This is a genomic window from uncultured Maribacter sp. (assembly GCF_963974015.1).
Taxonomy (GTDB): Bacteria; Bacteroidota; Bacteroidia; order Flavobacteriales; family Flavobacteriaceae; genus Maribacter.
The window spans coordinates 1-57671 of sequence record NZ_CAXBBZ010000016.1 but is presented as its reverse complement, the minus strand read 5'-3'; the positions used below and the strand labels follow the sequence as shown (position 1 = coordinate 57671).

Below are 57671 nucleotides of genomic sequence, written 5' to 3'. Positions count from 1 at the left end.
TGTGGAAAAATCTAAGTACATGACCCAAAATTCATTGGTATAAATAAATTATCGGAAGTAACCGAAAGTCTAAATATTTATGATAAAAATTAAAACGGCCGAAGAGATTGAATTGATGAGAGAAAGTGCTCTCATTGTTTCTAAAACTTTAGGAATGATCGCCAGCGAAGTAAAACCAGGAGTAACTACACTTCAATTAGATACTTTAGCTGAGACTTTTATTCGTGATCATGGTGCAGTACCCGGTTTTCTAGGTTTATATGATTTCCCCAATTCCCTTTGTATGAGCCCAAATGCACAGGTAGTGCATGGTATACCCAACAATACCCCATTAGTAGAAGGTGATATTATTTCAATTGACTGTGGTGCATTAAAAAATGATTTTTATGGCGACCATGCCTATACTTTTGAAGTTGGTGAAGTAACCCCAGAAGTGAAAAAGCTTTTAGATGTAACTAAAAAATCACTTTATGTAGGGATACGTGAATTTAAAGTTGGCAACCGAGTCGGTGATGTTGGTTATGCAATACAAAAATTTACAGAAGACCATGGTTATGGTGTCGTTCGCGAGCTAGTAGGCCATGGTTTAGGTCGAAAAATGCATGAGGATCCAGAAATGCCAAATTATGGTAAACGTGGCCGTGGTAAAAAATTCGTTGAAGGGATGACCGTTGCTATCGAGCCTATGACCAATATGGGCACAAAGAATATTAAGCAATTGAAAGATGGTTGGACAATACTCACCGCTGATGGTCAACCTAGCGCTCATTTCGAGCATAATATTGCTATTGTAAATGGTAAACCAGAATTATTATCAACATTTAAATACATATATGACGCATTAGGAATCGTTAGTGATGAAGAAGCTGAATTTACTTCCTCCTCTATCAACAACTAGGTACAAAGCATGAAGAAAATATTTAAATTTTTTCTTAATCTGGTACCTAGACCTATACTAATATCGCTTAGTTATTTAGTAAAACCTTTTTTTAAGATATACTATAGAGGCAATACTTATGAGGACCCCATTGATGGGAACACGTTTCGTAGCTTTTTACCTTATGGATACGAAAACCCTCGTGAAAATGTCCTCTCACCTTCTACCCTATCTTTAGAAAGGCATCGTTTACTTTGGTTATATTTAAAAGAAGAAACTGATTTTTTCACCACATCGCTTAAGGTACTACATTTTGCTCCTGAACAAGCTTTTTACAAGCGGTTTAGAAATTTAATGAATTTAAACTATGTAACCACAGATTTAAATTCACCCTTGGCAGATGTAAAAGCTGATATTTGTAATTTACCCTTTGAAGACAATACTTTCGATGTAATTCTATGTAACCATGTGCTAGAGCACATCCCTGATGATACAAAAGCAATGTCAGAGTTATATCGTGTTTTAAAACCAGGAGGGTGGGGAATTTTCCAGATACCTCAAGATTTAAAAAGGGAAAAAACCTTTGAGGATAATTCTATTACCGATAAAGTAGAGCGTGCGATAATTTTTGGTCAATACGACCATGTTCGCATTTATGGAAGAGATTATTTTGATAAATTACGCACTATTGGGTTCACGGTCAATGAAGTAGATTTCACAAAAAAATTTACACCTGAAAAAATCAATCGATATCGATTGGCAACTGGAGAAATAATACCTCTAGTCAAGAAATAATTATTTAACTACCAAATCTTTAAAGCCTTTGGTTAAATATTCTTGTGTATCCCCATTTTCATCTAAATAAATGATATATGCTTCTAGATCTTTATTCTCATTTATCAATTTGAAAGCTTCATCTAAATCCATGGCCATAAAAGCTGTAGCGTAAGCATCTGCGGTAGCGCAATCATCTGCCAAAATAGTAACTGCAAGCGTATTTGAAACTTGGGTGAAACCTGTTTTAGGATTTACAGTATGTACATATTTTTTACCGGTACTTTCGTCAATTCTAAATTTTCGATAATTACCAGAAGACGCTAATGCCCTATTATTTAAATGAATTAATATTTTAGTTGTTCTATCTGTTTGCATTTGTGGATCATCAATGCCCACCACCCAAGATTTATCATTTATTGTGTTTCTTCCTTTAGCGACTAGCTCACCACCAACTTCAATCAAATAATTCTTTACCCCTTTTGCATTGAGCATCATAGCAATTCTATCTACTGCATAACCTTTGGCAATAGCATTAAAATCTAAATAGATATTTTTATTTCTCTTAACTACATGCTTTTCAGAATTGATACTTAACTTATCCAAACCAACATAATTCAACAAACTATCTACCTTAAGGCTATCTAATATTATCTGCTGCGCAGGACCAAAACCCCATGCGTTTACCAAAGTGCCAACGGTAGGGTCAAAATATCCATCAGTATCTTCATATATAACCTTAGATAACTCAAATACATCTTCAAACATCTTATCAACGACAACCGTACTATCACCATGGTTAATTCTTGAAATATCAGATTCGGGAATATAGGTAGATAATGAATGATTTATAGCTATAAAAACGGAATCAATATCTTTTTGAAAATCAACTTCTTTTGCTGTAATGGAAATAACATTATAAGAAGTACCTAAAGCAGCACCTCTATTTTCATTACGATGTGCATCAGCATTGTTTTGACTGCAAGAATAAAACAACCCAAAAACTACACCCAACACTAAGATTTTATTCCTCATATCTCAACTAATCCATCATAATCAACAATATACTCCTCATCTAAATAAACCGGCAAATTATGATCCGCCGCATTCACCAAACCAACACCTGCATAAAAAGTACTTGCATCAAATTTTAAGGCATGCTCCTTCATTTTATTCAAATCTGATTTAAAAAACTCAATATCTTTAGGATCACCGGGATATTCAATCGCTTTTACAACTACAAAGCGCATTTTCTTATCCTTGATGCAAACAAATTGAGGATTCTTGCGTAATTCGCTATTCACGGCTAAAAACTCAAACCCAGCATCTTCCAATTGCTTACCAGCAATGTTCATCGCTAAATTGTGAAGCTCTTGTTCTGTTAATACATGCATTTAAATAAATTTGATAAAAAAGCCGATACTTTAGGTATCGGCTATTATATTACATATCAGCGTTTTATATATTATCCACCGAAATCATCAAAACGTATATGCTCATCTGGGATACCAAAATCTTCACCCATTTTCTGCACAGCTTTATTCATTAATGGAGGACCACAGAAGTAAAGCTCTATATCCTCTGGAGATTCATGATGAACTAAATAGTTATCAATTACACAGTTGTGTATAAAACCTACAAAACCGTCACCAGGAGCATCTATATTCTCTTTTACTTTCCAGTTATCAACTTCCATTGGTTCTGATAAGGCCAAATAGAATTTAAAATTAGGAAACTCTTTTTCTAATTTGTAAAAATGATCTAAGTAAAACAACTCACGTTTTGAACGACCACCATACCAATAGCTTACTTTTCTATTCGTTCTTAATGTTTTGAATAAATGATATAAATGCGAACGCATAGGCGCCATACCTGCACCGCCACCTACATACAACATTTCTGAATCAGATTCATTTATAAAGAATTCTCCATAAGGTCCTGAAATTGTTACTTCGTCACCTTTTTTAAGGTTAAAAATATACGATGAAGCAACACCAGGGTTAACATCCATCCAACCATTTTTAGCGCGATCCCATGGCGGAGTAGCAATACGAACGTTTAACATAATCTCTCTTCCCTCGGCAGGGAAAGAAGCCATTGAGTATGCTCTTTCTACTGTTTCTGGATTCTTCATTACTAAAGGCCACAAATTAAACTTGTCCCATTCCGCTTGAAACTTATCTGGAGTTTCATGCTCTTCTGGGTGAGCCGTAATATCCATGTCTGAGAATTTCACCTCACATTGTGGAATTTCAATTTGAATATAACCACCAGCTTTGTAGTTCATATCTTCAGGAATTTCAACTACGAATTCCTTAATGAAAGATGCAACGTTATAGTTACGTACTACTTTACCTGGCCATTTCTTAATACCAAAAACCTCTTCTGGAATTGTGATTTCCATATCTTGTTTCACCTTAACCTGACAGGCTAAACGTGCACCATGGTTCAATTCTCTTTTTGAGAAGTGAGGAGTTTCTGTAGGTAGCGCTTCACCTCCTCCAGATAAAACGTGACATTCACATTGTATACATGTTCCACCACCACCACAAGCAGAAGGTAAGAATACTTTTTGATTACCCAAAGTGGACAATAAAGACCCACCTGAAGCTACTTCAATTTTCTTTTCTCCATTTATTGTTATGGTCACAGGACCCGATGGAGAAAGTTTTTGTTTGGTGAACAAAAGCAACGCCACCAATACCATTAATAATATTAGAAATGCGACAACGGTTATTAGTATAGTTCCGCCAGTACTTGCAGCTAAAATCATATTTATTTTTTTACGTCGTTATAAGAAATCTCCTTCTCGTCAATTTCAGTATTCTTTTCTACTACTTCTTTTTCTGGCTCAACAACATCTAATTGTTCTATCTGAATCACTTGTTCATTAGATTCTTCAGTTTCATCACCGCCACCTGTAAGCATACCACCAAAACTTTGGAAACCAATACCCATTAAACCAGTAATAATAAATGTTATTCCTAATCCTCTTAAAGGAGCAGGTACATTACTATATCTGATTTTTTCACGAATGGCAGCAATAGCTAAAATTGCCAAAAACCAGCCAATACCAGAACTGACACCATAGTTAAAAGCTAAGCCTAAGGTTTCGATCTCTCTAGCCTGCATAAACAATGAGCCTCCTAAAATTGCACAGTTTACTGCTATTAAAGGCAAGAAAATACCTAATGAATTATATAGCGAAGGTGAAAACTTCTCAACAACTATTTCTACTAGTTGTACCATTGTTGCAATAGTTGCAATAAATAGGATAAAAGATAAAAAGCTAAGATTGTAATCTGCATATTCCGGACCTAACCAAACCAAAGCACCGTCTTGCAATAAATATTTATCCAACAACCAATTCATTGGTACTGTTACTGCCAATACGAATATTACAGCGGCACCTAAGCCTACTGCAGTAGCAACTTTTTTGGATACAGCCAAATAAGAACACATCCCCAAGAACACGGCAAATACCATGTTATCGATAAAGATGGACTTAAAAAATAATTCTACATGTTCTAACATAATCTCTTATTAAATGTCTTTTTAATTCTCCTCTACCAATGCTGGATTCCTTGAGCGTTGTACCCAAATAATAATACCTACTACAATTAATGCAGCTGGCGGAATTATCATAAACCCGTTGTTCTCATAGCCCGTTGCATATAATCCAGTTTTTGTAATTGGGTCCCCTAAAACCGGATATCCGAAAAGCGTACCTGATCCTAAAAGCTCTCTAAAGAAACCTACAATAACCAAAATAATACCATATCCAAGAGAATTTCCGATTCCGTCCAAAAATGAACGCCACGGTCCGTTAGCCAAAGCGAATGCTTCAAATCGACCCATGATAATACAGTTCGTGATTATCAAGCCAACAAATACCGCCAAGGTTTTGCTCAATTCATATGCATATGCCTTTAGCACTTGATCCACTATAATTACCAAGGTCGCCACAACAATCAACTGAACAATAATTCTAATTTTTGAAGGTATGATATTTCTCATCAATGATATGACGACGTTTCCAGCACCTAAAACAAACATTACAGAAATAGCCATCACCAAAGAGGCCTTTAATTCTGCAGTAATAGCTAATGCCGAACATATACCCAATACCTGAATTGTAATAGGGTTGTTATCCGCTAGCGGATCCGTTATAAGATTTGTATCTTTTTTTGAGAGTAGTGCCATATTACTTTGCTCTAATTGTTTCTAAATAAGGTTTATATAATTTAACGGTCTCCTTAATCATAGCCGAAACACCATTTCCTGTGATAGTAGCACCTGCAAGGGCATCTACTTCATTATCATCTTTTGTATTGTTCAATGGGTCGTTGTTACCTTTTGCAACTGCTATACCTGCATACTGAGTTCCTTTCAATATAGATTCTCCTTTAAAATCGTCCATGAAATAACGCATTTTAATATTCGCACCTAAACCAGGAGTCTCCCCTTTATGATCAAAATAAACACCTTGAACCGTCATGGTGTCATCTAGAGCAATAAAACCCCAAATAGCATCCCAAAGACCTTTACCATACATTGGTATGATATAAAACTTTTTTCCGCCCTTTTCACCAATAAAAACAGGTAATTTATAATCCTCACCTTTTTTGATATTTGCCAGTTGCTTTTTCAAATCAATCAAATAAGCCTCATCATTCTGGGTGATTTTGTCTCCCTGAATAACTAATTGCTCTTTAATATAGCTTGAAAATTCACCCTCAACCACATCCGTAGGAATAAAGTTTACACTACCAGCGTCATCTCCATTTTCATTTACGCCCATTGCATAAAGGATGTTCTGCTGCTTTTCGAAACGCTCGTTTTCTTTAATATTCGGTCGTAGTGCCGATGCCAAAAATGCAAGTATCGACCCAACTACCACAACCATAACAGCAGCAAAAACTACTGTATAAACGTTACTATCTGTTTTAATTGCCATAATTAAACTGTTTCAGCTTTAAGTTCTTCTGCCTTACCATCTGAATCTTTTGGATAGATAGTGGCATTCTTTAATCTTTTCATTCTATTCTTGATGTTACCTCTAATAACATAATGATCAATAGTTGGTGCAAATACGTTCATCAATAATATAGCCAAGAATACACCTTCTGGATATGCCGGATTGAACACTCGTATCATTACAGAAATGAATCCTATAAAAAATCCATAGAACCATTTACCCTTGTTGGTCTGAGAACCTGTAACAGGATCTGTGGCCATATATACTATGCCGAATGCTAGACCCCCAACGATCAGGTGTTTCCAAAAATCAAAACTCATTAAACCGTAAAACTTACTAGATTCTGCAACCCAGCCAAAATCAACAATTTGATTAAAAATTAATCCCATTACCAAAGAACCGATAACGGCACTCACCATAATTCTCCAACTAGCAATTTTGGTATAAATTAAAAACAGACCTCCTAAAAGAATCAAAAAGGCAGAAGTCTCACCTACAGATCCTGGTATAAAACCAAAAAACATATCCGAAACTGAATATGTCATTTCCGCTCCTTTATTCTGGGCTAAATACCCTAATATAGTCTCACCTGAAATTGCATCAACATTAGTTGCGCCAGCTAGTATTTCTTCAGAACGCTCACGTGCTCCGTAAACCCAAACTTTATCACCACTCATCCATGTTGGGTAAGCGAAGAAAAGAAATGCTCTAATCGTTAATGCCGGATTAAGAATGTTCATTCCCGTTCCACCAAAAACTTCTTTACCTATCACTACACCGAAAACTACCGCAACGGCCAACATCCAAAGTGGAGTATCAATTGGTACGATCAAAGGCACTAACATACCGGTAACCAAATACCCTTCTTCAACTTCGTGGCCTTTTATAACTGCAAAAATAAATTCCACTAAAAGACCTACTCCATAGGATACCACCACCAAAGGAAGAACCTTTATAATACCGATCCAAAAGTTATCCCAAGTAAGGAAATCGTTCATTACAGAAAAATCTGCTGGAAAACCGTTTATGGCAGAATAATGCTGATAACCCGCATTGAACATCGAAAACAATAGCACTGGAATCAGTGCCATGATTACCGTATTCATCGTACGTTTTAAATCATCTGCAGCTTTAACATGCGTACCACCTGCATGGGTAGTTTCATCTGGCGAAAACAAAAAAGTATGAAAAGCATTGAAAGCAGGCGCCATCTTTTTACCCTGATACTTCAGTTTCAGTTCGTGTAATTTACTTTTTAAACTCATTTCTTATCCTATTTCTTTTTGCAATAAATCTAACCCCTCACGAATAATCTTCTGATGTGGTTGTTTGGAAATACATATAAACTCAGTCAATGAAAAATCTTCTGGAACCACTTCGTACAAGCCTAGTTGTTCCATTTCATCTAAATCCTTTACCATACAAGCTTTTAAAAGTTGCATTGGAAAAATATCCATAGGAAAAACTTCTTCATACTGACCCGTTACAACGAAAGCTCTGTGCTCTCCATTTGTATTGGTATCTAACTCATATTTCTTATTCGGCTGCATCCATGAGAACGTTAATGCCCTAGTTGCCGAAATTTTATTAAAGATAGGTTTGTTCCATCCGAACAACTCATAGTCGTCACCTTCTGGAATAACCGTGACCGTATTATTGTAAAACCCTAAGAAACCATCTGGTTTACTTTTTGTTCCAGTAAGAACATCACCGTTTATAACCCTAAAATTCTCTTCATTAACACCACTGGCGTATAGAAAAGTAGAAATTTCAGCACCTATCTTGGTACTGTAATATTTCGGCGCCTTAACAGATGACCCAGCAAGTGCAACTACTCGTTCAGCATTGAATTTACCCGTAAGCAAATACTCACCAATAATAAGCAAATCTTGAGGTGATACCGTCCAAACCGTTTCACCTTTATTAATAGGATCTAACTTGCTTATATGTGTACCTACCAAACCAGCAGGATGTGGACCAGAAACTTTATGTAGTTCAATACCGTTTAAAGTAGCTAATGGCGAATTACCCGAACCACCAACAGTTACATGAACTTTACCAGGCGTTAACTTACCTAGAGCAGTAATTGCTGCTTGCAATTCTTTTTCCTTACCCTGTAAAACATAATCCAAATCGGCCTGTAATGGCGCACTTGAATACCCAGAAACAAATATTGATTTTGGGGTAGCATCAGGATTAGCAACTACATCATATGGTCGTTGCTTTATGAATGGCCAACAACCACTCTTTAACAAAGCAGCCTTCAATTCTTCCTTAGAAGCCTTTTCAACATCTAAAGCCGCTCCCGCAAATGCTTCTTGAGTTTTATCAGCTAGTATCTTTAAGGTCAAAATACGTCTTCTATCCCCTCTTTCAATTTCCACCAACTCACCACTTACAGGCGACACAAAGAGCATATTCTCCATGTTTTTGTTGTAAAACAAAGGTTCTCCAGCTTTCACCTCAGCGCCTTGCTTCACTATCATCTTAGGGGTAATTCCATGAAAATCACTTAATTGTATAGCATATACATTACTCAAAACAGCTTTCGAAGTCGTCTGCTCTGCGGCACCCACAAGATTAATGTTGAGCCCTTTTTTAATTCGTATGTCTTTGGACATGTGTGTGTAGACCTTTAGGTTAACAAAATTTGAGCAAATTTAAGTACAAAAACTTCGTTTTCATAATTATTACCCCATAATTTAGACATTACATCGAGGTATATTTTTTAGGCATCGTTTTTGTTTACCTTTACTTAAAAAAAAGCCTTCCAATGCGAATTTTTATTAAACATTTTATATGTCTATTTTTCTTGCAAAACATAGTCGCACAGGTTCAAGAAGAAGTAAATCCGCCAGATAACATAAAATCAATTATCTTCAAAGGACCAACAGAAGATCAGTTTCCAATAATAAAGATCGGCGAGCCTATTTACTTAGAATTCGATGATATTTTAGCCAACGAGCAAGACTATTACTATAAGGTAACGCATTGCGATTATGATTGGAATAAATCAACTCTATTAAAATCGCAATATCTAGATGGTGTAGACAACCAAAGAATTACTGACTACGAAAATAGCTACACCACCCTCGAAACCTACTCCAATTACCAACTAACCATACCTAACGATAATGTTCGCCTAAAAGTTAGCGGCAACTATCTTTTAGAAGTTTACAACAGTAATTACGAACTTCAGTTTTCACGTAGATTTTTAGTTTATAAAGACCTAGTAAGTGTAGCCGCCACCATAAAACGTTCTAGAGATTTTAATTTCATAAACGAAAAACAAGTAGTTCAATTCAACATTCAAACATCAGGCTTCAAGCTGGTTAATCCAAAAAAAGAAGTAAAAGTCACCATTTTACAAAATTATTATTGGCCAACCGCTATACAAGATATTGTACCGCAATATACTATAGGGAATGAACTTGTATATAAATACGATCAAGAGACCGCATTTTACGGAGGAAACGAATATTTACTTTTCGACACGAGCGACCTTAGAGCCCCAAGCTCTCAGATTTCTAGAATTGACTTAACCGACCTGTATAATCACTATTTGTTTTCTGATGCATTCAGAAATGACAAGCCATACAGTTACTTTCCTGATATTAACGGAGATTTCGTAATTAGAACCTTGCAGGGCGACAATGCTTCTCGTGAAGCGGAATACACAAATGTACATTTTAGCCTACCCTACAATGAATTCATAGCCTTAGACGATGTATACATATTTGGAAAATACAACAATTACGCACTTACCGATGAAAACAAAATGACCTACAACGAAACTAACGGTATGTTAGAGGCTACACTAAAAATGAAGCAAGGTTTTTACAACTATAAATACGTACTGAATAACGGTCAAGAAATTAAAGCCAATGTAGTTGGAGGTAATTTTCATTTTACTGAAAACAATTACCTTATACTCGTCTATTACCGAAACTTTGGCGACATGTATGACAGCTTAATTGGTATCGGGTCTGCCAATTCAAGAAATATCACGAACTAACTGTATCTTTATGTTTTTCATCGATCATGAAAAACCAATCAATCATAAAAACTCCTGGCCGATTTAAGCTTCAATATAGAGGGGTTGACTGCTTAAACTGCGGCCACCCTCTTGATTTAAGCGATAAATATTGCCCCAATTGCTCTCAAGCCAACAGCACCAAGAAGCTAACACTATTAGATTTTTTTGAGGAATTTTTCTCAAACTATTTCTCATATGATTCTAAACTGTGGCAAACACTTGCGGCACTCTTACTTAAGCCTGGTAAAATCACAAGAGAATATATTTCTGGCAAACGCTTGTCATACACAAATCCTTTCCGTTTTTTATTAAGCTTATCAATTATCTACTTTTTAATCATAAGTTTTAATAGTGAATTTGAATCCTTAAATAAATATGGTAGTGGCAATAGAATGCCAACTTTCGATATAACGAAGCAACGAAACACTTATGAATTTGAAAATGAAGAAGAAAAAAAAGCAGCTTTGGCAGCTATTGATTCCATAAAACTTCAAAAATTTAACGGAGATATAATAAGCGTAAAAGATTCTACCATACTTTCAAATCCCAAAAAATATTTTAAAGAAATCAAAGACGATGGATTTTTCTATAAATATGGCAGTAAAATAGATTTCTTCACTACCGTAATAAAAAGAGATACTATCTATAGCTTGGATGAAAGTGTTATCAAATATGACATTACACCTAATCTAGAAAATAAAATGACCTTTAACCTCGCGCAAAGTTTGGTAGAAATCGAAAAACATCCAGGAACTTTTTTCAACTCCCTCATATCTAAATTACCAATTGCTACATTTTTCTTTCTTCCGTTCTTTTCTTTTTTCGTTTGGATGGTCTATATCAGAAAAAAATACACTTACACCGATCATTTAATCTTTAGTTTTCACAATCAATCGTTATTATTTATCTTGCTCATTGTTAGCAATTTGATTAACGCAGTATTCAATATTGGCAGTGAAGGAGTATTTTTATTTATATTCGCAATCTACCTTTACAAAGCAATGCGAAATTTCTATCAGCAAGGAAGAGTTAAAACGATTATAAAATATATTTTCCTAAACTCAATATTTTTTATCTTAGGAGGTATAGCTATTACAATATTAATAACTGCAAGCGTTTTTACATATTAATTATGATGATAACACAGGTAACCAAAGGCATTAAAATATCGGTACAGACTAGTTTTGAAGGCACGTTCTTTAAAAACTATAAAATGCACTATGCGTTCGGTTATACTATTACCATTGAGAATCAAAGTAAAGATGCTGTTCAATTAACTTCTCGTCATTGGAAAATTTATGACTCTTTAAATGACATGGAAACCTTAGACGGTGAAGGCGTTATTGGTGAAAAGCCGGTAATTCAACCTGGTGATTCTCATACCTATAACTCTGGATGCTTACTAACCTCACCTATTGGAGCTATGAAAGGTCATTACAACATGACTCATCTTAGCAACTCTGAAAAATTCAGAGTATATATTCCTACATTTAAATTTAGCGCCCCTTTTGCTCTAAACTAAATCCTTTTAACCTTCTATTAGTTTTAAGTCCAACTCCCTTTTAGTACCTTTGGTCAACTTTTTAATTTAAAAATATTGACAATGGGTAAAGGTTTTTTCCAAGTTCCTACAGCTATTAATGAACCAATTAAAAGCTACGCACCTGGCTCTTCAGAAAGAGAAGCTGTTTTGGAACAATACAAAACATATTTTAACGGCAATGTAGATGTTCCTATGTACATAGGTTCAAAAGAGGTTCGAACAGGTAATACAAAACCTATGTCGCCACCTCACGACCACAAACACATTGTTGGTACTTACCATACTGCCGATAAAAAAAACGTGCAAGCCGCAATAGATAATTGTTTAGAATCTAGAAACGCTTGGGCTAATTTAGCCTGGGAGCAACGCGCTGCCATATTCTTAAAAGCTGCCGAATTAATTGCCGGGCCTTATCGCGCTAAAATTAATGCGTCTACTATGATAGCTCAATCAAAAAATATTCACCAAGCGGAGATTGACGCTGCTTGCGAATTGATTGACTTTTTACGTTTTAACGTAGAATATATGTCACAGATATATGCCGAACAACCTGATTCTGCAGAAGGTATTTGGAACCGTGTCGAATACAGACCTTTAGAAGGGTTTGTTTATGCAATTACTCCATTTAACTTTACAGCAATAGCAGGTAACCTTCCTGCAAGCGCTGCGATGATGGGTAATGTCGTTGTTTGGAAACCTAGCGATAGTCAAATATTTTCGGCAAAAGTTATTGTTGACATTTTTAAAGAAGCAGGTTTACCAGACGGAGTTATCAATGTTGTTTATGGCGACCCAGTGATGATTACAAACACTATTTTGGCCAGTCCTGATTTTGCAGGAATCCATTTCACAGGTTCAACGCATGTTTTCAAAGAATTATGGAAACAAATTGGAAATAATATCCACACTTATAAAACCTACCCAAAAATAGTTGGTGAAACTGGTGGTAAAGATTTTATACTTGCACACCCGACCGCAAACACAAAGCAGGTTGCTACCGCTATTTCTAGAGGTGCCTTTGAATTTCAGGGTCAAAAATGTAGTGCAGCATCAAGAGTATACTTGCCAAAATCTACATCTAAAGAGATATTAGAATTTGTAAAAGCAGATATCGAATCGTTTAACAAACCTGGATCGCCAGAAGATATGAGCAATTTTATCACCGCGGTAATTCATGAAGGTTCTTTCGATAAATTAGCGAAATACATAAACCAGGCGAAAGAAGATGAAAATGCCGAGATATATGCCGGTGGTAGTTTTGATAAATCTAAAGGATATTTCATAGAGCCAACAGTTATTGTTACTACCGATCCAAAATACACAACAATGGAAACCGAACTTTTCGGACCCGTTGTTACGATTTATGTATATGATGATAAAGATTGGAAGGAAACCTTGCAATTAATAGACGGAACTTCAGAATATGCTTTAACAGGCGCTCTACTTTCAAATGACAGATATGCTATTGAAGAGGCTACAAAAGCATTACAAAATTGTGCTGGCAATTTCTATATCAATGATAAACCAACCGGCGCTGTTGTTGGCCAACAACCTTTTGGCGGTGCAAGAGCATCTGGAACAAATGATAAGGCTGGATCAGCTCAAAACTTATTAAGATGGGTATCCCCTAGATTAATAAAGGAAACATTTGTAACTCCAGTAGATTATAGATATCCATTTTTGGGATAATCAAACTTAAAAGGCTGAATTTAAATTCAGCCTTTTTTTTGATATTTTATTTAAATAAGGGTAATATTACACTATGATAATTTTTACTTTATCAATCTTAACACACTAATTATGAATAAGTTACTATTAATTGCAGTTCTTTTCTCTGGCGCGTTTTCTTATGCTCAAGAAGAGTTGACACAGAACACCATTAAGGCTGTTTTAATCGGAAACCAAGATCAAGTAATACAACTTGCAGAAGCTTTTCCTGAAGATAAATACGACTGGAGACCTGCAGAAGGAGTTAATTCTGTTGGCGAAGCGCTTTTACATGTTGCAACCGCTAATTACTTTCTGGCTTCTAAACTAGGGTTTGCACCACCAGAAGATGTTGACATGATGTCTTTAGGTAAAATCATTGGAAAGGAAAATATCATAGCAACCTTAAAAAAATCAAATGATTTTGTTCTCGAAAAAATCACTATGGTTGAAGATAGTGCTTTAAACGAGGAAGTTGATTTCGGATTTATGAAAATGAACAAATTAGGCGGACTTCTAACAATAATGGAGCATAATGGTGAGCACAAGGGTCAATTAATTGCTTATGCCAGATCTAATGGTGTTGTTCCGCCATGGAGCGAATAAAATTTACTAATAATGAATTATTAGCCTTCAATCATTTAAATGATTGAAGGCTTTTTTTATTCGTAACCCATCGCCTCCCTTATTAATTTAAGAATTTCACTTATTGAATTACCTCAGAATACCAGATTTAATTATCAAACCTTTCACCATTTAATTTCTCAATAATTTAAGTACAGCTAAAATATTGGAAACATTTAAAGTAGCCAAACACAATTTCAATGTAAATTTAACGTTAATTAATTGTAAATTAAATGCTATTTTCAGAACTTTATAACTCATTTAAAATCAAATTCTTATGAAAACACAAAAGACAAACACGCAAATTAGTAGTTTCCAATTTCTAAGTTGGAAATCTATTAAACTATTTGTTCAAAAATACAGAAGGGCATATTACCAGGCATTTAGTCTTTAAATTTGACATAAACACTGTTAAATTATCCTTTAAATTTTAATGGCAGATAGACCAATTTCTTTGTTTCAAAAAAATCTTCTTTGAAATAATCCGTTAATTGATAGATTTCGGCAGTTTTATAGTCCTTAAGCTCATCAAGCAAATCACCACCCTTTAAGTACAATATTCCGTTACGAATAGAATGTGCAGATTCCTTTTTTATCTTTCCTTTTATCCAATGCACAAAGGTTGGCATCGCAGCAACAGCCCTACTGACAATAAAATCGAACTGACCCGGAACCTCCTCTACTCGAGCATTAATAGTTTTCACATTAGCTAACTGCAATCCTTCAACTACCTCATCAACTACTTTTATTTTTTTTCCAATAGAATCAACTAACGTAAAATGAACTTCAGGAAACAAAATAGCCAGAGGAATACCAGGAAAACCTCCACCTGTTCCTACATCAAGAATTTTTGAACCATCTTTAAAAGATATAAATTTGGCTATTCCTAGAGAATGTAAAACATGCCTTAAGTAGAGTTCATCGATGTCTTTTCGAGAAACCACATTTATCTTTTGGTTCCAATCCTTATAAAGTTCCTCTAGTCTTTCAAATTGTTCTTTCTGATTTATAGATAAATTGGGAAAATATTCAAATATGGTTTCAACAGTCATCCTTATCTTTGTAAATAGAAATTATTAGTATATTCACTATTGCAAAGATTTAGCTTTTAATTAAGCTATCAAACTATTATAGATTCAATTACATATTATTAAGTAAAAGATTTCCTAATTATGGAACAAAATACCATACGATTTCCCAGAACAGATTCTGCAAAGTTTTTTAAGACTTTGAATAGTAGGGTCAATGATTATTTTAAAACGAATAAATTAAAAAAAACAGGTAATTGGAGACTTCACATTAAAACTTTTGTGATGTTCTCATTATTTCTCGCACCTTATTTTCTAATCTTAACTTTAGGATTGCCAAACTGGGCTAATTTTCTTTTGACCATTGTCATGGGCGTAGGTATGGCCGGGGTTGGCATGAACGTTATGCATGATGGCAATCATGGTGCTTACTCTAATAAAAAATGGGTGAACAAATTAATGGGCAGCAGTATTTATATACTCGCCGGAAATGTTTATAACTGGCAGGTACAACACAATGTTCTTCACCATACCTATACCAATATTCATGAACATGATGAAGATATGGAAGCAGGTAGAATATTACGTTTTTCTAAACATGCCGAATGGAAAAAACATCATAAATTTCAACATTTTTATTCTGTCTTATTGTACGGTCTACTTACCTTCAATTGGGCCATTACCACCGATTTCCAACAAATGTATAGGTACATGAAGCGTAAATTATCATATGGTAAATTACCAAGTGCCACCATGAACTGGAGCACTCTAATCATCACAAAATTGCTATACATAACAATTTGGATTGTTCTACCCATGTTAATTTTGGACATTGCCTGGTGGAAAATTCTAATTGGTTTCTTTTTAATGCATTATGTTGCAGGCGTTATATTAAGTATAGTTTTCCAACTTGCCCATATTGTTGATGATGCCGATACGCCATTGCCAGACGAATCTGGTACAATGAAAAATACTTGGGCTATTCACCAACTATTCACTACCGTAAATTTTGGTACAAAAAATAAATTAGTGAATTGGTTTACAGGCGGATTAAATCATCAAGTTGAGCACCATATATTTCCTAACATAAGCCATGTTCATTACACAAAAATTTCGAAAATTGTGAAACAAACAGCGCAAGAATTTAATTTGCCATACCACGAGTATAAAACTACCAGAAAAGCTATAATTTCGCACTTCAAACATTTAAAAGAATTAGGCAAGGAGCCTACATTACAATATTAGAAATTTATAGCACCCATGAGCAATCAACTTTCGGATAGAATAAACAGCGTTACACCGTCAGCTACTTTGGAAATGGCCGCAAAGGCCCGTGAATTAAGAGCATCAGGAAAAGACATCATAGGTTTAAGCTTAGGCGAACCAGATTTTGAAACTCCAGATTACATAAAAGACGCAGCAATACAAGCAATTAATGATAACTACAATTCCTATTCTCCGGTAGATGGATATGTAGATTTGAAAAAGGCAATTATAACAAAATTCAAAAGGGATAACAACCTAAGTTATGAGCTTGCTCAAATCGTTGTTTCCACTGGTGCAAAACAGTCATTATACAATGTTGCCCAGGTTATTTTAAACCCTGGTGATGAAGTTATTTTACCTTGCCCTTATTGGGTAAGTTATAGTGACATTGTTAAATTGGCAGATGGTATTCCTGTAGAAGTGCCAACTTCTTTGGAAAATGATTTTAAAATGACTCCAGAGCAATTGGAAGCAGCTATAACGCCAAAAACTAAAATGTTATGGTATAGCTCACCTTGCAACCCAAGTGGATCTATATATAGCAAAAAAGAATTGCGTGCACTTGCTGATGTTTTAATAAAACACCCACAAATCATAGTTGTTAGTGATGAAATTTACGAGCATATTAATTATGGAGTAACCAAACATGCCTCAATGGCTGAATTTGATGATATGTTCGATCGTACAGTTACGGTTAATGGTGTAGCAAAAGCATTTGCTATGACTGGATGGCGTATTGGATATATCGGCGCACCTGCTTACATTGCCCGTGCAACCAACAAACTTCAAGGTCAAGTTACCAGTGGTGCCAATTGTATTGCTCAACGTGCAGTTATAACAGCTTTAGAAGAATCACCTGACCGTATTCAATTCATGGTTGATGAATTTAAAGAACGTCGCAAGTTAATTTTAGGCTTGTTAAATGAAATAGATGGTTTTAAATGTAATGAGCCTGAGGGTGCATTTTACGTATATCCAGATGTAACTGCCTTTTTTGGCAAAACATTAAACGGCACTAAAATCAATAATGCATCAGATTTCTCAATGTATATTCTAGAAGCAGCTAATGTAGCAACAGTTACTGGTGATGCATTTGGCAATGGAAATTGTATTCGTATATCTTACGCCGCATCAGTCAAAGATATTAAAGAAGCGATTTCAAGAATAAAAGAAGCACTGAAATAATATTCAACACATTATAGAATAATAAAGTCCCTTTGATCAAAGGGACTTTATTTTTCAGTTATCTATCTCCTTATGTGCGTTTCCAGAAATAGGGCGTTAACAATATTAATACGGTAAAGAGTTCTAGTCTACCTGCCAACATTAAAAAGCCACACCACCATTTCGCCAATACTGGCAAACTATTAAAATTACTTACTGGGTTTAGACTACCCAATGCAGGACCAACATTACCTAACGATGATGCCGCACCACCAATAGCCGATTCAAAATCTAACCCTAAAAAACCTAATACAAGCGCACCAATAATAAAGAGCAACATATACAGCACAAGGAAGCCTATAATGTTATAAACGATTTTCTCCTTTACTGTTTTATTGTTGTACCGTACTGGTATAATGGCATTAGTATGTAATGTTCTTTTAAATTCTAACACACCGTTTTTAATAATCAATATGTGACGCATTACCTTAATACCGCCAGCCGTAGAACCTGCAGAGCCACCTAAGAAGAATAACCCAAAAAAGAATATGGTTAAAAAAGGGGTCCATTGCGTAAAATCTGCACTTACGAAACCAGTTGTAGTGATTACTGAAACTATTTGAAACAATGCATGCCTAAACGAACTTTCTGCTTTACCCAAAACCATCGGATAACCAGGAGTTATATCTGTTATGTTTGCTTTAAAATAAATAACCAACGCTACTATAATCGTAAACACAATTACGAAGCCAGCATAATATCGAAACTCTTCATCTTTAAACACCTTCTGTACTTTACCTTTAAAAGCAAAATAGCTTAACACAAAATTACTACCTGCTAAAAACATGAAAAAGATAATGATATATTGAATTAATGGTTGATCATTCCAATAAGCAATACTTGCATTTTTAGTAGAAAAACCACCGGTAGACAGTGTCGCCATTGCATGATTTACGGCATCAAAAAATGACATTCCGGCAATTTGCAATAGAATTGTTTCCGCAATGGTATATCCAAAATAAATAAGCCAAAGTCGCTTAGCCGTATCGGTAATTCGAGGGTGTAATTTATCTGCGCTTGGCCCAGGAGCTTCTGCAGAAAAAAGCTGCATACCCCCTATTCCTAATAATGGCAAAATAGCTATAGCCAAAACGATGATACCCATTCCCCCAATCCAGTGGGTAAGGCTTCGCCAAAAAAGAATACCTTCTGGCATTGCTTCTATATCATCCATAATAGAAGCCCCTGTGGTGGTATAACCCGATACTGTTTCAAAAAAAGCATTCGTAACATCAGGTACCACTCCAGAAAATAGATAAGGCAACATACCTGAAATAGACATAATTACCCATCCAAAAGTAACGATAATGTAGCCCTCTTTTTGCTTTACTTCTTTCTTATGCCCACGAGTATAATACATTGAAAAAACCCCAACAAACATGGTCGTTATTGATGCCAACGTAATGCTTAAAGTAGCACCATCTTGATAAAAACCACTTACCACCGCAGCCAAAAGCATAAAGCCTCCGTTACAAAGCAACAGCAGCCCCATTAAATGAAATATGATTCTTAAGTTAAGCCGCATTTTAAAGGAACATTCGTTCAATTTTTGATATCTCAGAAGGCAAACAACAAACCACTACTCGATCACCCTCTTGGATTTTGAATCCACCTAGCGCAATATGACCAACGCCATCTCTTACGACACCACCAATAGTTGCTGCTTTAGGAAAATTTAATTCCCTTATTGTCGCCCCGGTCACCTTAGAATTCTTTTTAACTATAAACTCTAAAATTTCGGCATTTAAATTATTCAAACGCATTAAGGCTACTACTTCGCCTTTACGAATATGTCTAAAAATATTATTAGCAGCTAAAAGTTTTTTATTGATCAAGGTATCAATCCCGATAGAATGAGAAAGTTGAAAATAATCCATGTTTTCAACCAAGGCAATGGTCTTCTTTATGTTCTTAGATTTTGCAACTAAGCATGACATTATATTGGTTTCCGAATTACCTGTCACCGCAATAAAGGCATCCATGGACTCTAAGCTTTCCTCATCTAACAATTCAACATTTCTGCCATCACCATTAATTACTAAGGCATTAGGCAATTCATCTGCTAAGTCAAAAGCTTTTTCCTTGTTCTTCTCTATCAACTTAACATTGAACTTATTGGCACAAAGGTCTCTGGCTGTTTTATAACCTACCTTACTACCTCCCAAAATCATGACATTTTTGATTTCAGCCTTTTTTTTACCCGTTAGCTTGTAAAGTTCATCAACCCCTTTTTTTACAGTAATGAAATATACTTGATCCCCTTCTTTAAATAAGGTATCTCCTCTTGGTATAACAGTATATTGAGTACCTGTTCGCTGAAGTGCAATAGGCATAAAGTGTAGTTCTGGAAATATATTAGCAGCTTCCTTCACCATTTTACCAACAAAAGGAGCGGATTTTATCAAGGAAACACCTACCATAATAAGCTCACCATCCTCAAACTCGTAAGTATCATTAAAGGCCGACTTATTAAGCAGCATTTGAATTTCAGTAGCAGCTAAAGCTTCAGGAGAAATCAATTCATCGATTCCCAATTCAGAAAATCGTAATAACTCCTTATTACTTATAAACTCGGTATTGGAAATTCTTGCGATAGTTCGCTTACAACCTAACTGTTTTGCCAGCATACACAATGTAATGTTGGTAGTTTCAGATGAAGTTACCGCAATAACCAAATCAGAATCTTGCACTTGCGCATCTCTAAGCACTGCTATAGAGGTTGCATCACCCTTTAACACACGTATATCTAAATGATTATCTGCATAAGCAAGACTTTCTTTATCGCTATCAATTAAGGTGATATCCTGTGATTCATAGGAAAGTAACTTAGCCAAATGAAAGCCAACTTCCCCAGCACCAGCAATTATAATCTTCATTTAATTTATTAGACCGCTAACTATCAAGGATTCTTTAAAAATTCTACACTTATTCTATATTAAGTACTCAGAAGTATCTTGAAAACAGTAGCATTTATTATGGCACAAAATTACATAAATTAATTAGTTTAAAACTTATTTTCAGTTCTTTAACCATTTAAGAAATAACCACTCTCATTAATTATAAAATTAGCCTTTCCTAAATCGTATCTTTGCAAAAAAAGCTTACAATGTCTAAAAAAGTAACCCCTTATAAAGATTCAGATTTAGGAAAAAAAGAACAGGTAACTAAAATGTTCGATACTATTTCCAAAAATTATGATGGTTTAAATCGTGTAATTTCATTTGGAATAGACATTAAATGGCGCAAAAAAGTTGTTGAAATATTAAAAAAAGAACATCCAAAATCTATATTGGATATCGCAACTGGAACAGGTGATTTAGCTATTGCGCTCGTTAATACCGGTGCTAAAAAAATTATTGGTCTTGATATTTCACCTGGCATGTTAGCCGTTGGCAAGGATAAAGTAAAAGATAAAAACCTCGACAATACTATTGAAATGGTTGTCGGAGATAGTGAGAGTTTAGTATTTGATGACAACTCTTTCGACGCTGTAACGGTATCTTTTGGTGTTCGAAATTTCGAAACGCTTAAAACAGGTATGGCCGAAATACTAAGAGTTTTAAAACCCAATGGGTCTCTTGTCATTTTAGAAACCTCGGTTCCTACAAAAACTCCATACAAACAAGGATATAAATTTTACACTAAATATATTCTTCCGCTTATTGGTAAATTGTTTTCTAAAGATAATTCTGCATATGGGTATTTAAGTGAATCGGCTTCCGTTTTTCCACATGGTGAAAACTTCAACAATATTTTACGCGAAATCGGGTTTATAGATGTAACGAACAAACCTCAAACATTTGGGGTGGCATCGATTTATATTGCGAAAAAGGCAAGTACAGCGCTTTAGATAGTTCGCTTTATTATTTTGATGACATACAATCGTAAACCTGGATATATGAAGAAATGGTTTTTTATAAGCCTAGCGATATTGTCTATGACTACTACGTTGAGTGCTCAATTCAACGAAAGCCCCATATTAAATAAACAAAACGAAGACAAGAAATTGTTGAACTGGGGATATTTCTTAGGTTTAAATCAATATGATTTTAAGATAGAGTACAAAGAAAATGCTCCCGACATTTTGGTTAGCAAAAGTTTCGGATTCAATGTTGGTCTTATTGGAGAATTGCGTCTTAATGAGTTTTTAGACTTACGATTTGAACCCGGACTGCATTATGGCTCAAGATTAATGGGCTTTACTGGTTTTGAAGATGAGCGAGATGCCATTAGAGAAGTAAAATCTACTTATATAAACTTCCCTGTTTTGCTTAAAGCCAGCACAAAAAGATTTGGAAACTTTAAACCTTTTGTAATTGGTGGCGGATCAAGAAGTCTTAACCTAGGCAGTAACGAAGAAAGCCTTGACGATAACAGTTCTGGTACGTTTAGAATGAAAAAATGGGTGTACAACTACGAACTTGGCTTCGGTATTGATTTTTACTTAGAATACTTCAAGTTTACTCCTTCCATACGTGGTGTTTTCGCAATCACCGATGAACTGGTACCGGATCAAGACCCAAATAGTCCATGGACAGGCAATATTGAGTCGTTAAAAACAAGAGGTCTCTTTATCAATTTTACTTTTGAATAAATTTCAGCAATTAGCAAAATTTTAAGTAGCTTAATCTAAAATGCTATCATTTAAAAAATTAGGCACCGCTATTTTCTAATTTCGTGTAGTAAAATAGCTGTTGCAGATGCTACATTTAAACTTTCTGTGGTAATACCACCAAATTGAGGTATTGCCAACTTTTCAGTGCATAATTGAGCAACAGAATCAGAAATTCCCTTTCCTTCGTTTCCCATTATTAAAATACCTTTTTCTGGTAATTTTAAATCGTTGACACTTACACCGTCCATAAATGCTCCATAAATGGGAAGTTCGCTAAAACTCAGAAACGCTTTTAACTCTGTATATCGTATATGAACTCGAGAAATCGAACCCATGGTCGCTTGAAGCACCTTTGGGTTATAGCAATCTACAGTTTGAGGAGAACAAATGATATCTACCACACCGAACCAGTCACACAGCCTAATGATTGTACCTAAATTCCCTGGATCCTGCACTCCATCAAGCACTAAAATCCAGTCTGACAGTATTTTTTGTTCCTGCTTGGGAATATGGAATACTGCAAGATACCCATTCGGATTTTTAAGACTACTTACTTGGCTAAGTTCCTTATTTGAAATTCGATTGACCTCTACTCCTTCTACATAAAAATCTTCAAAATCTACCGCAAATAATTTATAAAGTTCCATATCAGACTTCAAAACCTCCTCTATGGTTTTTTTTCCTTCAACAACAAAAAGGCCGTGTTCATTTCGGCATTTTTTTTGTTGTAGACTTTTGATAAGTTTCAATTCACTTTTGACAACCATTCAAATAATGTATTTTTGATTTATATGAGGATGGCACTTTGCTCCAAAAACAACATGGCTAAATTAAGCTTATTATCCCTATTGGCAATAGTCTTGCTATCCTGCAACTCGCTTAAAAAAGTTGAGGATGATGAATATTTGGTGGTAAAAAATTCCATTTATGCAGATTCCATAAAAATTAATAACGAAGAACTTCAAAGTCTTATATATCAAAAACCCAATTCAACTGTACTTGGTTACCCTTTAAGACTTAATTTATACAATTTAGCAAAAGAAAATCCCGATTCATCATTCAACGCTTGGCTATATAAAAAGGAGAACAGAAAAAAGAGATTAACCAAATTGCTATCGGCTAAACAAGTTGAACGTTTAGGAGAATCGTTTTTAGTATCAGGCCTGAGCTATTGGTTAGAAGATATAGGAGAGGCACCCACAGTTTTAGATACGACTAGAACGCGTCTTAGCTTAGCAAGGCTTAGCGCATATTATCAAAGTAAGGGTTATTTTACCAATAATACAACTTATGAAATTGACACGACCAAACAGAACAAAAAAGCCAAAATTAATTACCATATAGAACTTGGAGACCCTTATATCATAGATTCTCTTAGTAATAATATTTTATCAACAGCTATTGATTCTTTATATTTTCTAAATTCAGCCAACTCCATAATTAAAGAAGGACAACAGTTCGACTTATCTAATTTTAATAAGGAGCGTGAACGACTTACAGGTATCTTTAGAAATAACGGTATTCGAAATTTTCAAGAAAGTTCAATTACTTTTGATATTCTTAGGGACACCACAAAATCAGCTGATGATCAGAAGATGAACATCTCATTAAATATTGGAGATTTAAAAACCAGGGGAGAGAATGAAGTCACCACCTCTGCCTACAAGGTAGAGAAAATCAATAAAATCAATATTTATACAGATTATCTTTCAACGAACACAAAAGATTCATTGTATACAATAGATTATAGAGACTATACTATTCACTATTCTAAGAATTTCGATATAAAGCCAAAGACATTGGCCAATGCTATATTTTTTAAGAAAGATAGTATTTACAGAGATGTCGACAAAATAAGAACAAGTAGACAGCTTAACGCACTAAACATTTTTAAATATCCGAATATTATATTCGAAGCAGATAGTATAGGTAATCAGGTAAACACCAATATTTACTTGGCACCAAAATCAAAATATTCATTAGGAACAAATTTCGAAGTTAGCCGTTCTAACCTCCGAAGACTGGGAGTTGGCCTAGGTACTACCTTACTTATTAGAAACATTTTTAAAGGTGCTGAAAATTTAAGTATTTCCGCAGATGGCACTTATGGGCTTTTAAGCAGCAATACTTTTCAGGCTAATTACTTTTCAGAGTTTGGCGGTGACATTACCCTTGATTTTCCTCGTATCTGGTTTCCCTTTATTAATACAACCAAAATAATACCTAACTATACTTTACCCAAAACCAGAATCGCGATAGGTACAAGTTTTCAAAATAATATTGGTCTAGACAAGCAGACGTTTAATACTGTTTTGGGTTATAATTGGGTTCCGAGCGATTTTATCAACCATAACGTGGAGCTATTAAACATCCAATATGTACGTAATGTTAATAGTAGCAGATTTTTTAATGTGTATAGTAACACTTATGAACGGCTAGACGATATTGCAGATAATTATCAAACTGATCCTTTATTGTCAGATTTTTTTGAGGTAGAATCAGACTCGACCGACCCAAAGTTAATCATCCCTTCTGGCACCACAGGCTTTATCAATGCCACTAAAGACCGAACAGTATCTTCTACGACAGAGGATTTTACCAATATAAGTCTTATTGAAGAGCGAAGAAAACGCTTAACAGAGAATAATCTAATTTTTGCCACTAATTACACTTTCAACAAAACGAATAGAACAGGTATCATCGATAACAGTTTTTATCAGTTTAGATGGAAACTAGAAAGTGCTGGGAATCTTTTATCGGCTTTTTCATCTTTCGTTCCTTTTAATAAAAATGACCAAGAGCAACTATTAGTTTTTGGCGTGCCATTTTCTCAATACATAAAGAACGAATTTGAGTATATAAAATACTGGGATCTATCACGCTCAAATGTTTTAGCGGCACGAGCATTTTTTGGTATTGCAATACCATATGGAAACTCTGACAACATCCCTTTTGTCCGAAGTTATTTTGCAGGTGGGTCAAATGACAACCGTGCGTGGTTCCCATACTCTTTAGGGCCTGGTAGTGTTTCCGCAGTTAATGATTTCAATGAAGCTAATCTAAAACTCGCATTAAACTTAGAATATAGATTCCCTATTGTAGGTGATGTAAACGGTGCGATTTTTGCCGATGCCGGTAACATATGGAATGTATTAGATAACGTTGAAGACCCTAACGCCACTTTTGACAGTTTTGCTTCTTTAAAAGATATCGCACTAGGCACAGGGCTTGGCTTACGGTACGATTTCACATACTTTCTGTTTCGACTAGATTTGGGTTTCAAAACCTACAACCCTGCTGAAATTCAGTCAGAAAGATGGTTTAAAGATTATAATTTCGCTAACTCTGTTTTACAAATAGGTATCAACTATCCGTTTTAAATATAATTGTTTTATTACTTTTGTTTTTCATTTTTTTAGAAACTAATAGACCAAATAATTATGGCTCATAATATCAAACCGGGAGTTGCTACCGGAGACGAAGTTCAAGCAATATTTAATTACGCAAAAGAAAAAGGGTTTGCATTACCAGCTGTAAACGTTATAGGTTCTGACACCATTAATGGTGTTTTAGAAACGGCAGCAACTCTTAACGCTCCTGTAATTATCCAATTTTCAAATGGGGGTGCGCAATTCAATGCTGGAAAAGGACTTTCTAATGAAGGGCAAAATGCAGCAATACAAGGAGCTATAGCAGGCGCAAAACACGTTCATCAATTGGCTGAGGCATACGGTGCTGTTGTTATTTTACATACAGATCACTGTGCTAAAAAATTATTACCATGGATAGACGGGTTATTAGATGCAAGTGAAAAACATTTTGCTGAAACTGGCAAGTCTCTTTTTAGCTCGCATATGATCGATCTTTCAGAAGAGCCTTTAGAAGAAAACATAGAAATATGTAAAGGGTACCTAGAGCGTATGAGCAAAATGGGAATGACTCTAGAAATCGAACTTGGCATAACAGGCGGCGAAGAAGATGGTGTTGATAATTCTGATGTAGATGATTCTAAATTATATACTCAACCAGAAGAAGTTGCTTATGCTTACGAGGAACTTTCTAAAGTAAGTCCGAGATTCACCATTGCTGCTGCATTTGGTAATGTACATGGTGTTTATAAGCCAGGTAATGTGAAATTAACTCCGAAAATTCTTAAGAATTCTCAAGAATACATTACAAAGAAATATGGTGTTGAACATAATCACATTGATTTTGTATTTCATGGTGGTTCCGGATCTACTGTTGAAGAAATTAGAGAAGGTATCAGCTACGGTGTTATAAAAATGAACATTGATACAGATTTACAGTATGCATTTCTAGCAGGTGTTCGTGATTATATACAAGACAATAAAGACTATTTACAATCACAAATCGGCAACCCTAAAGGAGCTGACGAGCCTAACAAAAAATATTACGACCCAAGAGTTTGGTTAAGAAAAGGTGAAGTAACCTTTATCGAACGTTTGAAAAAAGCATTTGAAGACTTAAATAACGTAAATACGCTTTAATTTACTTCAAGGTAATCTATAAATGGAAGATATGACGGCTTGGTTTAAAAGAAAAGAAAAAGGAATACAGACTTCAACTGAAGAGAAAAAAGACACACCAAAAGGTCTGTGGTATAAATCACCAACAGGCAAAATTGTTGAATCTGAAGATTTGGCCAAAAACTTTTATGTAAGCCCAGAAGATGATTACCATGTTAGAATAGGCAGTAAGGAATATTTTGAAATTTTGTTCGACAACAATAAGTTTACCGAACTTGATGAAAAACTTTCCTCAAAAGACCCCTTAAAATTTGAGGACACCAAAAAATATAGTGAGCGTTTAAAAGCGGCGCAGAAGAAAACAGGACTTAAAGATGCTGTCAGAACAGGATACGGAAAATCTTTCGGTAAAGACATAGTAATTTGCTGTATGGATTTTAAATTCATTGGTGGTTCTATGGGAAGTGTCGTTGGTGAGAAAATCGCTCGCGGTATCGACTATGCTATTAAAAAGAAAACACCATTCATGATGATTTCAAAATCTGGTGGGGCACGTATGATGGAAGCTGCACTTTCATTGATGCAACTTGCAAAAACATCTGCTAAGTTAGCTCAGTTATCTGAAGCTGGTTTACCCTACATTTCGCTTTGTACCGACCCTACTACTGGTGGTACAACAGCATCATATGCTATGCTAGGCGATATCAATATTGCAGAGCCGGGAGCGCTAATTGGTTTTGCAGGTCCGAGAATTGTTAAGGATACTACTGGTAAAGAATTGCCTGAAGGCTTTCAATCATCTGAATTTTTATTGGAACATGGTTTCTTGGATTTTATCTCACATAGAAAAGATTTGAAGAAAAAAGTTAACCTATATATCGACTTAATACAGAACAATCCTGTTAGGTCATAATAATGTCTATTTATTTCTTGAATTGTAATAGTTTCTTATTTCAAAAAAAGAGTATCTTTGCGCCCTGATTGAAAATCAATCACGTACATAAAAATCATTAAAATAATATTGGAATGTATTTAACTAAAGAAGTAAAAGCCGAGATTTTTAAAAAATATGGTGGTAAAGAAGGCAACACAGGTTCTACAGAAGGCCAAATTGCTTTATTCACACACCGTATCAATCACTTGACCGGTCACTTGAAAAGAAATCATAAAGACTACAATACTGAGCGTTCACTTGTGAAGCTAGTAGGTAAAAGAAGAAGTCTTCTTGATTACATGATTAAAAATGATATTGTAAAATACAGAGAGCTAATTGTAGAGCTTGGTATTAGAAAATAATATTGCAAAAAAAGGGGGATAGTTAACTATCTCCCTTTTTTTTAAATTACTCCAAGCCTTGGGAGATTTAACCAATCATTGGTAAAGGCGAACACAAAAAGCTACACACGGTTTTTCATTGGTCAACACAACAACACAACAACTCCGACCAGAGAAAATTTAGTCGGAAAGACCATTGTTTAACAAATCTGCAATACGCAGATTTTAATCAAATTTTATGATTCCAAAAGTATTTAAAGAGGTCATAGACCTTGGCGACGGTAGGGAAATTTCTATCGAAACCGGTAAATTGGCAAAACAGGCTCACGGCTCTGTTGTTGTTCAGTCAGGAAAATGTATGTTATTATGTACAGTTGTTTCCAATTACAAACAAAGTGATGTGGACTTTCTTCCACTTACGGTAGATTACCGTGAAAAATTTGCTGCCGCAGGTCGTTACCCTGGTGGTTTCTTCAAAAGAGAAGCAAGACCCAGTGATGGTGAAGTATTGACCATGCGTTTGGTGGATCGTGTTTTACGTCCATTATTTCCAAAAGATTACCATGCAGAAACGCAAGTGATGATTCAATTAATGTCTCATGACGAAAACGTTATGCCAGAAGCTATGGCCGGTTTAGCTGCATCTGCCGCTATTCAATTATCAGATTTTCCTTTTGAATGCCCAATCTCTGAAGCTAGAGTCGGTCGTGTAAATGGAGAATTTATCATCAACCCAACTAGAGCACAATTAGCAGAGTCTGACATCGATATGATGATCGGGGCATCAGCTGATTCTGTAATGATGGTTGAAGGTGAAATGGATGAAATTTCTGAAGAAGAAATGGCAGAAGCTATAAAATTTGCTCATGAAGCCATTAAAGTACAATGTGCTGCACAAGTAAAATTAGCTGAAGCATTCGGCAAAAAAGAAGTACGTGAGTACGCAGAAGAAAGAGAAGATGAAGATTTAGCGAAGAAGATTCATGATATGGCATATGATAAAGTTTATGCTATAGCAAAAGCTGGTTCTGCCAAACACGAAAGAAGTGCTGCTTTTTCTGAAATCAAAGAAGAAATCAAAGCAACATTCTCAGAAGAAGAATTAGCAGATTATGGTGATTTAATATCTAAGTATTATTCGAAAGCCGAAAAATCGGCTATTAGAAATTTAACTTTAGATGAAGGTTTACGTTTAGATGGTCGTAAAACAGATGAAATTAGACCGATCTGGTGTGAAATTGATTATTTACCATCAACTCACGGTTCAGCAATTTTCACAAGAGGTGAAACTCAAGCATTGGCAACTGTAACTTTAGGAACTTCTAGAGATGCAAATAAAATAGACATGCCATCTCATGAAGGTGAAGAAAATTTCTATTTACATTATAACTTCCCTCCTTTTTGTACAGGTGAAGCAAGACCGTTAAGAGGAACTTCTAGAAGAGAAGTTGGTCACGGTAACTTGGCGCAACGTGGTTTAAAAGGAATGATTCCTGCTGATTGCCCTTATACAGTACGTGTAGTGTCTGAAGTATTAGAATCTAATGGTTCTTCTTCAATGGCTACTGTTTGTGCAGGTACAATGGCATTGATGGATGCCGGTGTTCAAATGATAAGACCTGTTTCTGGTATTGCTATGGGATTAATTTCTGATGCAAAAACTGGAAAATATGCTGTTCTTTCTGATATTTTAGGTGATGAAGACCACTTAGGTGATATGGACTTTAAAGTCACTGGTACTTCTGAAGGTATTACTGCTTGTCAAATGGACATTAAAGTAAAAGGATTGTCTTACGAAATTTTAGTAAATGCACTAAAACAAGCAAGAGAAGGTCGTTTACATATCTTAGGTAAAATAACTGACACTATTTCTACACCAAATGCTGATGTTAAGGAACATGCACCTACTATGGTTACGCGTAGAATTCCTAACGAATTCATTGGTGCTTTAATCGGACCTGGTGGAAAAGTAATTCAAGAGATGCAAAAAGAAACTGAGACCACTATCGTTATAAACGAGGATCCAGTAACTGAAGAAGGTATCGTTGAAATTTTAGGTGTAGGTCAAGCTGGTATTAATGCTGTTATGGCAAAAATCGATGCTATATTGTTCAAACCTACCGTAGGAAGTGTTTACGAAGTAAAAGTAATCAAAATGCTAGATTTTGGTGCTGTTGTTGAGTATATGGATGCACCAGGAAACGAAGTTCTACTTCACGTTTCTGAATTGGCATGGGAAAGAACTGAAAATGTAACCGATGTGGTAAACATGGGTGATGTATTTGATGTGAAATATTTCGGCCTTGATCCAAGAACAAGAAAAGAGAAAGTTTCTCGTAAAGCTCTTTTACCAAAACCAGAAGGTTTTGTAGAAAGACCGCCACGAGATGACAAACGAAGAGATGACCGTCGTGGAAACGATCGTAACCGTGACCGTGATAGAAAACCAAGAAGAGATTAACTCTTTGTAAGTTTAAAAAGTAAGCCTCGACATATATGTCGAGGCTTTTTTTATGCATTTCAACAGAAATACAAAGTTTTTTACCTTCAATTGTAACATTCGGAAGTTTTTTACGTATAAGTATATGCAGTCTATGCAAATTGAACTTAATTTATTTTAATGAGACAGCTTAAGATTACAAAACAGGTCACCAATAGAGAGACCGCATCTTTGGACAAGTACTTACAAGAAATTGGAAAAGTTGACTTGATTACCGCTGATGAAGAAGTAGAGTTGGCACAACGCATCAAGGCAGGCGACCAGATCGCTCTTGAAAAACTTACAAAAGCCAACCTCAGATTCGTGGTTTCAGTTGCTAAGCAGTACCAAAACCAAGGCCTTACTTTGCCAGATTTAATTAACGAGGGAAACCTTGGGTTAATAAAAGCTGCACAGCGTTTTGACGAAACGCGGGGATTCAAATTCATCTCCTACGCCGTATGGTGGATCCGTCAATCTATACTACAAGCTTTGGCAGAGCAATCTCGTATTGTTCGTTTGCCATTGAACAAAATTGGTTCTATCAATAAGATTAACAAAACTTTTGCTTTTCTAGAGCAAGCGCATGAAAGAATGCCTTCTCCTGAAGAAATCGCAAAAGAATTGGATATGACCGTTGAAGATGTGAAACAATCTTTGAAAAACTCAGGTAGACACGTATCTATGGATGCGCCTCTTATCGATGGTGAAGATTCTAACCTTTATGATGTACTTCGAAGTGGCGAATCTCCAAATCCAGATAGAGAACTTTTACACGAGTCTTTACGTACCGAAATTGAGCGTGCATTAGAAACATTGACTCCACGTGAGGCAGATGTTATTCGTTTGTACTTTGGCCTTGCAGGTCAACATTCTATGACTCTTGAAGAAATTGGTGAAACTTTTGATCTAACAAGAGAAAGAGTACGTCAAATTAAGGAGAAAGCGATTAGAAGATTAAAGCACACTTCTAGAAGTAAAATATTAAAAACTTATTTGGGTTAAAAATCCTTAGCGTTCAAGCTATAGAAATTACACGTTAAATATATCCTAAATTGGTTTTATGGCATATTAATTGTAATTTTAACGATAACAACAGTTATCATGACTGTTCGTTTTTTGATTGATGAATAAACTCCGGCTGATTACCGGAGTTTTTTCATTTATAATAGTTAGTAAAAGAATTCGACCTATAATAACTGCCAACGATCGCCCACAAATTAATCTTCCTTATATTAGAACATTATCGTAAAGTATCAATGAAACAATTCTTTGTATTTATAATGAGTATTACCCTTTTAGGTTCTTGTAAAAAACAAAACGCAGATTTTAACAGTTACCCAACGCCTGTAAATGAAAACCTTTGGACTAATTATTCTAAAGAATCAACCTTATTTAAATTATGGTCCCCTAGTGCCGAAGAAGTTACCCTCCGATTATTTAAAACCGGCAATGATTCCAATTCTTTCGAAACATTTTCTCTTGAATCTGCTAAAAGTGGTATTTGGCAAAAAGATGTAACTAAAGATCTTGATGGAATCTATTACACGTATCAGGTGAAAATAAATGGGAGATGGTTAGAAGAAACACCTGGCATGTACGCCAAAGCAGTTGGGGTAAATGGCAATAGAGCTATGGTTCTTGATTTGAACGCTACAAATCCTGATAAATGGGTAAAAGATAAAGGTCCAGAAGTAAGCCATTTAAACAAAGCTATTATTTACGAGCTCCATATAAGAGATTTGACCATCCATCCTGAATCAGGTTCATCCTTACCAGGCTCATATTTAGGATTGGTGGAGGAAGGCACAAAAGGGACTGATAATATTTCTACCGGTATAGACCATTTAAAGGAATTAGGAATAACCCATGTGCATTTATTACCCACTTTTGACCATTATTCGATTGACGAGACAAATTTAGATACACCTCAATATAATTGGGGCTATGACCCACATAACTACAATGTGCCTGAAGGCTCGTTTTCATCAGACCCATTTAATGCTGCAGTTAGGATTAAGGAATTCAAGCAAATGGTGAAAGCCTTTCATGATAATGACATCGGTATTATACTAGATGTAGCCTACAATCATACCGGCAAGACAGAAGAAGCTAACTTCAACCAAGAAGCACCAGGCTATTACTATCGACATTGGCAAGATGGCACTTATGCCGATGCGGCAGCTTGTGGTAACGAGACAGCCTCTGAACGTGCTATGATGCAAAAATTCATTTTAGAATCTGTTACGTATTGGACTAAAGAATATCATGTTGATGGTTTTCGAATCGATCTTATGGGAATTCATGACATCACAACAATGAATAAAATATCTGATGCGGTCAAAAAAATAAATCCCGATGTATTAATATATGGTGAAGGATGGACTGCAAAAGACTCACCCTTACCAAAAGAAAAACGCGCACTTAAAAAACACATGAAGCAATTACCTCAAATTGCTGCGTTTAGTGATGATATTCGTGACGGTATTAAGGGCTCTGTTTTTGAAGATGAAAGTACCGGTTTTGTAAGTGGTGCAAAAAACACTGAAGAATCTATAAAATTTGGAGTTGTAGGCGCCATTCAACATCCTCAACTCGATTATGAAAAAGTTAACTATTCAGATGCTCCATGGGCATTAGAACCTTGGCAGTCTATCAATTATGTTTCTTGTCATGACAACCATACCTTATTCGATAAATTAAAAATTTCAAAACCTAAAGCAGATACCGAAGAACTTATTGCAATGGGTAAATTGGCTAATGCCATAGTTTTGACCTCTCAAGGAACTCCATTTCTTCATGCTGGCGTTGAAATGCTTCGAACTAAAAATGGAGAACATAACTCATATAACCTCCCAGATAGTATCAACCAAATTAATTGGAATTGGAAAACTGAACATAAGGAGGTATTTGAATATTACAAAAATCTAATCTCACTTCGTAAAGCCCATCCAGCATTCTACATGAAAAATGCCGCAGATGTAGTAAATAATTTATATTTTCAGACTGTTAAAGATGGAATTGTTACTTATACTATTGAGGATAATGCCAATAATGATGATTGGAAGAATATTTTAGTTATTTATAACGCGAACAATAAAACAATCTTTCATGAGATAAAAGGAACTTGGCAAGAAGGTGTATCAGGCGATAACTTCGATTTAGAAGGAAAAAGAACCTTAAAAAATAAAATAGAAGTTCCCGCCTTATCCATGTACATTGCATTCCAGAAATAACCCAATCACATAATCATACTAATAGTACATTGATGAATCCTGAAACCCAACCTAATAATCCGTTACATGGTGTTAAACTAGTCACTATGCTAGAAGAACTTACTGAAAAATATACATGGGAAGATTTGGCAGGACAAATAAATATCAACTGTTTTAAAAGTAATCCATCAATTAAATCCAGTTTAAAATTTCTTAGAAGAACACCGTGGGCACGAGAAAAAGTGGAGCATTTATATTTACAATCCTTTAAAAAATAATGAGTTTTAATATTGTATTAATAGAACCCGAAATACCTAATAACACGGGTAATATTGGCAGATTGGCGCTTGCCACAGGATCTACACTTCATCTAATTAAGCCATTTGGTTTCGAACTTAGTGATAAACGCCTAAAACGGGCTGGTCTAGACTATTGGCAGCACTTAAACGTAATCATTTACGAAAATGTGGAATCGTTCTTCGAACAACATCATGATAGAGAAATGATTTTCTTTACTGCTACCGCCAAACGTAACCATTGGCAGGTAGATTATAAAGATGAAATGTTTTTAGTTTTTGGGAAAGAATCTGTTGGGCTATCTAAATCAATCTTAACGCATCATCAAGACAAAACAGCTAAAATACCCTTATACAGTGAACATATTAGGAGTTTAAACTTAGCAAATGCCGTGGCCATTTCAATTTATGAAGGATTACGTCAATTAGACTGATAATTACACTATGTTACTTTGTATCTTTAAGTAACCAATTATCAGAAATCATGACCAATACCAACAACCGATTCGTAATTATTATCCTTACTTGTTTGCTATTCTCCTGCAATGAGAAAGAAAAAGAAATAGTAGAGGAAACTAGTATCGAATTTAACACTCCAAAAGATTTTGCACTCGAAGAAATTTATCATCCTAGCAATAATGAACAAGGCTCGTGGGTAGCATTGGCACAGGGCAATGAAAATACAATGTTTGCTTGTGACCAGTATGGTAAATTATATCAATTTAAAACTCCTAAAATTGGAGAAATTCTCAATACGAGCGATGTAATTCCTTTAGATTTAGAAATTGGGGAAGCACATGGCTTACTGTGGGCATTTAATAGTTTGTATGTTGCAGTTAATAAAAATTGGGATGACGAAATCTCAGATGACCAAGAGAATGGCAGCGGCATCTACCGTATAACCGATTCTAATAATGACGGGAAATTAGATACCGTAAAAATGCTTCTTAGATTAGAAGGAAGCGGAGAACATGGCCCACATAGTTTTACATTATCACCAGATGGAAAAGAGATTTATTTCATTGCCGGCAACCATACTTTAATTCCTGAAAGTGTAAAACAAAATAGTCGTATTCCGACCAATTGGGGAGAAGATAATTTGTTCACTCCGTATTTAGATGCCAGAGGCCATGCAAATGATATAAAGGCACCAGGTGGATGGATAACAAAATTTAATCCTGATGGGTCATCTTTTGAATTAATTTCCGTAGGTTTTAGAAATCCTTTTGATATGGCTTTCAATTCAGATGGTGAACTTTTCGCATATGATGCCGACATGGAATGGGATATTGGTATGCCTTGGTATAGACCTACAAGAATTTGCCATGTTACTAGTGGTAGCGAATACGGTTGGCGAACAGGATCTGGTAAATGGCCTGCCTATTATCCAGATAATCTACCTGCGGTTCATAATTTAGAACAAGGATCTCCAACTGCAGTTTTATCGACCTCTTCACTGAATTTTCCTGAAAGATATAAAAACGGACTGTTAGCAATGGATTGGAGTTTTGGCACCGTTTATTTTATTGATTTAATTGAGAAAGAAAGCAGTTATGAAGCCAAAAGGGAAGAATTCTTATCAGGAACTCCCCTACCCTTAACAGATATGATTGCTGGTAATGATGGTAATTTATATTTTGCAACTGGCGGTCGTCGATTAGATTCTCACCTTTACCGTCTAAGATATACAGGCGCAGATACAACCGTTACCTCTCAGGTGAATTCAAATAATACACAAGAACGAAATCAGCGTAAACAAATAGAAGAGTACCATGTAACTGTTTCTACAATAGGCACAGAATTGGCATGGGAGCATTTAGCAGATAAGGATCGATTTATTCGATACGCCTCTAGAATTGCCTTAGAACACCAACCTTTAGATTCTTGGTTAGACGATTATAAAAAGGAATCTGACAACAGAAAAATTATTGAAAGTAGTATTGCTTTAAACCATCAGGGGGATAAGCAACTTCAATCGTTAATTTTGAAAAAATTAATGGCAATACCTATTACAACTTTAGATGCTGAAAGCCAGATGGATTTACTTCGCACATATTCTCTAAATTTCATTAGAATGGGAATGCCAAACAAGGGCGAGAAACAAAAACTTATAAAGATTTTAAGCCCTTTATTTCCTGCAACGGAAAGTGCAGTAAGCAAAGAATTGGCTCAGATACTTTTATACCTAGAAGCTGACGGTATAGTTAAAAAACTCGTAGAGAGACTCGAATATCATACAGCTCAAAAAACAGTTACAAAGGGTGTTAAAATGCTATCTAATGAAGCCACCTTGCGTAGCGAAGAATACGGGCCATTAATTAGAGATGTTATCGCTAAAATGCCGCCAAGTGAAGCTATTTATTTCGGTATGCTATTAAGCAATGCCGAAAATGGATGGAACAAAGATTTAAGAACACGTTATTTTTCTTGGTATTTTGATGTGCTAGGTTCTAAGGGCGGTATGAGCTTTAAAGCCTATATGGAGAATGTAAGGCAACGAGCTCTGTCTCATGTCCCAGAAAAAGAAAGAGATTATTTTCAAGAAATTTCCGGAGTATACTCTCCATCCAGTGCAGTGGCAGATTTACCACAACCTTTTGGACCGGGTAAAAATTACACTGGCGAAAATATGGGAGATGTCGTTTGGGGCGGCTTAGATAACTACATAGGCAATATAAAAGCAGGTAAAAGAGCATTTGCTTCGGCAAACTGTGTATTGTGTCACAGAATGCGTGGTGAAGGTGGTGCTGCAGGCCCTGATCTTACCCAAGCACATACAAAATTCAGCACCTATGATTTGATGTTCGCTATTTATAGTCCGAACGATGAAATTTCAGACCAATATGCAAATACCCTTTTTCATTTAAAGGACGACGCGAAACTGGCTGGGCGAATTAAATCTGAAGCTGGAGATTCTATCGTGATAATGCCAAATCCGTTCAATGAAAGCTACACCGTTAGCATTGCCAAGAATGCCATTCTAAAAAAAGAGATATCACCGGTATCACCAATGCCACCAGCTTTATTGAATAGATTAAATGAACAAGAGGTCGTAGATTTATTCGCATATATCATTGCCGGTGGAGATGAAAACCATAAGATATATACTGGAAAAGAATAGTTGAAATTTCATGAAATACAAAATTCCTGATCAAACAAGAATAGGTCATGTACATTTAAAAGTATCTGACCTAAATCAGTCAATCCATTTTTATTGCGAGATTCTAGGTTTTGAAATTACTATGAAATATGGTAACCAAGCTGCCTTTATTTCAGCTGGTGGTTATCATCATCATATTGGTTTGAATACATGGCAGAGCCAAAATGCACCACGTGCTTCAAAACATGGCGTCGGACTCTACCATACAGCAATTCTATACCCAACAAGAAAAGATTTGGGGCGAATCTTAAAAAGACTCATTGATTTTGAATATCAGCTTACAGGCGCTGCAGATCATGGTGTTTCAGAAGCACTTTACCTTGATGATCCCGACGGCAACGGAGTGGAACTTTATTGGGATCGCCCAAAAGAAGAATGGCCCCTTAATAATGAAGGTGAGATTGACATGTTTACAAAGCCGTTAAATTTTAACAATCTCCATGAATTAGCAGATTAAATTATTATTTTCAAACTAAATATTTTCAATATAAAACATTTAGCATACCAATCAAATTTCAACTATATGACTATCAAACTCCGCTATCTCCTGCTTCTATTTGTATTATCCATTTTTAGCACAAGTTTTGCACAAAAGAAATCAGACAAAACCAACATAACCCCTCCTTTAAAAAAAGAATTCTATGAAAATTTATCATGGAGAAATATTGGACCCGTTCGTGGCGGTCGTTCATTAGGTTCAGCTGGTAGCCCAGGTAGACCCAATGAATATTATTTTGGAGCTACAGGTGGCGGACTTTGGAAAACTACGGATGGTGGCAATGAATGGGCTCCGGTTACAGATGGCCAAATTACAAGCTCTTCTGTTGGTGCGGTAGCCATAGCAGAAACAAATCCTGATATTGTTTATATCGGTATGGGAGAAGTGCAACTTCGTGGTAGTATAACGCAAGGTGATGGTGTTTATAAGACTAAAGATGGCGGTAAAACATGGAGGCATTTAGGACTTGAAGAAACCCAAGCGGTATCTCGAATTAGAATTCATCCTACTAATCCTGATATTGTTTATGTTGCTGCTCTTGGTCACCCATATGGTGATAATGAACAACGTGGGGTTTTTAAAAGTATAGATGGTGGAAATACATGGAAGAAAACACTTTATGTTAGCGACAAAGCCGGTGCAGTAGATTTAATCATCGACCGAAATAATCCCAAAGTTCTTTATGCAAGTACATGGCAGGTTCAACGAAAAGCTTGGAAAATGTGGGGCGGTGGACCGGATTGTAAATTATGGAAATCTACAGATGCTGGTGAGACCTGGACAGATTTAACGGAAAATCCTGGAATGCCAGAAGGCCCGATAGGAAAAATTGGAGTGACTGTTTCACCGGCAGATTCAAACCGTGTTTGGGCAATTGTTGAAGCTAATGAAGGTGGTGTATATCGTTCTGACGATGCAGGTAAAACTTGGGAAAGAACCAATGACGAAAGAAAACTGCGACAACGTGCATTTTACTATTCTAGAATTTATGCTGATCCCTTCGATAAAGATATTGTCTACGGACTAAATGTTGATTTCTGGAAATCAACAGATGGTGGTAAAACCTTTGATACCGAAATAAAAGTTCCGCACGGCGATAACCATGATTTGTGGATTGACCCAAATAACCCAGAGCGTATGATATCTTCCAATGATGGCGGAGGTATCGTTAGCATCAACGGCGGAAAAACTTGGACAGAAGAAGATTACATCACTACGCAATTATATCATGTAATGGCAACAAACGATATTCCGTATCATGTTGCAGGTGCACAACAAGACAATAGTACTATAGCTATGCCAAGTGATGATTGGGAGCATATGCAGGCACGTGGTCTTGGTGATGACTGGGCTTATGCTGTTGGTGGAGGTGAAAGTGGTTGGATTACCCAACACCCAGAGAATTTAGATATTTTCTATGCAGGTAGTCAAGGTGCTCTTTTAACACGATATGATAGGAGTAACGGACAATCAAGAGACATTCAGGTATATCCACGGTTTTTCTCAGGAGAACCTGCCAGTGCATTACCAGAACGCTGGCAATGGACCTTCCCAATTATGTTCGCTCCGCAAGATTCTAAGGTAATGTATACCTGCTCGCAACACGTATGGAAAACAACCGATGACGGACAATCATGGGAAAAAATCAGTCCGGATCTCACCTATGCAGACCCTTCTACCTTAGGAAAAACAGGTGGAATTATTACCATGGATATGAACGGACCTGAAATTTACGCGACGGTATTTGCACTTGCTCCATCTAATCATGACATCAATACCATCTGGACAGGCTCAGATGACGGAAAAATACATATCACTAGAGATGGCGGTAAAAACTGGGCAGACATTACACCTAAAGATTTACCTAAATTTTCAAGAGTCAGCATTATTGACGAATCTATCCACAATCCTGGCACACTATACGTGGCTGCCAACCGATATCAAGTGGATGATAGACAACCATATGTTTTTAAAACCCATGATTATGGGAAAACTTGGACAAAGATTACCAATGGAATCGAAGATGGTCATTTTGCTCGAGCTGTTCGCGAGGATCCGATTAGAGAAGGCCTTCTATTTTTAGCCACAGAGCACGGTGTTTATTTTTCCATGAATGATGGTGAATTATGGCAGAGTCTACAATTAAAATTACCGGATACGCCCGTACGTGATTTAGTAATAAAAGATAATGATGTTGTTTTAGGAACCCACGGTAGAGGTTTTTGGATTTTAGATGACATACAACCACTAAGACAGTTTACTCTTGAAATGGCCAAACAAGAAGCAGTGCTATTTCAACCAAGCAATACCTATAGAGGGTTAACAGATGCATCTATTCAATACTATCTAAAAGACCAGAAAGATACGATCACTTTTGAAATTTATGATACCGACGATAACTTGATAAACACCTTTACAGGTAGTAAACCTAAATATGAAGTTGACCCAAATTTACCGTATTGGTTACGTGGAGGTTCATCAAAACCAACAACCGCAAAAGGCATCAACACATTTACATGGGATCTTAGATATCCTGGTGCGAAAACTTTTGATGGTATGATCATTTGGAGTGCAAGGCCCGCAAGAGGCCCAAAAGCACCTTTAGGTACCTATAAAGTAAAAATGAAGTCAGGAGATTATGAAAAAACATACTCATTTGACCTAGTAATGAATCCAAACCTTAAAGGAGTCACTAAAGAAGATTTAGATGAGCAGTTCGAATTGTCAAATAAAATAATGGGGAAAACTACTGCTGCCAATGAAGCGGTTATTAAAATTAGAAAAATCAAAAAAACATTCAGCGATTCAAAAAATAAAATTGAACAAAACGATTACAATAAAACCGTAACTCCGTTTTTAAATGAATTATCAGAAGTTGAAGAAGCGCTGTATCAGGTTAAAAATCAGTCTGGCCAAGACCCTTTAAACTTTCCGATAAAACTAAATAACAGATTAGCATCGTTGAGAAGAAGTGTTGAATCTGGTGATTCCAAACCTACTAATGGAGCATATAAAGTTTATGAAGAATTATCTGCAGAGCTAGATATAGAATTAGTTAAATTAAACAATGTTCTAGAAAAGTATAAGACAAAAGTAAATCCTATTTTAATGAAAAATGGTGATGCTAAAATTGATTGAATCAAGTGAAAGCAATGGCCAAAATCTGAGTACAACGAATTTCAAATTCTTATTTTTGTAATAAATCCAAAAGGAACAGAAAATGAGAAAACCAAGTATAGCACCATCACTTTTAGCTGCAGATTTTGGAAACCTTCAGCGTGATGTAGAAATGGTGAACGCAAGTGAAGCAGAGTATCATCATATCGATGTTATGGATGGCGTTTTTGTTCCGAACATATCATACGGTATGCCTGTGGTGAAGGCAATTCAAAAAAGCGCTACTAAGCCGCTAGATGTGCATTTAATGATTGTAGACCCTGACCGTTACATTGAAGAATTTGCAAATTTAGGAGCGAGCATATTAACCGTGCACTACGAAGCATGCACTCACTTACATAGAACATTGCAGGCCATTAAAGCTCATAACATGAAAGCTGGTGTCGCCTTAAATCCGCATACCAATATAATGCTATTAGAAGACACCATTCAAGACATTGATGTAGTTTTGATTATGAGTGTTAATCCTGGTTTTGGCGGACAATCATTTATTGAGCATACGTATGAAAAGGTTAAAGCTTTAAAAGCTCTGATCAAAAGTAAAAATTCATCTGCTTTAATAGAAATTGATGGAGGTGTAACCACAGCGAATTCACAAAAATTAGTCGATGCCGGCGCTGACATATTGGTTGCAGGCAGCTTTGTTTTTAAAAGCTCAGACCCAATTAAAACAATAAAAGAATTAAAGGGATGAAAACTGGATTTGATGTCGTCATCATAGGTGGAGGACCGATAGGGATAGCATGTGGATTAGAAGCAAAGAAGAATGGCCTTAGCTACCTTATCTTAGAAAAAGGGCCTATTGTAAATTCCCTATTCCACTACCCATCCAACATGCAGTTTTTCTCATCTTCAGAAAAATTGGAAATCGATGAAATTCCGTTTATCAGTAAAGAAGCTAAACCGAAAAGAGATGAAGCTCTAGAATACTATAGACGTATAGTAACCTCTAACAAATTGAATATTCATTTGTTTGAAAAGGTTGAGGAGGTTAAAAAAAATGATAAAACCTTTACCATAACTTCTGACAAAAACACGTATACCGCTCAACAAATTATAGTAGCTACAGGTTTTTACGACATTCCTAACTTATTGAATGTACCTGGCGAAAATTTGGATAAAGTGGTTCATTATTATGACAATCCACATTATTACTCAGGTCAAAAAGTAGCCGTTATAGGCGCTAGTAATTCCGCTATTGATGCCGCATTAGAGTGTTGGCGAAAAGGTGCTGAAGTTTCATTGATTATTCGCGGACCTGAAGTTGGGCAACGGGTCAAATATTGGGTAAGACCAGATATTGTTAATAGAATCGAAGAAGGTAGCATTAAAGCCTATTACAATACTACCGTTAAGGCCATATCAAAAAACACTATAATTTTAACTACACAAGACAAAGACGTTGAAATTGATAATGATTTTGTTCTAGCGCTTACAGGATACAAACCTAATTTTAGTTTTTTAAAAATGTTAGGTGTCAATATTAGTAATGACGAGAAAAAACTGCCAGAGTACGATCTAGAAACGATGGAAACCAATGTAAAAGGTCTTTATTTGGCCGGAGTTATTTGCGGCGGTATGGAAACCCACAAATGGTTTATTGAAAACTCTCGAATTCATGCCAAAATGATAATTAAGAATATAATTTCAAAATCCGTTACCACGTAGATAGTTAATATCACAATTTATAAAATCAACTATAAATTTAAAAGCAACATCTTTTACATGTGTGGCTTTTTTACTAGTGACCTCAAATAGATCAAGATATCTTTATTTAGCTTTTCTTAATTTAATCTAACTTTATTTGGGACAATACCATAAATTCCTTACTTAAACCAAACAACAAACTCATATCTTTAGCTATGTCGATAATTGACCTACTAAGAAAGTTATTGTTCCGAAGTAATGAGAAAACAATAGAAAGGGTTAAGGATTTACTTTTTGGATTAGCTATTTTGTCAGTTATTGCTGGAACTATAGCCATTATTTATTTAATTTCTTTGATATTTTAATATGGACATATTTGATACGGATAATTGGTCTGGATTCTCATTGTATTGGATTATCGCTTGTATAATAGCCATTCTTTTACCTTGGCTAGCTCACCGTTTCAGACATAACTATATATTGGATATGGATGGAATGTATGCGAGACGTAAATTTTATCTAGGTCTTTGGACCTTTGTAATGATCGTAGCATGGTTTATTGAATACCTATTGGGCAAATACTAAAGCTTATTAATATCAAATAAACCCTACTATATAGCCTTTTTTCAAAACAATCACAATTTTGATTCTACTTCATAGATTACGAATGAAAAATGACACAAAAAGTGACACATTATTAAAAATAAAAAACGCAATAACCCTTATATCAGATTAATGCGTTTTTACTAGTGACCTCGAAGGGATTCAAACCCCCAACCCTCAGAGCCGAAATCTGATGCGCTATTCAGTTGCGCCACGAGGCCATTTTAATTCAGTATTTAAATTAAACACTAAAACTTAAGATAATTTCTTTTTAACAATGGTAGAAATTAATTTACCATCTGCTTGACCGGCTAATTCTTTAGATACAACACCCATTACCTTACCCATATCCTTCATACCTGAAGCACCAATTGAATCAATAGTTTGTACTACTACTTTTTCCACTTCCTCCTCTGTAAGTTGTTCTGGTAAAAATTGCTCGATAACCGCAATTTGCGCCAATTCAGGATCTGCAAGATCTTGTCTGCCTTGCTCTATAAATATTGCAGCACTATCTTTTCTTTGTTTTACTAATTTCTGTACTAATTGTATCTCGTCATCTTCCGTGATTTCGCCAGCACCACTAGTACTTGCCATTAAGAGCGCAGATTTTATAGCTCTAAGTGATTCTAACGCAACCGTATCTTTAGCTTTCATAGCCAATTTCAATTGCTCCATTACTTTTTGCTGTAAACCCATAGCTTCCTTATTTTGGTCTGCGAAGATAAAAAATAAACCCGAAAACTAATATAGTTTTCGGGTTTATAAATAATAGTTGTAGGCTATTTCTAATCTACATTATCATGTAAAAATGAGTTATTTGAACGTAACTTAATATCATCGTTACTATCACCACTAAGTGATGTTCTAGAAATTTTATTCTCTCTAGGGTTATCATTTAAATTCACCCCTTGTCTTTGGTAAGCAGGTTTCTTTTCATCATAACTACTAGGTGCGCTAGTTTTGAACTTGTAGTTGAAATCTTTAAGTTTTCTTCTACGCTCATCAGCTCTTTCACGCAATAACTCTTCTATAGGAGTTTCCATTGGATCTAATTGCTCTTCTGGGCGTACTTCTCTTTTTGGAGCTACGGTTCTTTTTTCAAATATCAATTCGTCTTCGATAATCTTTGGCTCGAATTCTTCCGCTTTTGATTTTGCACCGGTCAATTTACTTTCCAACTGCATGTAATCATCTAAACTATAGCGTTTTTCACCATTTTTATTATATTCTAAAACAGGTATAATTTCAATACTATCGTTTACATCTAAATCCTTTACTTCTTCATGTAAGTCAAAAGTAATCACGTTTTCCTTTTCTTCATCCTTCAAAGGCATATCGAAATCTATTGAAAAATCATCATCTTCTACTTTTTTAGCTTTTAATACTATTGGATCAACAACTTCAATATCTATAGCTGCTGAATCTACAATTACAAAATCATCTTCAGAAACGTTATGTGCAACTACTTCTTCATAAAAAACGTTGAAATTCTTGATGTAATTTGTAGTTGGTATTAAATCGAAATCTGCCTCATCAACAAACTCATATTTTTGTACAGGCTTAACTTCTTTAACTTCCTCCTCTTCATCATCCATTTCCAATGTGTGTACAGTTTTGGAATTGGAAAGCAACATTGCCTCGGCGCGTTGACCTTCTTCTAGGGTATGAATGATTTTTTTAGACTCCGTATTTACAATATCATCCTGTTGCTCTATATTAAAACCCGTGGCAATTACCGTTACGGCAATAGCCTCTCCTAAGCTTTCATCTTCACCAACACCCATAATGATGTTTGCTCCATAACCCGCTTCGATTTGAATATGATCATTGATCTCTCCTATTTCATCAATAGTGATTTCTTGTGCTCCTGAAACTATTAACAACAATACGTTTTTAGCACCTTGAATCTTATTGTCATTCAATAATGGAGAATCCAAAGCTTTCATAATTGCCTCATTGGCCCTTGCCGAACCAGATGAAATAGCAGAACCCATTATTGCAGTACCACTATTAGACAGTACTGTTTTGGCGTCACGTAAATCTATGTTTTGTGTGTAGTGATGTGTTATAACTTCTGCAATACCTCTTGCAGCGGTTGCCAGTACTTCATCAGCTTTTGAGAAACCGGCCTTAAAACCAAGGTTACCGTATACTTCTCGTAATTTATTGTTATTAATGACGATCAGCGAATCAACATTTTTTCTCAATTTTTCAATACCACGTTGTGCCTGTTCAACTCGCATTTTACCTTCGAATTGAAACGGCATGGTAACGATACCTACAGTTAGAACATCCATTTCCTTTGCAAACTTGGCAATTACGGGAGCAGCACCAGTTCCTGTTCCCCCACCCATACCAGCAGTAATGAAAATCATCTTAGTTGTTGAATCCAACATCGATTTAATCTCTTCCATACTTTCCATGGCAGCTTGTTCGCCAACTTCAGGATTGGCACCAGCACCCAAACCTTCTGTTAATGATACACCTAATTGTATTTTGTTTGGCACAGGACTATTGTCCAAAGCCTGTGAATCGGTATTACAGATTACAAAATCAACTCCGTTTATTCCTGCCTGGAACATGTGATTTATGGCATTGCTACCACCACCACCTACACCGATGACCTTTATAACGTTGCTTTGATTCTTTGGAAGATCAAAAGAGATATTATCGAATTCGCTGTTCTTACTCATAATCTAAATTATTACTGGTTATGTATGTTCTTACTATATGCTTTTTACTCTGCGTTGTCTAAAAACTCTTTCAACTTTTCAGACCATTTATCAAAAACAGATTTTCTTTCCTTGTACATTCTGTTCTTATTTTCGAACTCATCTTCTTCAACACCGGCAAATACTTCTTCTTGTTCTTTTTGCGAAAATTCTTCAGATACTTGAGATTTCTTCTTACTATTTTGAAGCTTCTTCTCGTTCTTAATTGCATTCATTAAAAGTCCGACAGCTGTGGCGTATAAAGGACTAGCAACTTCTTCGTCTGAATCACCTGCTAAATGCTCGTTAGGATAACCTATTCGGGTATCCATACCTGTTATATATTCCACTAATTGCTTTAAATGTTTTAGTTGACTACCGCCACCTGTTAAAACAATACCCGCAATTAATTTTTTCTTTTGCTCTTCATGACCGTAATTTTTAATCTCCACATAGACTTGTTCTATGATTTCAACAACACGTGCATGAATTATTTTAGACAAATTCTTTAAAGAGATTTCTTTTGGCTCTCTACCTCGTAAACCTGGAATAGAAACAATTTCATTATCCCTATTCTCACCTGGCCAAGCCGAACCAAATCTTGTTTTCAATAACTCAGCCTGCTTCTCAATAATAGAACAGCCTTCTTTGATATCTTCGGTTATCACACCTCCACCAAAGGGAATAACTGCAGTATGCCTAATAATACCATCTTTAAAAATGGCCAAATCAGTAGTACCACCTCCTATATCGATTAATGCTACACCTGCTTCTTTCTCTTCTTGACTTAATACCGCATCAGATGATGCCAATGGTTCTAGCGTAATATTTCCTAAATCTAGGCCTGCACTCTTAATACAACGACCTACATTTTTAATAGAAACTACTTGCCCTACAACAACATGAAAATTCGCTTCTAATCGACCACCATACATACCGATAGGCTCTCGAATTTCTCCTTGCCCATCAACCTTATATTCTTGTGGTAATACGTGAATTATCTCCTCGCCAGGAAGCATAATCAATTTGTGCACTTGATTAATAAGGATATCTAAATCTTCCTCATTGATTACTTCTTCAGAATCTTTTCGAGTAATGTAATCGCTGTGTTGTAAACTTCTAATGTGCTGACCAGCGATACCTACCACTACCGAACCGATTTTAAGCCCAGAATTAGCCTCAGCTTCTTCTACCGCTTGTTGTATCGATTTAATAGTTTGGGTGATGTTATTTACAACACCTCTATGTACACCTAAACTTTTGGATTTACCGATACCCAAAATCTCAATCTTACCGTATTCATTTTCCTTACCGATAATGGCAACGATTTTCGTTGTCCCAATGTCTAGACCGACTGAATATTTAGTTTGTTCCATTTTTATTAAATTTTAGTGCACACCACCTGGTTATTGAATTCTAAACTTACTACCGCATAATCCTCCAAGGTTTCATCCTTGTTCGCTTTGGCATAAAATGCCTTAAAATTGCTGAACTTCGCATCTAAATCTTCAACACCACCTAAGTTCACTACAAAATTGTTAAGTCTTAATCGCAATTGATACTCATTTTCACCTTTTATGTGAATACCGATTATCGTTTTACGAAAAAAATCGTCTTTGTTAATATGCTCCAATATGACATAGACATCCTCAAGGCTTTTACCACTGATATTGCCTGTTATTATGGGAACTCTTGCTGAGTGATCATTAGAAAGCGGCATTCTCTTTCCTTCATCATCCAAATAATACTTGTTATCCCCTTCTATGCGTCCGATTGGTTTCCGTTGAACAATTTTCGACGTAAGCTCACCATCTATAGTTAGATAGACTTGGGCACTTTTCACCATTTCATTAGCCTCAATGGCTTTTTCTACAGTATTCAAAACTATATTTTCTTTAGCCACATTTTTTAGGCTACCGTATTTTTGTATTAACAATTTATTAACCGTTCCTTCGGTCAGGTATAAATTCTCATCACCAATGAACTCCACCTTCATTGCGGTAACGTTCTTTGCACTATTTCGAGTATTCGAAAAAGCATATAACCCCATGATTACCAGAATCAAAGCGGTCAACTTTAAAAAATTCCAATTAATCTGCATACGATAGTTCATTTTTAATTTTAATCACTTCTAAACCAATATCTCCAGCTCCCATAGTCACTAAAACTTCCGGATTCTGTATTTTAATTTCAGAAATGATTTGTTCCTTTAAAATTAATTTTTTATTAATGCTGGTTATCTTTTCAAGCAACCATTGTGAATCTATTCCTGCAATTGGTTCTTCTCGTGCAGGATAGATATCTAACAACAAAATATTTTCGAATTGAGACAAGCTTTTTGCAAAATCATCGGCAAAATCCCGTGTTCTTGAAAATAGATGTGGTTGAAAAATGGCCAATACTTTTTTATTCGGATGCATTTCTGAAATCGCTTCAAAAACTGCATTGATCTCTGTTGGATGATGGGCGTAGTCATCTATAAAAATAAAATCATCATTTTTAATCTTATAGGAAAAACGTCTTTGCACACCTTTAAAAGTCGAAAGAGCCTCAGCAAGGCGATGCGGTGGGGAACCTGCTTGCATCGCCATCGCAAAAGCTACCAAACCATTAAGCAAATTGTGCCTTCCCGGTTTGTTGAATTCAACCCCTTCTAGTTTGAGGTCAGGGGTCTCCAAATCGAATATGTAGGTGCCATGTTCTATTTTTATGTTCCGGATGCAATAATCCGAATCGTCTTCAATACCATAGGTTAGCCCTTCTAAAGGCAAACCTTTACGAACGAATAATTTTCCGCCCGGTTTCAATCGTTTTGTGAAATCAACAAACGTTCGCTCCAATTCCTGTGCATCACCATAAATGTCTAAATGATCGGCATCCATAGAGGTTACACATGCTACATTTGGTGTTAACTGCATAAACGAACGATCGAACTCGTCTGCTTCTACCACAGAATAGTCGGTGCCTTCCAACAGAAAATTACTGTTGAAATCTTCCGAAATCCCTCCTAAGAAAGCCGTCATTTTAACACCGGTTTCTTTGAGCAGATGCGCTAGTATACTTGATGTGGTGGTTTTACCATGCGTACCCGCCACAGCAAAACAGTATGAATCTTTTGTAATAAGACCCAACACTTCAGAACGTTTCTTAATCACAAAGCCATTCGCTAAAAAATACCGATACTCCGATTGACTCGATGGTACTGCCGGAGTGTATACGATCAGTGTATTTTCAGGATTTTTAAACTCACTAGGTATTTGCTCTAAATCATCACTATAATGAATGGCAATACCAGAATTCGATAATTCTTTTGTTAATGGGCTTTCTGTTTTATCATACCCAGCAACCGTTTTATTTATGAAAGCAAAATAGCGAGCTAGGGCAGACATACCAATGCCTCCTACACCTATAAAATACACTCTATGTATTTGCTCTAAATTCATTTTACCTTAATAATTTTTCAATTTCATCACAGATATCTGAGGTTGCATTCGGTAATGCCAACGCTTTACAGTTCTTTGATAATTCTGCCTGCTTTTCAGGTGAATTGAATACTGCTTCAAACTCTGACTTAAACTGCTCGTCCAAATCTTTCTCACGTATCATAATTGCCGCATTATGACCTACTAGCGATAATGCATTCTTTGTCTGGTGATCTTCTGCCACTACTGGAGAAGGAATAAAAAAGGTTGGCTTCCCTACCAAACATAATTCTGATACCGCTCCTGCTCCTGCACGAGAAATGATAAAATCAGCAGCTACATAAGCTTTATCCATAGTATTTAAAAAAGCATGCACTTTTATAGTTTCGGACTGATTTGACTTATACGTCTCGTAATATCCTTTACCGCATTGCCATATTACTTGCAATCCCAATTCTTCAAAATATGTTAAATGGTCTGCTACCAGTTGATTAATCCGTCTAGCTCCTAAGCTACCTCCTAACACCAACAAGGTTTTTTTATCGACATTCAATTCAAAAAATGCCAATGCTTCACTTTTGGACGCTTTAAGCTCCACCAAATCCGAACGCACAGGATTTCCTGTTTTTACAATTTTATCCTTTGGAAAAAATTGTTCCATACCATCATATGCAACACAGATTTTCTCCACTTTATCCTTTAATAGTTTATTGGTTATACCAGCAAAGGAATTTTGTTCTTGCAGCACACATGGTATCCCTTTTACGGTAGCCATTTTTAACAACGGACCGCTCGCAAAACCACCTGTACCTATTACGGCATGGGGCTTAAACTTCGATACGATGCTGTTTGCTCTCATTAGACTACTTATCAATTTTATCGGAAACAGTAAATTTTTAAGGGTCAGTTTCCGTTGTATCCCCGTAATCCACAATCCTTCGATCTTATACCCGGCTTGTGGCACTTTTTCCATCTCCATTCTATCCTTTGCGCCTACGAACAAAAATTCGGCATTAGGATGTCTTCTTTTCAATTCATTTGCTATGGCTATCGCCGGATAAATATGTCCGCCCGTACCGCCACCCGATAAGATGAACCTATAATTGCCCACTTAAAATCTCTAAAGGGTTCGTTTCATCTATATCACCTACAGAAGTACTCTCCTGCGCTATACTCTTATTACTTGCACTCAAAATGATACCTATGGCCAAACAGGTCATCCAACTAGATGTACCACCACTACTGATCAAGGGTAAATTCTGACCTGTTACCGGGAACAACTCTACAGCTACCGCCATATTGATCAATGCCTGGAACACAATCGGCAAGCCCACGCCCAACACCAACAATTTACTAAATATGGTAGTGGCGCCATTCGCGACCACCACTATACGGAAGAGTAAAAACAAGTAAAAAAACATTAATCCAAATCCGCCAATCAAACCATATTCTTCAACAATAATGGCGTAGATAAAATCTGAAGAACTCTGTGGCAAAAAGTTCTTTTGAACACTTTTACCCGCGCCTTTACCAACAATACCACCTGTTGCTATCGCAATTTTCGCTCTCTCTATTTGGTAATTAGCTTCTGTATCTTCCGGATTAGAAAAACTATCGATACGGCTCATCCAGGTATCAACCCTATTAGGAAATAAATCTGGAAAAGCTTTTGCCGTTAATATGAATATGGTCAGGCACAATACTCCCGTACCTACTATTCCCAATAAATATTTCATAGGATACCCTCCTAAGAAACACAATATCATCACCATTGAAAATACAATAGCTGCCGTTGAAAAGTTAGCTGGCAAAATTAACGCTACCACTAAGAAGACAGGAATCCATAACGGCAATATGCTTTCTTTGAACGTAATCTTAATCTCTCTAACCTTAGAAAAATATCTGGCTACATAAATCATTAAAACAACTGCTGCCAAGTTAGAGGGCTGAAAACCGAAACCTACCAATGGAATACGTATCCATCGGCTATCATTGGTACCACCACTAGAAGTGCCTTGTGCCAAAACAAAAATCAACAACACCAAAACAATCGGTAGGGCAATCATAGAAAGCCCCTTGAAAAAATGTGTAGGTATTTTATGTATGCCGTAAATAATACCAAAACCCAAGAACAACAGTATAGCATGTTTTACCAAGTGACCTGCCGTGGTGCCATTACCTACAACATACACCAAGTTACTGCTTGCACTGTACACCGGTAAAAATGAGAATAGGGCCAGAAGCGCCGCAATGGCCCAAATAGCTTTATCTCCTTTTATATTTTGCAGTATTCTCAACACCTTATAGGTTCTTTACACAGTTCTTAAATTGATTTCCACGATCTTCATAATTTTTAAACAAATCGAAACTTGCACAAGCTGGTGACAACAAAACAGTATCTCCACGTTCGGCGATTTTATAAGCAACTTTCACAGCCTCTTCCATTGCAAATGTTTCTACTAAAAGATCCACTGCGTTACCGAATACATGTTTAATTTTCTCATTATCCTCACCCAAGCAAATTATCGCTTTTACTTTCTCACGTACCAAAGGCATCAACTCCATATATTCATTGCCTTTATCTACACCGCCTACGATCCAAACCGTTGGTGTTTTCATGCTATCCAAAGCATAATAGGCCGCATTTACATTAGTTGCCTTTGAGTCGTTTATATACTCTACATGATGTATTTTCAAGACCTTTTCCAAACGGTGGGGAGCCCCTTGAAAATTTGACACACAAGCCCTTATCGTTTCCTTACGGATACCAACCAATTTTGCAATAGTGGCCGCTGCCATCGTGTTCTTTACATTGTGTTGACCTTCCAAGGCCAAATCGTCTTTAATCATGCTAATAGTGTCTGTTGTTGTTTTTATTATTATCTCGTTCTGTTCTATAAATGCACCTTCTTCAAATACTTTGTTCAATGAAAAGGGCAATAATTTTGATTTGACCGGGTGCTCTTTGAGCCATTTTACCAAAACCGTATCATCTGCATCATATATCAAATAATCGTTTTCGTCTTGGTTCTCCGCTATCCTGAATTTTGAAGCGATGTAGTTCTCAAATGAATACTCGTACCGATCTAAATGATCTGGCGATATATTCGTAATCACGGCGATGTGTGGTTTAAAATCCACAATACCATCCAATTGAAAACTGCTTATCTCGAGCACGTAATACTCAAAATCATTTTCTGCGACCATCTTCGCATAACTATCACCAATATTACCTGCCATACCAACCTTTAGTCCGCCATTAGCGAGTATGTGGTTCGTAAGCATGGTAGTGGTAGTTTTCCCATTACTTCCTGTAATACCAATGATTTTAGCATCGGTATACTTTGACGCAAATTCAATCTCCGATATTACGGGAATGCCTTTCTCAACCAACTGCTTCACCAAGGGTACCTTATCGGGTATTCCCGGACTTTTCATTACTAAGTCGGCTTTTAAAATGCGGTCTTCAGAATGCTTCTCTTCTTCCCAATCAATTCCAAAATGTTCAAGAACGTTTTTATACTTCTCTTTAATTTTTCCTTTATCGGATACAAAAACCTCATATCCTTTTTTTAATCCTAAAATGGCTGTTCCTACTCCACTTTCTCCTCCTCCTAGAACTACCAACAATGCCATTTATCTAATTTTTAGAGTCACTATACTAACAATGGCCAATAGAATACCTACAATCCAAAATCGTGTTACGATCTTACTTTCGTGATAACCCTTTTTCTGATAGTGGTGATGTAATGGTGACATTAAAAATATGCGTCTACCTTCTCCATATTTATTTCGAGTGTACTTGAAATAGCCTACTTGCAACATCACTGAAAGTGACTCGGCAAAGAATATTCCGCATAAAACCGGAATCAATAATTCTTTACGTACGATAATAGCAATCACGGCTATAACACCACCAATAGTTAAACTACCGGTATCGCCCATAAATACTTGGGCCGGGAAGGCATTGTACCATAAAAACCCTATTAAGGCCCCAACAAATGCAGTGACAAAAATCAATAACTCACCTACTCTTGGTATGTACATGATATCTAGGTAATCCGAGAAAATAATATTACCCGATACCAATGCAAATATGCCGAGCGTAAATACAATGATTGCCGATGTACCTGCGGCAAGCCCATCGATACCGTCTGTCAAATTTGCGCCGTTAGATACCGCTGTTACGATTAAAATGACAATCGGAATAAACAATAGCCAAGCATATTCTTGTGCTCCTTCTCCCATCCAACCAATAAAATCACCATAGTCAAATTCGTTGTTCTTCATGAAAGGTACGGTAGTCATGGTAGACTTAATTTCTGCGCCTTTTACTTGCTCTACCGTATAATCCTTGGTGATAATCGATTTATCATGGTCACGCATGGTCACCTCTGGATGAAAATAAAGTACCGCTCCAACGATCAAACCCAAAACTACCTGACCAAGTACTTTAAACCTTCCTTTTAATCCTTCTTTATTCTTTTTAAATACTTTGATATAATCATCCAAGAAACCGATAACCCCCATCCATAACATAGTGAATATCAATAACATGATGTAAATATTATCTAATCGCGCAAATAATATTACAGGAATCAAAGTGGCCAAAATTATAATGATACCACCCATTGTAGGCGTACCCGCTTTTTGCTTTTGACCATCCAAACCTAAGTCACGAATAGTTTCGCCTACTTGCTGTTTTTGTAGAAAAAGAATGATGCGTTTACCGAAAGCTGTCGCAACTATCAAAGAAAACAAGATAGCCATAGCCGCACGGAACGTACTAAACTGAAACAGCGTAGCCCCAGGAAACTGGTATTGTTTTTCTAAATATTCGAACAGGTAGGTTAACATAGTTTTTTCATTATTGCGTTCTCAAGCCAATGTTACTTATCTAAGCTATTTAATAGCTCTTTTACAATTTTAAAATCGTCGAAATCTATTCGTACTCCATTGGTCTCTTGGTAGGTCTCATGACCTTTACCTGCAACCAAAATAATATCGTTATCGGCTGCTAATTGGCAAGCTGTTTTAATGGCCTGCTCTCTATTTTCAATCGATAGTATCTTTTTTACATTCTGCGGTTCAACCCCTGCCTCCATTTCTGCAATAATTTTAGAAGGGGACTCTGTACGAGGATTATCTGAAGTAAAAATGATTTTATTACTCATTTCTGAGGCGATATTACCCATTACCGGACGCTTTGATCTGTCTCTATCGCCACCACACCCCACAACGGTGATGACGTTTTCATTTCCAGTTCTCAACGTGTTGATTGTCTCAAGCACATTTTTAAGGGCGTCCGGCGTATGGGCATAATCAACTATAGCCGTAATTTTATTTTTTGATATATAATATTGAAACCTTCCATCTACACTATCCAACTCACTCAACAAGCGGAGGATTTCTAATTTCTCTAATCCTAATAATTCTGCAGTGGCATAAATAGCCAACATATTATAGGCATTGAATTGACCTATTAATTTAATCCATAGTTCGTTATCATTGATTTTCAATAACTGACCATCGAACTGGTTTTCTAAAACCTGTGCACGATAATCCGCATAATTCTTTAAAGCGTACGTATATTTTCTTGCCTTGGTATTCTGTAACATCACCAAGCCATTTTTATCATCGATATTGGTCAATGCAAATGCCTTTTTCGACAACTGATCGAATAATTTTTTCTTTGTATCGCGATACTCTGCAAATGTTTTATGATAGTCTAAATGGTCGTGGGATAGATTCGTGAAAATCGCGCCCTCAAAAACCAAACCTTCTGTTCTTTTCTGATGAATACCATGCGAACTCACTTCCATAAAGCAAAATTCAACACCCGCATCGTTCATTAACCCCAAATGCCGATTGATGACCAATGCATCGGGAGTGGTATGTTTTGTTGGGTATTCCGTATCATCTACCATTATTTTAATGGTGGATAACAATCCTACTTTATACCCCGCTTTTTTAAATAACCGATATAATAAACTCGATACGGTGGTTTTACCATTGGTACCGGTCACACCTACCAATTTTAAGTTTTTTGAAGGGGTATCATAGTAATTAGAAGCCATTAAAGCCAACGCCTGATTACCATTCCCTACCTCAACATAGGTAACACCTTCTACCATATTCATAGGTAGTTGCTCGCATATTATAGCTCGTGCACCGGCTGCCACTACGGCATCGATATAGTTATGACCATCGGTCAAGGTGCCTTTTATAGCTACAAAGGCATCACCCGCTTTCACTTCTCTAGAATCGAAGCGTACTGAAGCGATATCACACGAAGTCGTACCACTAACTGCGGTAAGATGCACTCCATATAATATGTCCTTTAACTGCTTCATATTAATTCTAACACTATTTTCTTCACGGTTTTGATATCTGTTCCTTTTGAGATAGATTGGTGTTTTACCCTTCCATTCCCCTTCACCTCTACTTCTATTCCCAAATTTTCTAAAATTGCAATGGCATCCATACCGCTCATACCTTTTACATTTGGTACTTGCGCATATAACTGCTGGGCATTCTTGTAATAATTTTGGTAAGACGTTTCAGCACTCGCGATCAATACATGTTTTACATCTACCTCACTTGTTAATGGTGATGTGGCATATACTTTTTGTGCTACCGATTTAAATACAGGACCTGATACATCGGCACCATAATACCCCACACTCTTGTCTGGCTTATGAATGACAACGATGCAGGAATACTTCGGATTGTCTGCTGGAAAATAGCCTGCAAACGAAGAAATATATTCGTATTTATTCTTATCCTTAGAAACATAATTGGTTTGTGTAGTACCTGTTTTACCCGCCATTGAAAAGTTTTTCGAATACATGCCGTGGCCTGTACCATGCTTACTCTCCACTACATCCTTTAAAATCTTCTGTACTTTCTTAACCGTTTCTTGAGAACAGATTGCCGGGTTCAATACTTTCTTATCGAACTTCTCAATGGTCTTGTCCCACTCCTTAACTTCTTTCAATAACCTTGGCTTCACCATTTCCCCATTGTTCGCAATGGCATTATAGAATGACAAAGTTTGCAATGGTGTCATAGAAACCTCATAACCGTAAGCCATTTGAGCCAAAGACAATCCTGACCAACCTTTGTCTCCAGGGTATCTAAGTACCGGCTTGCCCTCTCCGCGAACCGGTAATCCCAATTCTTTATGGATACCCATACTCATTAAACGGTTCACATATTTCTCTGGATCGTTCTTGTAGCCATTATTAATCATTTTGGCAAACGCCACATTAGACGATACTTCAAAAGCTTTGGATACGGATATTTTACCATGTCCGCCACGCTTGGTATCCTTTACCCAGTGTCTATATATTTTCCAACTTCCTTTTTCGGTATCAATTACGGTACTGGTATCGATTACCTTATCTTCTAAGGCCGCTACTAAATTCATTAACTTAAATGTAGAACCTGGCTCATGAGACTCACCGATCGCATAGTTCAGACGCTCGTAGTATTTACCTTCAGGTGTTTGACCTAGATTCGCAATTGCCTTGACTTCACCCGTCTTCACCTCCATTACGATTACGGTACCGTGGTCGGCCTTGTACAGCTCCAATTGCTTCAATAAAGCATGGTGTGCAATATCCTGTATATTAATATCGATGGTAGAATACACATCATAACCGTCTTTAGGCTCAATAATATTATCGTTACCGATAGGCTTCCATAGACCTTTTGCTATTTTTTGTTTGGCACGTTTTCCTTCTACCCCCCTTAAGTATTCACCAAAAGCACCCTCCATACCCACACGGGTACGGTAGCCATTTTCATCAACACGTTCATACCCTACACTACGCTCGGCAATTTTACCTAACGGATGTTCTCTTTTCGTTTTTTGTTCTATGATCAATCCACCTCTATAGGCCCCCTTATTAAATAGCGGGAAGGATTTCACAGCCATGTAATCGGAGTAGTCCAGATTACGAACAATAAGTGCGTACCTATTTTTATTCTCCTTGGCTTTTCTAAGAATTTGTTGGTAATGAG

50 protein-coding genes and 1 tRNA gene (1 of these 51 running past the window's edge) are annotated in these 57671 nt (G+C 36.2%); 27 read left to right on the top strand and 24 right to left on the bottom strand.

The genetic code is table 11. The features are described from left to right. The 3 genes in view from gpmI to AACZ41_RS15605 are tightly spaced (at most 36 nt apart) and all read left to right on the top strand, a layout consistent with a single transcriptional unit that may run on beyond the window. Window positions 1-43: the 3' end of a 2,3-bisphosphoglycerate-independent phosphoglycerate mutase gene (gene gpmI / locus AACZ41_RS15615; protein WP_339629537.1), read on the top strand. 1475 nt of this gene lie to the left of the window's left edge; the window shows 43 of its 1518 coding nt (coding positions 1476-1518); its start codon lies beyond the left edge, outside the window; it ends in the stop codon at window positions 41-43. Between the two features lie 36 nt (window positions 44-79). Beyond that, window positions 80-898, top strand: a complete 819-nt coding sequence (map, locus tag AACZ41_RS15610; protein WP_339629536.1) for a type I methionyl aminopeptidase — start codon at window positions 80-82, stop codon at window positions 896-898. A 9-nt stretch (window positions 899-907) separates the two neighbouring features. Beyond that, window positions 908-1672: a class I SAM-dependent methyltransferase gene (locus tag AACZ41_RS15605; RefSeq protein WP_339629535.1), complete on the top strand. Its 765-nt coding sequence runs from the start codon at window positions 908-910 to the stop codon at window positions 1670-1672. Here AACZ41_RS15605 and AACZ41_RS15600 read toward each other — a convergent pair whose 3' ends face one another. The 8 genes from AACZ41_RS15600 to AACZ41_RS15565 all read right to left on the bottom strand — a co-directional run bounded on the left by AACZ41_RS15600 (window position 1673) and on the right by AACZ41_RS15565 (window position 9250). After that, window positions 1673-2686 (bottom strand): FAD:protein FMN transferase, encoded by a 1014-nt coding sequence (locus AACZ41_RS15600; protein ID WP_339629534.1) that lies wholly within the window; start codon window positions 2684-2686, stop codon window positions 1673-1675. Next, on the bottom strand, window positions 2683-3045 hold the full coding sequence (locus AACZ41_RS15595) for a Na(+)-translocating NADH-quinone reductase subunit F (RefSeq protein WP_339629533.1): 363 nt from the start codon (window positions 3043-3045) through the stop codon (window positions 2683-2685). The genes AACZ41_RS15600 and AACZ41_RS15595 overlap by 4 nt, the downstream gene beginning before the upstream one ends. A gap of 71 nt (window positions 3046-3116) precedes the next feature. Continuing rightward, window positions 3117-4424: an NADH:ubiquinone reductase (Na(+)-transporting) subunit F gene (gene nqrF, locus AACZ41_RS15590; RefSeq protein WP_339629532.1), complete on the bottom strand. Its 1308-nt coding sequence runs from the start codon at window positions 4422-4424 to the stop codon at window positions 3117-3119. A gap of 2 nt (window positions 4425-4426) precedes the next feature. Then, window positions 4427-5185, bottom strand: coding sequence for an NADH:ubiquinone reductase (Na(+)-transporting) subunit E (nqrE, locus tag AACZ41_RS15585; protein WP_339629531.1), 759 nt, complete (start codon window positions 5183-5185; stop codon window positions 4427-4429). Window positions 5186-5206: 21 nt separating this feature from the next. Continuing rightward, complete coding sequence (locus AACZ41_RS15580; RefSeq protein ID WP_339629530.1) at window positions 5207-5854, bottom strand: NADH:ubiquinone reductase (Na(+)-transporting) subunit D; 648 nt, start codon at window positions 5852-5854, stop codon at window positions 5207-5209. A 1-nt stretch (window position 5855) separates the two neighbouring features. Further along, window positions 5856-6608 (bottom strand): Na(+)-translocating NADH-quinone reductase subunit C, encoded by a 753-nt coding sequence (locus tag AACZ41_RS15575; protein ID WP_339629529.1) that lies wholly within the window; start codon window positions 6606-6608, stop codon window positions 5856-5858. 2 nt (window positions 6609-6610) lie between these two features. Further along, window positions 6611-7894: an NADH:ubiquinone reductase (Na(+)-transporting) subunit B gene (locus AACZ41_RS15570; protein ID WP_339629528.1), complete on the bottom strand. Its 1284-nt coding sequence runs from the start codon at window positions 7892-7894 to the stop codon at window positions 6611-6613. Between the two features lie 3 nt (window positions 7895-7897). Then, window positions 7898-9250: a Na(+)-translocating NADH-quinone reductase subunit A gene (locus tag AACZ41_RS15565; RefSeq protein WP_339629527.1), complete on the bottom strand. Its 1353-nt coding sequence runs from the start codon at window positions 9248-9250 to the stop codon at window positions 7898-7900. Window positions 9251-9402: 152 nt separating this feature from the next. Here AACZ41_RS15565 and AACZ41_RS15560 point away from each other — a divergent pair, with 152 nt between their 5' ends. The 5 genes from AACZ41_RS15560 (at window position 9403) to AACZ41_RS15540 (ending at window position 14521) form a co-directional block, all read left to right on the top strand. Then, a complete protein-coding gene (locus AACZ41_RS15560) occupies window positions 9403-10644 on the top strand; it encodes a DUF5103 domain-containing protein (protein WP_339629526.1) in 1242 nt (413 codons plus the stop codon). A gap of 26 nt (window positions 10645-10670) precedes the next feature. Continuing rightward, window positions 10671-11795 (top strand): DUF3667 domain-containing protein, encoded by a 1125-nt coding sequence (locus AACZ41_RS15555; RefSeq protein ID WP_339629525.1) that lies wholly within the window; start codon window positions 10671-10673, stop codon window positions 11793-11795. Window positions 11796-11800: 5 nt separating this feature from the next. Beyond that, window positions 11801-12187: a Co2+/Mg2+ efflux protein ApaG gene (apaG, locus tag AACZ41_RS15550; protein WP_339629543.1), complete on the top strand. Its 387-nt coding sequence runs from the start codon at window positions 11801-11803 to the stop codon at window positions 12185-12187. A gap of 81 nt (window positions 12188-12268) precedes the next feature. Beyond that, window positions 12269-13897 (top strand): L-glutamate gamma-semialdehyde dehydrogenase, encoded by a 1629-nt coding sequence (pruA, locus tag AACZ41_RS15545; RefSeq protein WP_339629524.1) that lies wholly within the window; start codon window positions 12269-12271, stop codon window positions 13895-13897. Window positions 13898-14008: 111 nt separating this feature from the next. Continuing rightward, a complete protein-coding gene (locus AACZ41_RS15540; protein WP_339629523.1) occupies window positions 14009-14521 on the top strand; it encodes a DinB family protein in 513 nt (170 codons plus the stop codon). Window positions 14522-14955: 434 nt separating this feature from the next. Here AACZ41_RS15540 and rsmG read toward each other — a convergent pair whose 3' ends face one another. After that, complete coding sequence (gene rsmG, locus AACZ41_RS15535; protein WP_339629522.1) at window positions 14956-15591, bottom strand: 16S rRNA (guanine(527)-N(7))-methyltransferase RsmG; 636 nt, start codon at window positions 15589-15591, stop codon at window positions 14956-14958. A gap of 120 nt (window positions 15592-15711) precedes the next feature. Here rsmG and AACZ41_RS15530 point away from each other — a divergent pair, with 120 nt between their 5' ends. Both AACZ41_RS15530 and AACZ41_RS15525 read left to right on the top strand, forming a co-directional pair. Further along, a complete protein-coding gene (locus AACZ41_RS15530; protein WP_339629521.1) occupies window positions 15712-16812 on the top strand; it encodes an acyl-CoA desaturase in 1101 nt (366 codons plus the stop codon). A gap of 15 nt (window positions 16813-16827) precedes the next feature. After that, complete coding sequence (locus AACZ41_RS15525) at window positions 16828-18018, top strand: pyridoxal phosphate-dependent aminotransferase (protein WP_339629520.1); 1191 nt, start codon at window positions 16828-16830, stop codon at window positions 18016-18018. 70 nt (window positions 18019-18088) lie between these two features. On the opposite strand, the gene AACZ41_RS15520 is transcribed toward AACZ41_RS15525, so the two are convergent. Both AACZ41_RS15520 and trkA read right to left on the bottom strand, forming a co-directional pair. Beyond that, complete coding sequence (locus AACZ41_RS15520; protein WP_339629519.1) at window positions 18089-19582, bottom strand: potassium transporter TrkG; 1494 nt, start codon at window positions 19580-19582, stop codon at window positions 18089-18091. Window position 19583: 1 nt separating this feature from the next. Then, window positions 19584-20933, bottom strand: coding sequence for a Trk system potassium transporter TrkA (trkA, locus tag AACZ41_RS15515; protein WP_339629518.1), 1350 nt, complete (start codon window positions 20931-20933; stop codon window positions 19584-19586). Window positions 20934-21163: 230 nt separating this feature from the next. Between trkA and ubiE the strand changes: the two genes are divergently transcribed. After that, the gene (ubiE, locus tag AACZ41_RS15510; RefSeq protein WP_339629517.1) at window positions 21164-21907 is read left to right on the top strand and encodes a bifunctional demethylmenaquinone methyltransferase/2-methoxy-6-polyprenyl-1,4-benzoquinol methylase UbiE; all 744 of its coding nucleotides are present in this window, start codon (window positions 21164-21166) and stop codon (window positions 21905-21907) included. 48 nt (window positions 21908-21955) lie between these two features. Beyond that, window positions 21956-22651, top strand: a complete 696-nt coding sequence (locus AACZ41_RS15505) for a porin family protein (RefSeq protein ID WP_339629515.1) — start codon at window positions 21956-21958, stop codon at window positions 22649-22651. Window positions 22652-22719: 68 nt separating this feature from the next. On the opposite strand, the gene AACZ41_RS15500 is transcribed toward AACZ41_RS15505, so the two are convergent. Next, on the bottom strand, window positions 22720-23439 hold the full coding sequence (locus tag AACZ41_RS15500; protein WP_339629514.1) for an RNA methyltransferase: 720 nt from the start codon (window positions 23437-23439) through the stop codon (window positions 22720-22722). Between the two features lie 54 nt (window positions 23440-23493). Here AACZ41_RS15500 and AACZ41_RS15495 point away from each other — a divergent pair, with 54 nt between their 5' ends. The 15 genes from AACZ41_RS15495 to AACZ41_RS15425 all read left to right on the top strand — a co-directional run bounded on the left by AACZ41_RS15495 (window position 23494) and on the right by AACZ41_RS15425 (window position 43492). Further along, window positions 23494-26052: a BamA/TamA family outer membrane protein gene (locus AACZ41_RS15495; protein ID WP_339629513.1), complete on the top strand. Its 2559-nt coding sequence runs from the start codon at window positions 23494-23496 to the stop codon at window positions 26050-26052. A 60-nt stretch (window positions 26053-26112) separates the two neighbouring features. Continuing rightward, window positions 26113-27180 (top strand): class II fructose-bisphosphate aldolase, encoded by a 1068-nt coding sequence (fbaA, locus tag AACZ41_RS15490; protein ID WP_339629511.1) that lies wholly within the window; start codon window positions 26113-26115, stop codon window positions 27178-27180. Window positions 27181-27211: 31 nt separating this feature from the next. Further along, window positions 27212-28072 (top strand): acetyl-CoA carboxylase, carboxyltransferase subunit beta, encoded by an 861-nt coding sequence (accD, locus tag AACZ41_RS15485; protein ID WP_335638411.1) that lies wholly within the window; start codon window positions 27212-27214, stop codon window positions 28070-28072. Between the two features lie 113 nt (window positions 28073-28185). Then, on the top strand, window positions 28186-28455 hold the full coding sequence (rpsO, locus tag AACZ41_RS15480) for a 30S ribosomal protein S15 (protein WP_091626475.1): 270 nt from the start codon (window positions 28186-28188) through the stop codon (window positions 28453-28455). Window positions 28456-28672: 217 nt separating this feature from the next. Further along, window positions 28673-30895: a polyribonucleotide nucleotidyltransferase gene (locus tag AACZ41_RS15475; RefSeq protein ID WP_339629509.1), complete on the top strand. Its 2223-nt coding sequence runs from the start codon at window positions 28673-28675 to the stop codon at window positions 30893-30895. A gap of 159 nt (window positions 30896-31054) precedes the next feature. After that, window positions 31055-31918: a sigma-70 family RNA polymerase sigma factor gene (locus AACZ41_RS15470; protein ID WP_027067982.1), complete on the top strand. Its 864-nt coding sequence runs from the start codon at window positions 31055-31057 to the stop codon at window positions 31916-31918. A gap of 254 nt (window positions 31919-32172) precedes the next feature. Then, window positions 32173-34149, top strand: coding sequence for a type I pullulanase (pulA, locus tag AACZ41_RS15465; RefSeq protein WP_339629508.1), 1977 nt, complete (start codon window positions 32173-32175; stop codon window positions 34147-34149). Window positions 34150-34181: 32 nt separating this feature from the next. Continuing rightward, the gene (locus AACZ41_RS15460) at window positions 34182-34406 is read left to right on the top strand and encodes a VF530 family protein (RefSeq protein ID WP_339629507.1); all 225 of its coding nucleotides are present in this window, start codon (window positions 34182-34184) and stop codon (window positions 34404-34406) included. After that, window positions 34406-34858: a tRNA (cytidine(34)-2'-O)-methyltransferase gene (locus AACZ41_RS15455; protein WP_339629506.1), complete on the top strand. Its 453-nt coding sequence runs from the start codon at window positions 34406-34408 to the stop codon at window positions 34856-34858. Before AACZ41_RS15460 ends, AACZ41_RS15455 begins: the two co-directional genes overlap by 1 nt. 50 nt (window positions 34859-34908) lie before the next feature. Next, window positions 34909-37545, top strand: coding sequence for a c-type cytochrome (locus tag AACZ41_RS15450; RefSeq protein WP_339629505.1), 2637 nt, complete (start codon window positions 34909-34911; stop codon window positions 37543-37545). Between the two features lie 10 nt (window positions 37546-37555). Beyond that, complete coding sequence (locus AACZ41_RS15445) at window positions 37556-38041, top strand: VOC family protein (protein ID WP_339629504.1); 486 nt, start codon at window positions 37556-37558, stop codon at window positions 38039-38041. Window positions 38042-38107: 66 nt separating this feature from the next. Further along, window positions 38108-41221, top strand: coding sequence for a glycosyl hydrolase (locus AACZ41_RS15440; RefSeq protein ID WP_339629503.1), 3114 nt, complete (start codon window positions 38108-38110; stop codon window positions 41219-41221). 82 nt (window positions 41222-41303) lie between these two features. Next, the gene (gene rpe / locus AACZ41_RS15435) at window positions 41304-41954 is read left to right on the top strand and encodes a ribulose-phosphate 3-epimerase (protein WP_339629502.1); all 651 of its coding nucleotides are present in this window, start codon (window positions 41304-41306) and stop codon (window positions 41952-41954) included. Further along, a complete protein-coding gene (locus AACZ41_RS15430; RefSeq protein ID WP_339629500.1) occupies window positions 41951-42928 on the top strand; it encodes a YpdA family putative bacillithiol disulfide reductase in 978 nt (325 codons plus the stop codon). The genes rpe and AACZ41_RS15430 overlap by 4 nt, the downstream gene beginning before the upstream one ends. Window positions 42929-43273: 345 nt before the next feature. Then, entirely contained in the window at window positions 43274-43492 is a 219-nt protein-coding gene (locus tag AACZ41_RS15425; protein ID WP_339629499.1) for a hypothetical protein, read from the top strand. Between the two features lie 165 nt (window positions 43493-43657). On the opposite strand, the gene AACZ41_RS15420 is transcribed toward AACZ41_RS15425, so the two are convergent. The 12 genes from AACZ41_RS15420 to AACZ41_RS15365 all read right to left on the bottom strand — a co-directional run. After that, window positions 43658-43731, bottom strand: a tRNA-Arg gene (locus AACZ41_RS15420). Window positions 43732-43765: 34 nt separating this feature from the next. Further along, a complete protein-coding gene (locus AACZ41_RS15415) occupies window positions 43766-44209 on the bottom strand; it encodes a GatB/YqeY domain-containing protein (protein ID WP_339629498.1) in 444 nt (147 codons plus the stop codon). A gap of 89 nt (window positions 44210-44298) precedes the next feature. Then, on the bottom strand, window positions 44299-46206 hold the full coding sequence (gene ftsZ, locus AACZ41_RS15410; RefSeq protein ID WP_339629497.1) for a cell division protein FtsZ: 1908 nt from the start codon (window positions 46204-46206) through the stop codon (window positions 44299-44301). 44 nt (window positions 46207-46250) lie between these two features. Next, entirely contained in the window at window positions 46251-47600 is a 1350-nt protein-coding gene (gene ftsA / locus AACZ41_RS15405) for a cell division protein FtsA (protein WP_339629496.1), read from the bottom strand. A 5-nt stretch (window positions 47601-47605) separates the two neighbouring features. Then, window positions 47606-48325 carry a hypothetical protein gene (locus AACZ41_RS15400; protein ID WP_339629495.1) on the bottom strand — a complete coding sequence of 240 codons (720 nt, stop codon included), beginning with the start codon at window positions 48323-48325 and terminating at the stop codon, window positions 47606-47608. Next, window positions 48315-49667, bottom strand: coding sequence for a UDP-N-acetylmuramate--L-alanine ligase (murC, locus tag AACZ41_RS15395; protein ID WP_339629494.1), 1353 nt, complete (start codon window positions 49665-49667; stop codon window positions 48315-48317). The genes AACZ41_RS15400 and murC overlap by 11 nt, the downstream gene beginning before the upstream one ends. Before the next feature lies 1 nt (window position 49668). After that, complete coding sequence (murG, locus tag AACZ41_RS15390; protein WP_339629493.1) at window positions 49669-50757, bottom strand: undecaprenyldiphospho-muramoylpentapeptide beta-N-acetylglucosaminyltransferase; 1089 nt, start codon at window positions 50755-50757, stop codon at window positions 49669-49671. After that, a complete protein-coding gene (locus tag AACZ41_RS15385; RefSeq protein WP_339629492.1) occupies window positions 50744-51946 on the bottom strand; it encodes an FtsW/RodA/SpoVE family cell cycle protein in 1203 nt (400 codons plus the stop codon). Before AACZ41_RS15385 ends, murG begins: the two co-directional genes overlap by 14 nt. A gap of 1 nt (window position 51947) precedes the next feature. Next, window positions 51948-53282 (bottom strand): UDP-N-acetylmuramoyl-L-alanine--D-glutamate ligase, encoded by a 1335-nt coding sequence (gene murD / locus AACZ41_RS15380; RefSeq protein WP_339629491.1) that lies wholly within the window; start codon window positions 53280-53282, stop codon window positions 51948-51950. Next, the gene (mraY, locus tag AACZ41_RS15375) at window positions 53283-54503 is read right to left on the bottom strand and encodes a phospho-N-acetylmuramoyl-pentapeptide-transferase (RefSeq protein WP_339629489.1); all 1221 of its coding nucleotides are present in this window, start codon (window positions 54501-54503) and stop codon (window positions 53283-53285) included. Window positions 54504-54535: 32 nt separating this feature from the next. Further along, entirely contained in the window at window positions 54536-55999 is a 1464-nt protein-coding gene (locus AACZ41_RS15370; protein WP_339629488.1) for a UDP-N-acetylmuramoyl-L-alanyl-D-glutamate--2,6-diaminopimelate ligase, read from the bottom strand. Next, window positions 55996-57671, bottom strand: a 1676-nt coding sequence (locus AACZ41_RS15365) for a penicillin-binding protein (protein WP_339629487.1), incomplete at its 5' end; no start/stop codon positions are given. The genes AACZ41_RS15370 and AACZ41_RS15365, both read right to left, overlap by 4 nt.

What these genes read in the sequence shown, in the direction of transcription:
- accD (WP_335638411.1), top strand. Translation starts at nt 27,212, where the DNA reads ATGACGGCTTGGTTTAAAAGAAAAGAAAAAGGAATACAGACTTCAACT.
- AACZ41_RS15455 (WP_339629506.1), top strand. Translation starts at nt 34,406, where the DNA reads ATGAGTTTTAATATTGTATTAATAGAACCCGAAATACCTAATAACACG.
- mraY (WP_339629489.1), bottom strand. Translation starts at nt 54,503, where the DNA reads ATGTTAACCTACCTGTTCGAATATTTAGAAAAACAATACCAGTTTCCT.
- AACZ41_RS15400 (WP_339629495.1), bottom strand. Translation starts at nt 48,325, where the DNA reads ATGCAGATTAATTGGAATTTTTTAAAGTTGACCGCTTTGATTCTGGTA.
- AACZ41_RS15445 (WP_339629504.1), top strand. Translation starts at nt 37,556, where the DNA reads ATGAAATACAAAATTCCTGATCAAACAAGAATAGGTCATGTACATTTA.
- rsmG (WP_339629522.1), bottom strand. Translation starts at nt 15,591, where the DNA reads ATGACTGTTGAAACCATATTTGAATATTTTCCCAATTTATCTATAAAT.
- AACZ41_RS15525 (WP_339629520.1), top strand. Translation starts at nt 16,828, where the DNA reads ATGAGCAATCAACTTTCGGATAGAATAAACAGCGTTACACCGTCAGCT.
- AACZ41_RS15595 (WP_339629533.1), bottom strand. Translation starts at nt 3,045, where the DNA reads ATGCATGTATTAACAGAACAAGAGCTTCACAATTTAGCGATGAACATT.
- AACZ41_RS15520 (WP_339629519.1), bottom strand. Translation starts at nt 19,582, where the DNA reads ATGCGGCTTAACTTAAGAATCATATTTCATTTAATGGGGCTGCTGTTG.
- rpsO (WP_091626475.1), top strand. Translation starts at nt 28,186, where the DNA reads ATGTATTTAACTAAAGAAGTAAAAGCCGAGATTTTTAAAAAATATGGT.
- AACZ41_RS15450 (WP_339629505.1), top strand. Translation starts at nt 34,909, where the DNA reads ATGACCAATACCAACAACCGATTCGTAATTATTATCCTTACTTGTTTG.
- pulA (WP_339629508.1), top strand. Translation starts at nt 32,173, where the DNA reads ATGAAACAATTCTTTGTATTTATAATGAGTATTACCCTTTTAGGTTCT.
- nqrF (WP_339629532.1), bottom strand. Translation starts at nt 4,424, where the DNA reads ATGATTTTAGCTGCAAGTACTGGCGGAACTATACTAATAACCGTTGTC.
- AACZ41_RS15430 (WP_339629500.1), top strand. Translation starts at nt 41,951, where the DNA reads ATGAAAACTGGATTTGATGTCGTCATCATAGGTGGAGGACCGATAGGG.
- AACZ41_RS15600 (WP_339629534.1), bottom strand. Translation starts at nt 2,686, where the DNA reads ATGAGGAATAAAATCTTAGTGTTGGGTGTAGTTTTTGGGTTGTTTTAT.
- ftsZ (WP_339629497.1), bottom strand. Translation starts at nt 46,206, where the DNA reads ATGAGTAAGAACAGCGAATTCGATAATATCTCTTTTGATCTTCCAAAG.
- AACZ41_RS15495 (WP_339629513.1), top strand. Translation starts at nt 23,494, where the DNA reads ATGGCTAAATTAAGCTTATTATCCCTATTGGCAATAGTCTTGCTATCC.
- ubiE (WP_339629517.1), top strand. Translation starts at nt 21,164, where the DNA reads ATGTCTAAAAAAGTAACCCCTTATAAAGATTCAGATTTAGGAAAAAAA.
- AACZ41_RS15440 (WP_339629503.1), top strand. Translation starts at nt 38,108, where the DNA reads ATGACTATCAAACTCCGCTATCTCCTGCTTCTATTTGTATTATCCATT.
- trkA (WP_339629518.1), bottom strand. Translation starts at nt 20,933, where the DNA reads ATGAAGATTATAATTGCTGGTGCTGGGGAAGTTGGCTTTCATTTGGCT.
- AACZ41_RS15500 (WP_339629514.1), bottom strand. Translation starts at nt 23,439, where the DNA reads ATGGTTGTCAAAAGTGAATTGAAACTTATCAAAAGTCTACAACAAAAA.
- AACZ41_RS15370 (WP_339629488.1), bottom strand. Translation starts at nt 55,999, where the DNA reads ATGAAGCAGTTAAAGGACATATTATATGGAGTGCATCTTACCGCAGTT.
- AACZ41_RS15425 (WP_339629499.1), top strand. Translation starts at nt 43,274, where the DNA reads ATGGACATATTTGATACGGATAATTGGTCTGGATTCTCATTGTATTGG.
- AACZ41_RS15580 (WP_339629530.1), bottom strand. Translation starts at nt 5,854, where the DNA reads ATGGCACTACTCTCAAAAAAAGATACAAATCTTATAACGGATCCGCTA.
- fbaA (WP_339629511.1), top strand. Translation starts at nt 26,113, where the DNA reads ATGGCTCATAATATCAAACCGGGAGTTGCTACCGGAGACGAAGTTCAA.
- ftsA (WP_339629496.1), bottom strand. Translation starts at nt 47,600, where the DNA reads ATGGAACAAACTAAATATTCAGTCGGTCTAGACATTGGGACAACGAAA.
- AACZ41_RS15555 (WP_339629525.1), top strand. Translation starts at nt 10,671, where the DNA reads ATGAAAAACCAATCAATCATAAAAACTCCTGGCCGATTTAAGCTTCAA.
- AACZ41_RS15470 (WP_027067982.1), top strand. Translation starts at nt 31,055, where the DNA reads ATGAGACAGCTTAAGATTACAAAACAGGTCACCAATAGAGAGACCGCA.
- AACZ41_RS15565 (WP_339629527.1), bottom strand. Translation starts at nt 9,250, where the DNA reads ATGTCCAAAGACATACGAATTAAAAAAGGGCTCAACATTAATCTTGTG.
- map (WP_339629536.1), top strand. Translation starts at nt 80, where the DNA reads ATGATAAAAATTAAAACGGCCGAAGAGATTGAATTGATGAGAGAAAGT.
- nqrE (WP_339629531.1), bottom strand. Translation starts at nt 5,185, where the DNA reads ATGTTAGAACATGTAGAATTATTTTTTAAGTCCATCTTTATCGATAAC.
- AACZ41_RS15505 (WP_339629515.1), top strand. Translation starts at nt 21,956, where the DNA reads ATGAAGAAATGGTTTTTTATAAGCCTAGCGATATTGTCTATGACTACT.
- AACZ41_RS15570 (WP_339629528.1), bottom strand. Translation starts at nt 7,894, where the DNA reads ATGAGTTTAAAAAGTAAATTACACGAACTGAAACTGAAGTATCAGGGT.
- pruA (WP_339629524.1), top strand. Translation starts at nt 12,269, where the DNA reads ATGGGTAAAGGTTTTTTCCAAGTTCCTACAGCTATTAATGAACCAATT.
- AACZ41_RS15560 (WP_339629526.1), top strand. Translation starts at nt 9,403, where the DNA reads ATGCGAATTTTTATTAAACATTTTATATGTCTATTTTTCTTGCAAAAC.
- murC (WP_339629494.1), bottom strand. Translation starts at nt 49,667, where the DNA reads ATGAATTTAGAGCAAATACATAGAGTGTATTTTATAGGTGTAGGAGGC.
- rpe (WP_339629502.1), top strand. Translation starts at nt 41,304, where the DNA reads ATGAGAAAACCAAGTATAGCACCATCACTTTTAGCTGCAGATTTTGGA.
- AACZ41_RS15530 (WP_339629521.1), top strand. Translation starts at nt 15,712, where the DNA reads ATGGAACAAAATACCATACGATTTCCCAGAACAGATTCTGCAAAGTTT.
- AACZ41_RS15605 (WP_339629535.1), top strand. Translation starts at nt 908, where the DNA reads ATGAAGAAAATATTTAAATTTTTTCTTAATCTGGTACCTAGACCTATA.
- AACZ41_RS15475 (WP_339629509.1), top strand. Translation starts at nt 28,673, where the DNA reads ATGATTCCAAAAGTATTTAAAGAGGTCATAGACCTTGGCGACGGTAGG.
- murD (WP_339629491.1), bottom strand. Translation starts at nt 53,282, where the DNA reads ATGGCATTGTTGGTAGTTCTAGGAGGAGGAGAAAGTGGAGTAGGAACA.
- AACZ41_RS15540 (WP_339629523.1), top strand. Translation starts at nt 14,009, where the DNA reads ATGAATAAGTTACTATTAATTGCAGTTCTTTTCTCTGGCGCGTTTTCT.
- AACZ41_RS15575 (WP_339629529.1), bottom strand. Translation starts at nt 6,608, where the DNA reads ATGGCAATTAAAACAGATAGTAACGTTTATACAGTAGTTTTTGCTGCT.
- apaG (WP_339629543.1), top strand. Translation starts at nt 11,801, where the DNA reads ATGATAACACAGGTAACCAAAGGCATTAAAATATCGGTACAGACTAGT.
- AACZ41_RS15460 (WP_339629507.1), top strand. Translation starts at nt 34,182, where the DNA reads ATGAATCCTGAAACCCAACCTAATAATCCGTTACATGGTGTTAAACTA.
- AACZ41_RS15415 (WP_339629498.1), bottom strand. Translation starts at nt 44,209, where the DNA reads ATGGGTTTACAGCAAAAAGTAATGGAGCAATTGAAATTGGCTATGAAA.